52 protein-coding genes and 1 tRNA gene (1 of these 53 running past the window's edge) are annotated in these 57,671 nt (G+C 42.2%); 27 read left to right on the top strand and 26 right to left on the bottom strand.

Features of this window, described 5'->3' with window-relative positions; translation table 11 throughout:
* Positions 1 to 32: 32 nt before the first annotated feature.
* From AC6RV6_RS19285 to AC6RV6_RS19295, 3 genes are all read right to left on the bottom strand, one after another.
* Positions 33 to 105: transfer RNA gene (locus AC6RV6_RS19285), tRNA-His, on the bottom strand.
* A 96-nt stretch (positions 106 to 201) separates the two neighbouring features.
* Positions 202 to 2,157 carry a CHASE2 domain-containing protein gene (locus tag AC6RV6_RS19290; protein ID WP_500242506.1) on the bottom strand — a complete coding sequence of 652 codons (1,956 nt, stop codon included), beginning with the start codon at positions 2,155 to 2,157 and terminating at the stop codon, positions 202 to 204.
* Positions 2,158 to 2,172: 15 nt separating this feature from the next.
* Positions 2,173 to 2,988 (bottom strand): DUF928 domain-containing protein, encoded by an 816-nt coding sequence (locus AC6RV6_RS19295; protein ID WP_500242507.1) that lies wholly within the window; start codon positions 2,986 to 2,988, stop codon positions 2,173 to 2,175.
* A 338-nt stretch (positions 2,989 to 3,326) separates the two neighbouring features.
* Here AC6RV6_RS19295 and AC6RV6_RS19300 point away from each other — a divergent pair, with 338 nt between their 5' ends.
* From AC6RV6_RS19300 to AC6RV6_RS19320, 5 genes are all read left to right on the top strand, one after another.
* Positions 3,327 to 3,782, top strand: a complete 456-nt coding sequence (locus tag AC6RV6_RS19300; protein WP_500242508.1) for a hypothetical protein — start codon at positions 3,327 to 3,329, stop codon at positions 3,780 to 3,782.
* A gap of 206 nt (positions 3,783 to 3,988) precedes the next feature.
* On the top strand, positions 3,989 to 4,699 hold the full coding sequence (locus AC6RV6_RS19305) for a sugar transferase (protein WP_500242509.1): 711 nt from the start codon (positions 3,989 to 3,991) through the stop codon (positions 4,697 to 4,699).
* 87 nt (positions 4,700 to 4,786) lie between these two features.
* Positions 4,787 to 5,263 (top strand): metallophosphoesterase, encoded by a 477-nt coding sequence (locus AC6RV6_RS19310; protein ID WP_500242510.1) that lies wholly within the window; start codon positions 4,787 to 4,789, stop codon positions 5,261 to 5,263.
* Positions 5,264 to 5,411: 148 nt separating this feature from the next.
* The gene (locus AC6RV6_RS19315) at positions 5,412 to 6,086 is read left to right on the top strand and encodes a Crp/Fnr family transcriptional regulator (RefSeq protein ID WP_500242568.1); all 675 of its coding nucleotides are present in this window, start codon (positions 5,412 to 5,414) and stop codon (positions 6,084 to 6,086) included.
* A 34-nt stretch (positions 6,087 to 6,120) separates the two neighbouring features.
* Positions 6,121 to 7,041 carry a ribonuclease D gene (locus AC6RV6_RS19320; RefSeq protein ID WP_500242511.1) on the top strand — a complete coding sequence of 307 codons (921 nt, stop codon included), beginning with the start codon at positions 6,121 to 6,123 and terminating at the stop codon, positions 7,039 to 7,041.
* Between the two features lie 40 nt (positions 7,042 to 7,081).
* On the opposite strand, the gene AC6RV6_RS19325 is transcribed toward AC6RV6_RS19320, so the two are convergent.
* From AC6RV6_RS19325 to AC6RV6_RS19340, 4 genes are all read right to left on the bottom strand, one after another.
* On the bottom strand, positions 7,082 to 8,599 hold the full coding sequence (locus AC6RV6_RS19325; RefSeq protein WP_500242512.1) for a GAF domain-containing sensor histidine kinase: 1,518 nt from the start codon (positions 8,597 to 8,599) through the stop codon (positions 7,082 to 7,084).
* Entirely contained in the window at positions 8,600 to 9,796 is a 1,197-nt protein-coding gene (locus tag AC6RV6_RS19330) for an FIST signal transduction protein (RefSeq protein ID WP_500242513.1), read from the bottom strand.
* 214 nt (positions 9,797 to 10,010) lie between these two features.
* Positions 10,011 to 12,236, bottom strand: coding sequence for a response regulator (locus AC6RV6_RS19335; protein WP_500242514.1), 2,226 nt, complete (start codon positions 12,234 to 12,236; stop codon positions 10,011 to 10,013).
* A gap of 8 nt (positions 12,237 to 12,244) precedes the next feature.
* Complete coding sequence (locus AC6RV6_RS19340) at positions 12,245 to 15,046, bottom strand: histidine kinase dimerization/phospho-acceptor domain-containing protein (protein WP_500242515.1); 2,802 nt, start codon at positions 15,044 to 15,046, stop codon at positions 12,245 to 12,247.
* 432 nt (positions 15,047 to 15,478) lie between these two features.
* Between AC6RV6_RS19340 and AC6RV6_RS19345 the strand changes: the two genes are divergently transcribed.
* Positions 15,479 to 15,631: a hypothetical protein gene (locus AC6RV6_RS19345; RefSeq protein WP_500242516.1), complete on the top strand. Its 153-nt coding sequence runs from the start codon at positions 15,479 to 15,481 to the stop codon at positions 15,629 to 15,631.
* Between the two features lie 6 nt (positions 15,632 to 15,637).
* On the opposite strand, the gene rdgB is transcribed toward AC6RV6_RS19345, so the two are convergent.
* The 5 genes from rdgB to AC6RV6_RS19370 form a co-directional block, all read right to left on the bottom strand.
* On the bottom strand, positions 15,638 to 16,210 hold the full coding sequence (gene rdgB, locus AC6RV6_RS19350) for an RdgB/HAM1 family non-canonical purine NTP pyrophosphatase (RefSeq protein ID WP_500242517.1): 573 nt from the start codon (positions 16,208 to 16,210) through the stop codon (positions 15,638 to 15,640).
* Between the two features lie 38 nt (positions 16,211 to 16,248).
* Entirely contained in the window at positions 16,249 to 17,316 is a 1,068-nt protein-coding gene (locus AC6RV6_RS19355; RefSeq protein WP_500242518.1) for an LOG family protein, read from the bottom strand.
* Between the two features lie 195 nt (positions 17,317 to 17,511).
* Entirely contained in the window at positions 17,512 to 17,832 is a 321-nt protein-coding gene (gene trxA, locus AC6RV6_RS19360; RefSeq protein ID WP_500242519.1) for a thioredoxin, read from the bottom strand.
* A 418-nt stretch (positions 17,833 to 18,250) separates the two neighbouring features.
* Positions 18,251 to 18,940, bottom strand: a complete 690-nt coding sequence (locus AC6RV6_RS19365; protein ID WP_500242520.1) for a hypothetical protein — start codon at positions 18,938 to 18,940, stop codon at positions 18,251 to 18,253.
* Between the two features lie 40 nt (positions 18,941 to 18,980).
* Entirely contained in the window at positions 18,981 to 19,838 is an 858-nt protein-coding gene (locus AC6RV6_RS19370) for a methyltransferase domain-containing protein (RefSeq protein WP_500242521.1), read from the bottom strand.
* Between the two features lie 130 nt (positions 19,839 to 19,968).
* On the opposite strand from AC6RV6_RS19370, the gene AC6RV6_RS19375 reads away from it, so the two are divergent.
* Positions 19,969 to 20,607 carry a ThiF family adenylyltransferase gene (locus tag AC6RV6_RS19375; protein ID WP_500242522.1) on the top strand — a complete coding sequence of 213 codons (639 nt, stop codon included), beginning with the start codon at positions 19,969 to 19,971 and terminating at the stop codon, positions 20,605 to 20,607.
* Between the two features lie 20 nt (positions 20,608 to 20,627).
* Positions 20,628 to 21,263, top strand: coding sequence for a DUF1361 domain-containing protein (locus AC6RV6_RS19380; RefSeq protein ID WP_500242523.1), 636 nt, complete (start codon positions 20,628 to 20,630; stop codon positions 21,261 to 21,263).
* An 11-nt stretch (positions 21,264 to 21,274) separates the two neighbouring features.
* Here the strand turns inward: AC6RV6_RS19380 and AC6RV6_RS19385 are convergent, their stop codons facing one another.
* Together AC6RV6_RS19385 and AC6RV6_RS19390 are read right to left on the bottom strand one after the other, a co-directional pair.
* Positions 21,275 to 22,369, bottom strand: coding sequence for a sensor histidine kinase (locus tag AC6RV6_RS19385; RefSeq protein WP_500242524.1), 1,095 nt, complete (start codon positions 22,367 to 22,369; stop codon positions 21,275 to 21,277).
* A 57-nt stretch (positions 22,370 to 22,426) separates the two neighbouring features.
* Positions 22,427 to 23,563: a WG repeat-containing protein gene (locus AC6RV6_RS19390; protein WP_500242525.1), complete on the bottom strand. Its 1,137-nt coding sequence runs from the start codon at positions 23,561 to 23,563 to the stop codon at positions 22,427 to 22,429.
* 186 nt (positions 23,564 to 23,749) lie between these two features.
* On the opposite strand from AC6RV6_RS19390, the gene AC6RV6_RS19395 reads away from it, so the two are divergent.
* From AC6RV6_RS19395 to AC6RV6_RS19410, 4 genes are all read left to right on the top strand, one after another.
* Positions 23,750 to 24,316, top strand: coding sequence for a hypothetical protein (locus AC6RV6_RS19395; RefSeq protein WP_500242526.1), 567 nt, complete (start codon positions 23,750 to 23,752; stop codon positions 24,314 to 24,316).
* A gap of 17 nt (positions 24,317 to 24,333) precedes the next feature.
* Entirely contained in the window at positions 24,334 to 25,116 is a 783-nt protein-coding gene (locus AC6RV6_RS19400; protein WP_500242527.1) for an ABC transporter permease, read from the top strand.
* A 135-nt stretch (positions 25,117 to 25,251) separates the two neighbouring features.
* On the top strand, positions 25,252 to 26,247 hold the full coding sequence (gene bioU, locus AC6RV6_RS19405) for a (S)-8-amino-7-oxononanoate synthase BioU (RefSeq protein WP_500242528.1): 996 nt from the start codon (positions 25,252 to 25,254) through the stop codon (positions 26,245 to 26,247).
* A gap of 307 nt (positions 26,248 to 26,554) precedes the next feature.
* Positions 26,555 to 27,409 (top strand): shikimate dehydrogenase, encoded by an 855-nt coding sequence (locus tag AC6RV6_RS19410; RefSeq protein WP_500242529.1) that lies wholly within the window; start codon positions 26,555 to 26,557, stop codon positions 27,407 to 27,409.
* A gap of 116 nt (positions 27,410 to 27,525) precedes the next feature.
* On the opposite strand, the gene AC6RV6_RS19415 is transcribed toward AC6RV6_RS19410, so the two are convergent.
* The 5 genes from AC6RV6_RS19415 to AC6RV6_RS19435 form a co-directional block, all read right to left on the bottom strand.
* Complete coding sequence (locus tag AC6RV6_RS19415; RefSeq protein ID WP_500242530.1) at positions 27,526 to 29,298, bottom strand: S8 family peptidase; 1,773 nt, start codon at positions 29,296 to 29,298, stop codon at positions 27,526 to 27,528.
* Between the two features lie 141 nt (positions 29,299 to 29,439).
* On the bottom strand, positions 29,440 to 31,518 hold the full coding sequence (locus AC6RV6_RS19420) for a sensor histidine kinase (RefSeq protein ID WP_500242531.1): 2,079 nt from the start codon (positions 31,516 to 31,518) through the stop codon (positions 29,440 to 29,442).
* Positions 31,519 to 31,520: 2 nt separating this feature from the next.
* Positions 31,521 to 32,717: an ABC transporter substrate-binding protein gene (locus AC6RV6_RS19425; protein WP_500242532.1), complete on the bottom strand. Its 1,197-nt coding sequence runs from the start codon at positions 32,715 to 32,717 to the stop codon at positions 31,521 to 31,523.
* Between the two features lie 236 nt (positions 32,718 to 32,953).
* On the bottom strand, positions 32,954 to 34,006 hold the full coding sequence (locus tag AC6RV6_RS19430) for an aldo/keto reductase (RefSeq protein WP_500242533.1): 1,053 nt from the start codon (positions 34,004 to 34,006) through the stop codon (positions 32,954 to 32,956).
* Positions 34,007 to 34,043: 37 nt separating this feature from the next.
* Positions 34,044 to 34,850, bottom strand: a complete 807-nt coding sequence (locus AC6RV6_RS19435; RefSeq protein ID WP_500242534.1) for a class I SAM-dependent methyltransferase — start codon at positions 34,848 to 34,850, stop codon at positions 34,044 to 34,046.
* 242 nt (positions 34,851 to 35,092) lie between these two features.
* On the opposite strand from AC6RV6_RS19435, the gene AC6RV6_RS19440 reads away from it, so the two are divergent.
* Together AC6RV6_RS19440 and AC6RV6_RS19445 are read left to right on the top strand one after the other, a co-directional pair.
* Positions 35,093 to 35,839: a HalD/BesD family halogenase gene (locus AC6RV6_RS19440; protein WP_500242535.1), complete on the top strand. Its 747-nt coding sequence runs from the start codon at positions 35,093 to 35,095 to the stop codon at positions 35,837 to 35,839.
* A gap of 57 nt (positions 35,840 to 35,896) precedes the next feature.
* A complete protein-coding gene (locus tag AC6RV6_RS19445) occupies positions 35,897 to 36,856 on the top strand; it encodes a homoserine kinase (RefSeq protein ID WP_500242536.1) in 960 nt (319 codons plus the stop codon).
* Here the strand turns inward: AC6RV6_RS19445 and gntT are convergent.
* From gntT to AC6RV6_RS19470, 5 genes are all read right to left on the bottom strand, one after another.
* On the bottom strand, positions 36,831 to 38,177 hold the full coding sequence (gene gntT, locus AC6RV6_RS19450) for a guanitoxin biosynthesis MATE family efflux transporter GntT (protein WP_500242537.1): 1,347 nt from the start codon (positions 38,175 to 38,177) through the stop codon (positions 36,831 to 36,833). The two genes, AC6RV6_RS19445 and gntT, sit on opposite strands and share 26 nt — an antisense overlap.
* A gap of 78 nt (positions 38,178 to 38,255) precedes the next feature.
* The gene (locus tag AC6RV6_RS19455; RefSeq protein ID WP_500242538.1) at positions 38,256 to 38,711 is read right to left on the bottom strand and encodes an SET domain-containing protein; all 456 of its coding nucleotides are present in this window, start codon (positions 38,709 to 38,711) and stop codon (positions 38,256 to 38,258) included.
* A 135-nt stretch (positions 38,712 to 38,846) separates the two neighbouring features.
* Positions 38,847 to 40,340: a UDP-N-acetylmuramoyl-L-alanyl-D-glutamate--2,6-diaminopimelate ligase gene (locus AC6RV6_RS19460; RefSeq protein WP_500242539.1), complete on the bottom strand. Its 1,494-nt coding sequence runs from the start codon at positions 40,338 to 40,340 to the stop codon at positions 38,847 to 38,849.
* A gap of 176 nt (positions 40,341 to 40,516) precedes the next feature.
* Positions 40,517 to 41,101 (bottom strand): D-glycero-alpha-D-manno-heptose-1,7-bisphosphate 7-phosphatase, encoded by a 585-nt coding sequence (locus AC6RV6_RS19465; protein ID WP_500242540.1) that lies wholly within the window; start codon positions 41,099 to 41,101, stop codon positions 40,517 to 40,519.
* Positions 41,094 to 42,056 carry a glycosyltransferase family 9 protein gene (locus AC6RV6_RS19470; RefSeq protein WP_500242541.1) on the bottom strand — a complete coding sequence of 321 codons (963 nt, stop codon included), beginning with the start codon at positions 42,054 to 42,056 and terminating at the stop codon, positions 41,094 to 41,096. The genes AC6RV6_RS19465 and AC6RV6_RS19470 overlap by 8 nt, the downstream gene beginning before the upstream one ends.
* An 88-nt stretch (positions 42,057 to 42,144) precedes the next feature.
* Here AC6RV6_RS19470 and ispD point away from each other — a divergent pair, with 88 nt between their 5' ends.
* From ispD to AC6RV6_RS19505, 7 genes are all read left to right on the top strand, one after another.
* Positions 42,145 to 42,840, top strand: a complete 696-nt coding sequence (gene ispD / locus AC6RV6_RS19475; RefSeq protein ID WP_500242542.1) for a 2-C-methyl-D-erythritol 4-phosphate cytidylyltransferase — start codon at positions 42,145 to 42,147, stop codon at positions 42,838 to 42,840.
* Between the two features lie 33 nt (positions 42,841 to 42,873).
* Positions 42,874 to 43,806, top strand: a complete 933-nt coding sequence (locus tag AC6RV6_RS19480; protein ID WP_500242543.1) for a glycosyltransferase family 2 protein — start codon at positions 42,874 to 42,876, stop codon at positions 43,804 to 43,806.
* Positions 43,807 to 43,890: 84 nt separating this feature from the next.
* Positions 43,891 to 44,517, top strand: coding sequence for a Uma2 family endonuclease (locus AC6RV6_RS19485; protein ID WP_500242544.1), 627 nt, complete (start codon positions 43,891 to 43,893; stop codon positions 44,515 to 44,517).
* Positions 44,518 to 44,631: 114 nt separating this feature from the next.
* Complete coding sequence (locus AC6RV6_RS19490) at positions 44,632 to 45,270, top strand: LysE family translocator (RefSeq protein WP_500242545.1); 639 nt, start codon at positions 44,632 to 44,634, stop codon at positions 45,268 to 45,270.
* A gap of 26 nt (positions 45,271 to 45,296) precedes the next feature.
* The gene (locus AC6RV6_RS19495) at positions 45,297 to 46,226 is read left to right on the top strand and encodes a helix-turn-helix domain-containing protein (RefSeq protein ID WP_500242546.1); all 930 of its coding nucleotides are present in this window, start codon (positions 45,297 to 45,299) and stop codon (positions 46,224 to 46,226) included.
* Between the two features lie 87 nt (positions 46,227 to 46,313).
* Complete coding sequence (locus AC6RV6_RS19500; RefSeq protein ID WP_500242547.1) at positions 46,314 to 46,718, top strand: MAPEG family protein; 405 nt, start codon at positions 46,314 to 46,316, stop codon at positions 46,716 to 46,718.
* A gap of 155 nt (positions 46,719 to 46,873) precedes the next feature.
* Complete coding sequence (locus tag AC6RV6_RS19505) at positions 46,874 to 47,338, top strand: hypothetical protein (RefSeq protein WP_500242548.1); 465 nt, start codon at positions 46,874 to 46,876, stop codon at positions 47,336 to 47,338.
* 84 nt (positions 47,339 to 47,422) lie between these two features.
* On the opposite strand, the gene AC6RV6_RS19510 is transcribed toward AC6RV6_RS19505, so the two are convergent.
* The gene (locus AC6RV6_RS19510) at positions 47,423 to 48,223 is read right to left on the bottom strand and encodes a TetR/AcrR family transcriptional regulator (protein WP_500242549.1); all 801 of its coding nucleotides are present in this window, start codon (positions 48,221 to 48,223) and stop codon (positions 47,423 to 47,425) included.
* An 83-nt stretch (positions 48,224 to 48,306) separates the two neighbouring features.
* Between AC6RV6_RS19510 and AC6RV6_RS19515 the strand changes: the two genes are divergently transcribed.
* Entirely contained in the window at positions 48,307 to 49,272 is a 966-nt protein-coding gene (locus AC6RV6_RS19515; protein ID WP_500242550.1) for a Rieske 2Fe-2S domain-containing protein, read from the top strand.
* A 125-nt stretch (positions 49,273 to 49,397) separates the two neighbouring features.
* Here the strand turns inward: AC6RV6_RS19515 and AC6RV6_RS19520 are convergent, their stop codons facing one another.
* Positions 49,398 to 49,769: a hypothetical protein gene (locus AC6RV6_RS19520; RefSeq protein WP_500242551.1), complete on the bottom strand. Its 372-nt coding sequence runs from the start codon at positions 49,767 to 49,769 to the stop codon at positions 49,398 to 49,400.
* A 231-nt stretch (positions 49,770 to 50,000) separates the two neighbouring features.
* Here AC6RV6_RS19520 and AC6RV6_RS19525 point away from each other — a divergent pair, with 231 nt between their 5' ends.
* The 5 genes from AC6RV6_RS19525 to amt form a co-directional block, all read left to right on the top strand.
* Complete coding sequence (locus AC6RV6_RS19525; protein WP_500242552.1) at positions 50,001 to 52,586, top strand: pentapeptide repeat-containing protein; 2,586 nt, start codon at positions 50,001 to 50,003, stop codon at positions 52,584 to 52,586.
* A gap of 141 nt (positions 52,587 to 52,727) precedes the next feature.
* Complete coding sequence (locus AC6RV6_RS19530; RefSeq protein WP_500242553.1) at positions 52,728 to 53,648, top strand: hypothetical protein; 921 nt, start codon at positions 52,728 to 52,730, stop codon at positions 53,646 to 53,648.
* A gap of 467 nt (positions 53,649 to 54,115) precedes the next feature.
* A complete protein-coding gene (locus AC6RV6_RS19535) occupies positions 54,116 to 54,445 on the top strand; it encodes a helix-turn-helix domain-containing protein (protein ID WP_500242554.1) in 330 nt (109 codons plus the stop codon).
* 118 nt (positions 54,446 to 54,563) lie between these two features.
* Positions 54,564 to 55,778: a hypothetical protein gene (locus AC6RV6_RS19540; protein WP_500242555.1), complete on the top strand. Its 1,215-nt coding sequence runs from the start codon at positions 54,564 to 54,566 to the stop codon at positions 55,776 to 55,778.
* A gap of 196 nt (positions 55,779 to 55,974) precedes the next feature.
* A protein-coding gene (amt, locus tag AC6RV6_RS19545; protein ID WP_500242556.1) for an ammonium transporter crosses the window boundary here: on the top strand, positions 55,975 to 57,671 show its 5' portion. Its footprint extends 925 nt past the window's final position; 1,697 of the gene's 2,622 nt are visible here — the first part of the coding sequence; its start codon is at positions 55,975 to 55,977; the stop codon falls past the right edge of the window.

The raw sequence follows: 57,671 nt of genomic DNA on the forward strand, positions 1-57,671 counted from the left end.
TAAAAGGTTGACGTACAAGGTTCTTTTTTAAGGGCGGATGACGGGAATCGAACCCGCGAATGGTGGAATCACAATCCACTGCCTTAACCACTTGGCTACACCCGCCATTTCGATTAACCAGTATAGCATTATTTTTTTAAGAAGGCAATGTGGACAGTCACCAGTCACCAGTCACCAGTCACCAGTGGAAACATTCGTTTTTTAGTCTTGCCAGAGAACTTGATAAATTTTCATGGGCTGCGATCGCCCTTTGAGTTGCGATTCCCCCAAATATTTGACCGGGAAATCTTCCCCGATGTAGCGATAGGTTTCTTCATTGATGAGAATGCGAAAAATCCCCTCATCTAGAGACTTTTGATAACTCTCCAAACGTGCTGCCACATTGACGCTATCACCAATAATGGTATAGTTCAAGCGCTGCCGACTGCCCAGACTTCCGGCTACCACTTCTCCCGTGGCAATGCCGACCCTGACCGAGACTTCCGGCAAATTGCGATCGCGCCAGTGGCGATTGAGTTCCTCAACTTTTGCCGCCATTTCCACCGCACAACGGACGGCAGCCCTTGCATCTTTGGCAATTTCCTCTTCATTAATTTTGGGTAAGGGAACTCCAAATACCGCCATCACTGCATCGCCGATAAATTTGTCCAAGACACCATCATGAGCCAAAACGACCTCCGACATGGCTTTCATATATTCATTGAGCCACTGTAGTAAAATTTTGGGTTTGACGCTTTCGGTAATGCCCGTAAACCCCTTAATATCGGAAAATAACACCGTTGCCGTCATCTGCTGTCCCACCAATTGCCCTTCTTCAAGGAGTTGATAGCGATCGTTCCAAACCGCTTGGGCAATTTTGGGACTGACGTGCTGGCCGAGTAAATTCATCACGGCTTCTCGATCTTCCCGAGCCACATAGGTTAAATAAGCGCCGATCGCGATCGCTGCTCCCCCTAATGCCAGTAACGGTGTAATCGCAGGCAACCACCATCCCACGAGAAAAACACAATAGGATGTAGCGATCGCTCCCATTCCCCCCAAGATAATTCCCAGCACTTTCCATTCCCAGCGCCAAACTTGCCAACTTAACCCTGCTCCAATTCCCGACAAACACAGCACCCACAACCATTCCACCCCATCGGGCAAGCCGTGCAGGAGTTGGCGGTCATCCAAAGCCGCACTGACGAGCAAACTGGTCGCATGAGCGTGAATTTCCACCCCTGTTGGTGCCGTGGGAAAATTACGACCGTAGGGGGTAAAAAAACGGTCTTGGACGCTGGCGGCCGAGACTCCAATTAAAACAATGCGATCGCGAAACAGATCGGCCTCGATCTCCTCGTTGACAACATCCCGCAAGGAAACGAGGGGAAATGACGAGCAATCTTTGCAAGGGGGAGACCGAAAAGCAAAGAGAATCTGATAGCCGCGATCGTCCGCATCGACATAAGCGCCAGTATTATTCTCTAAGGGAACAAAAATACTCTTTCCCAAGCGCACGCGCCCGGTTTCGTCGAGGGGTTCGAGTTGAATGTTTTCCGCTTGTAAATACAATAACGCCAACTTCACCGGAAAGCTCAAAATCGTCCGCCCGTCTTTATAACGCAAAGAGAGTAAAAGGCGGCGGATCGTACCATCTTCGTCAAATAAAAAATCGGCAGCCCCGACGCGATCGCTTTTTTTGAGCAAGGCTGGAGGTGCCACGGATTTACCAAACTCATCTCCCGTGGTTTTCTCGATACCGATGAGATTGGGCGTTGAGGTAAAAACTTCGGCGAGGGTATCGGTACCGGGAGGAATAGAGAGATCGCGATATAAATCCAACCCGATCGCGCGGGGCTGTTGATCCTTAATTTTCGTCAGCAGTTTGGCTAAAATGGCATCGGAGATCGGCCATTCCCCAATTTCTTGTAAATCATCTTCATCGATGGCAACGATCGCGATGCGATCGTCTGGGGGTTCTGGCGGTTTCCACAAGAAAAAGCGATCGAGCATCGCCCATTCCAGAAGCTGCACGAATCCCAACCCGCGCAAGAGAATTGCCAAGAGTGCAATACTCGGCACTGTCACCAAAAATCCCCGCCATTGTTGGAGAAATTGCCAAAATTTTTTGTGTCGCGACAACACAGAAAAGCTGGAGAAATAAGGAGAATTGGGCATGGCATTGGCAAGCAGTTATTTGCTTTGTTCTCCCTCAGACATTGGCTCGGCAGTTAGGGAACAACAGTTCAGAAAAGGGGCTTGATAAATCGAGTAATCGAGGTTTATATTTTGCCTGACCACAGTTTGCCATGTACTTTGTAATTGAGGTGACTGCGCGATCGCCACCGTCAAAAGTGCCAAAAAATCATACCAGAATCCGGCTTGACCGTGGAGTTGAATTTGAGTTGCCAAAGAAGCGTTTTCTCTCTGTATCGCCAAATCTGTTGCAGGGAAAACTCGTTCGATCGTGCTGTTAACCACGGCATTGCTCGTACTCTCAGTTGCATCGCAGATCAGCGTAAAAGACCATTCATAAGTTGTGCCGACTTCTAAAGCGATCGGCATAAGAAGGTGAATAATCCCAGATTCATCAGGTAAAGAAAAAGTGTCATAATAAATCTCTTTGTTCCTACCATCTTCGAGATGTTTGAATAGGAGAAACTCTCCAGTTTTAGCATGGGTTGTCGGTAGATAAACAAAAAGCGAAGGAAAAGAACGGGTTGTCAGTCCGCCTCGTAAAACCCTTTTTGTTTTTGTTTCTCGATTCCGATTTTGAGAGGATTCTGGTAGCTGAGGAACGAGAACGAGCAAGGGCTGTTGATTTTGAGGATCGCTCTCGCACAGTCCCCCGCGACTCCCGCCCCCACCAACATTGCGAGGTTCGCCAATATGGTCGTCGGGGGGAATAAAACCGATCGAGTCAATTTGAGCCAGAAGGGGTAAGGCACTACCCGATAGGCTGCTCACAACGAGCCACAAAGCGATGAAACTGCGAGAAAATTGACGCATGGTTCGGAGGGGGTACTCTGGAAGACGTTGATTCTATTTAGGAGTGCGATCGCATGGTAAAAATTATCGATTTCTTTTTCCTATCTTAAACGTCGGTTCGCAGTCTCGCTTGCGGATAATCTGATTTGATAAATAAATTTTGCGATCGCGTTGGCGCAGCCTTCGCTTTGCGAATAGCATAGCTCTAACCGTATCGCCGTATATCGAGACGATCGCGGTCAACTCCACGCTTCCAAGCCCATTTCTCCATCTGCAATGAAAATACGATAGATGTATTTCACGGTTTTCTGCATCGGGGTTTGCAAGGCTGGTTCGATCCGGTTCTTCTTCATTTAAGTATGGGGAATTCCGATCTGCGAGCAGATTATCGGGTATCGTATCAAGGTTTGGCAACTCGATGGTTGGGTCTTAGCGATCGCGGCGATCGGGTCACCACGACAACGATTTCGATTCAATATCATTACCCGCATTATCACAGTTCTCTAGAGGGTTTGTCTTCGATTTATTTGTTACGTTTGCCCGTAGGAAAAGCAGAAACTCGCTCCTTTTCCTATTTATTTCTCAAGCTCCCTTTCCCCAATTGGTTGTTACAAGCCATCAAACCTCAGATATCATCACTGATTTGGCGATTTCTGTTTAAAAGATTCCTCGATCAAGATGTCGAAATGGTTGAAAACGAACAGCGAAATTATACAGCTAATCCCCAGAGAAAATATATCGAGGTGAATCCGGCGATTATTGCTCTCCAACGCACGATTATTAAACAATACGATCTATACCGAGAATCTTGCTAATTAAGAGCGCGATCGCGGCGATCGAGTAGCAATCAAAAGAGAAGTCATGACAGAGCGATCGGAAAAATAAGATCGCTCGCTGGCATTCGTGAATTTATTTAAAGATTTCGTAAAGTTCCCTATTAACTCTAGGCATTTCCCCAAAAACCCGCTTAGGATTGAAGTAGAAGATATCTAAGTTTAACTCAATCCTTGTATCTACTGCCATGATTACTTCTCCCAATTTTCCCCCACCCCTGCATTCAGCTAGAATTTATGTGCCGAAGTCGCCCAACTCTTCTTTAAGTAGATCGAAAAAACCAGTCAAAATTCATGCTTCTATTCACAATCCCATCAAACGAGCGATCGATATTATCGGCGCGTTGGTGGGATTGGTTTTGACTGCCGCGATCGCTATTCCACTCGCGATCGCCTTCCACTTTATCAGTCCGGGACCTTTGCTTTACAGCCAGATCCGTTGTGGTTTAAACGGAAAAATCTTTCGTTTGTGGAAGTTTCGTTCCATGATAACCGATGCCGATCGCCTTAAATACTTAGTTAAAAATCAAGCTGACGGTTTTATTTTTAAAAATAAAAATGACCCTCGCATTACGCCCATCGGTAAATTTTTGCGCCGTACCAGTTTAGATGAATTCCCGCAATTTTGGAACGTGCTAAAAGGGGAGATGAGTTTAGTCGGAACTCGTCCACCAACTCCAGATGAAGTAGAAAAATATAATAACTATCATTGGCAGCGTTTGCGAGTTAAACCCGGTTTGACAGGAGAATGGCAGGTTAACGGTCGCTCTTGCGTCAAGAAGTTTGCTGATATTGTTAAGATGGATTTAGACTATCAAAAAAAATGGTCGATTGGCTACGATCTACAATTGATTTTTCAAACTTTTGGTGCGATCTTTAGTAAAAAAGGCGCGTACTAGGGATTCGGTCATTTCAATGAACAATTATCAGTTCCAGCCGCTAAAGTGGGAGATTTGAAAGCTTACTTTTTTGGTCAATGAGGAAAAATGACAGAAAAGGATATTTATTTTGCAGGAGTGGGGGACGTACATGGGGAGATGTACGAGATGTTGGGATTGTTGAAGAAATGGGAGTCTCAACTATCTTTTGTTCTACAGGTTGGCGATTTTGAACCTCATCGCCACGAAGCCGATTTACAAACGATGGATGCACCTGCAAAGTATCGTAAATTAGGCAAGTTTCCTCATTTTTATGAAGGTCGAGTTGCTTTTCCTTATCCAGTTTGGTTTATTGGTGGAAATCACGAGCCTTATGGTTTCCTCGATCGCATTACTAACGGAACAGAAATTGTTCCTAATTGTTATTATTTAGGACGGGTAGGGACGAGCGAATTAGCAGGATTAAAAATTGTTGGATTATCAGGGATTTATCAAGAACATTTGTTTGCAGAGCGCCCGCAAATTGAAGAAATTGACAAGTATTCTAATGCAGATTATATCGGATTTACAGAAAGTGAAGTGTAGTTAGCGATCGCATTACAGTGTCTGCGGGAATACAGGTGGTTTGATTTTGCTTTCCTCAGCAGATTATTTGCGAGCAGTTCGAGGAAGTTTGGGGAAAATTGCGGGTTTTAGCTAAAATAAAGGTAGATACCTCTCACGTGAGGTCAAGATCGTGCCAATTCCTCTCCCTACCCTAGATACAGCTAGTCCATTTTTAAAATGGCAAGAGATTATTGACTGGGCAAAAACTCATTATCGCGATCGATCTTTTAATAAAGACGAATCTATTCCCGTCCGTCCGGGATTATTATATTTGGTACAATGCGGTGCTGTTTCTTTAACCGGAAGTGCAAAGGCGATCGCCTATTCACAAACAGCCGCGACGGAAGACCAAGAAGAAACATTTTTGGGGTTAATTGGTGCGGGACATCCTTTTGAAATTCCCGATCGCCCTCACTTTACTTTCAAAGCTGACCCTCGGGTCGATGCAACTATTGTGATTTGGCTGTATTGGCACGATCTGGATAACTGGCCGCACTTTCGTTTGGATATCTTGGACTATTTTCGCGATCGCCACCAACGTAAATTATTATTACTCACCACTCTCGGTCATCGACGTACTATCGATCGCCTCTGGGGGTTTCTCCTGCTATTGGTTGAAGAATACGGTCAACGGACAGAAAAAGGTGTTTGTTTTCCCTATCCTTTAACTCACGCGCAAATTGGTAGTGCGATCGGTTCTACGCGCGTGACGGTCACGCGTCTGATGGGAAAATTGCGCCAACAAGGTTTAATTTCTATCGGAGAAGATAGTACGATCTGCTTGCTCGATCGCCCTGATTAATTGATAATGAATCATTAATTATTGACTAATTGTTATGCAATATATTGACAGTCCTAAAGCCTTTCGCGGGGCGATCGAGGAATTGCTCGAAGCTAAAGTGCTTTGGATGGATACAGAAGTTGCTGATTATCGAAGTAAGAAACCCAAACTTTCTCTCATTCAAGTTTTAGCCGATCCCCAAGATTTAGCAGGCGATCGCGTTGCGATTTTTGATGTTCTCGATCGCGCGGAATGGGTACAAGATTTTATCGATCTAATTATGCTCGATACGAGAATTGAAAAAGTATTTCATAATGCCAGTTACGATCGCAAGTTTCTCGGCAAGCGCAAGGCTGAAAATATTACTTGTACGTTAGAAATGGCAAAAAAAATACCTTATTATCTCGTTCCTATTCCTAAATATAGTTTACAAGCACTGGCAGAACAATTATGCGATCGCGCTCATATTGATAAAAGCCATCAATGCAGCAATTGGGGGGAACGTCCTCTCTCATCGGAACAACTTCATTATGCCACAATGGATCCGGTTTATGTCGCACAAATTCATCAAAAATTATTAGAATTAGTCAATATCGCTTGTCCCAATCCCGAACAAGAAGATCTGCAAGCCTTGACTTTGCGCTACTGTCAATTAGAGCATCAATGGAAGAAGTTAGACACGGAGGTTGGTCATATTAAAGAACGCCTTAAAGTGGCGATGAAGGCGCAAAATGTGCCGGAAATGGTAGGATTTAAAGTATCTTATTCTCACCGTACCAGTAAAAAAATTGCTTTTTCTCATTTAGCGAAAGCAATGGAAGAGATAAACTTAGAACTAGATTTTTCCGTGACCTTAACCAAACCCATACAAAAACAATTGGGAGATGCGATCGCAGATTTACCTATCCAAGAAGAAACTACGATTGTAACTCAATTAAAAATTGAAGAACAAGACGAAGAAGATATTCCCTTTTGACAATGAGTAATCAACAATGAACAATGAACAATTAAATCAATTATTTAACTGGTAGTTCAATCGTAAATTCTGTTCCTTCGCCAAGAATAGAGGTGCATTGTAGCGTTCCTTTGTGTTTTTCTGTAATAATTTGATGGCTAACTGATAATCCCATTCCTGTTCCCTGTCCGACAGGTTTAGTCGTGAAAAATGGATCGAGTATTTTGCGCCGAATCGCCTCGCTCATGCCGATGCCATTATCGCGAATACGTATAAAAATCAACCCTTTTTCTTGATATTCTGTTATAATAGTAATCCTACTAATATTTTTGCTAGTTTCCTCTTCTCTTATTTCGAGAGATATTCTTTTATTTTTCTCTTCGATAGCATCGATCGCATTCACAATTAAGTTCATAAAAACTTGATTGAGTTGTCCGGCATAACATTCTAATTTCGGGAGATTTCCGTAAATTTTTATCGTTTCAATTTTATGCAAGCGATGATTGAGAATTTTTAACGTGCTATCCAAACCATCATGGATATCGACGATTTTAAATTCGGCTTCGTCAAAACGAGAGAAGAGTTTTAAACTATTGACAATTTCGTGAATTCGTTCCGATCCATACTGCATAGAATTGAGGATTTTGGGAATATCTTCAACAACAAAATCTATATCTTTCTCTTGAATAATTTCTGCAAAGTTAGGTGCAATTGGAGAACAATTCTCCTGATAAATTTTGATGGTTTCTAATAAATCCCCTATATATTCTCTCAGATGAGAAATATTGCCATAAATAAAATTGACGGGATTATTGATTTCGTGAGCAATTCCGGCAACTAAATGCCCTAAACCAGACATTTTTTCGTTTTGGATGAGTTGTGCTTGAGTGCTTTTGAGTTGCTTTAAAGTTTGACGCAATTCTCGGGCGCGATCGCTTGCATCTTTCGCCGATCGTCGACTTTGTTCGTAAAGTTCAATTTGTTGGAAAGCAATAGTAATTTGATTGCTCAACATTTCAAGAACTTCGAGATCTTTTTTGGTCAAACGAGGACGCGCTAAGGTATTTTCTTTTTGATTGCCAACAAATAAAATGCGATCGAATTGATCGAATACCGCAAAAGGTAAAGCGATAAAATATTCGACTTGAAAATCTTCTTTGCAAACTGCGAGGGGATTATTTTTGGTTTTTCCACTGACCAATATTCCTTTTTTCTGGCGAGCTAATTCTCGGAAAAAAGGATGAATTAAGCGGTTTAAATTCCAATTTTCTTCATAACCGTAATCCGCAATCGGTACAAAACGGCTCATTTGGCTTTGATAAATAATTACGCGATCGAAGCCGATATCTTCGGCAAGCGATCGCACAACAATTTGATAAATTTTATCAATATCATTCGCGGCAGAAATCTCTTGATTCAATTTTTGAAAAAGTTTTAAGGTTTCTTCTCGCTTCTTTTGCTTTTTCTTCTCCTCCATCGCTTCCGATTCTAATTGGATGATGGTTTGAGTTAATGAATCAACTTCTTCTTGTAGGGATTGAATTTGTGTTGGCAAAGATTCTTTCTCATATTCTAACATTTATTGTACCTCAATCCCGACAAAAACTCCCGTGTAATTGTGAAACTGTTGCTCTTTTGCAACTGGGGCAATTTCTCCAAAGGTGAAAAATCCAATTGTATCGCGATCGATATCTAATGTTTCTAAAGCAGCATTGACATCGGGTTCGGGGTCTCCAAAAAGATGTTCGCCTCGACCCACACAATTAAAATAAAAATAAGCGGCATTATCTGGTGATTTTAAGCGATCGATGACTGCTTCTACCATATGACAAGTTTCACGAAGAACTTGTCTTTTATCGCGACGAGTCATGCGGAAAACAGTGCCTCTGGGCATTTCTGTCCCCACAATTAAACTCTGTGCTTCTCGATCGATTTTTAAAATTGCTCGCACGAGAATATCTCCCGAGTAATTTTTGCCTGAAAAAGGAACTCCCAAACCAATTAAGTTTAAACCAATCGCGCTCATATCGTTGTTAAAGCGAGCGAATTGTTCTTCCCCAAAGATATCTCGCAGGTGTTCGAGAGCAGGTTTTTTATCAATCTCATCAATAATATTTCCTTGCGATCGCGTCACAGTTTTGAGATTTCCCAACGCTTTAGACCCATGACTGACGCGAATTTCATAATTAAATTTTCCGGTTAAAAGCACTCCAGAAACAGCATCATTCATTACAGAATCATTACAAAACTGATAAGTTATTTCGCTACTATAATCATTACCTGCCGTTCCTCCTACAAAATCAAGAGAATCATTTAATTGTGCTTGAATTCCCTTGTACAACGCATCTGCATACATGGTAAACCCATCAGGAAATAAAAACAAGAGTTTATTGTCTGTTGCAGCAATTTCGCATTCGCGCACGAATTGACCAATTTTTTCTCCAGCTTTTTGAGGATCGTCCCCTAAATGTGGAATCATAAACGGATGAAAGCCGAGGCGATCGCATCCCAAACCCATTACGGCAACTGAGTGTAAAGATTCGTCACAGCCTAAATTGGTAATACTTCCTGCACCGGAACAACCGCAGAGAGAAATATTGGGCAAAATCTCGCGAATTCCTGCCAATAATTGCTTAAAATCATGACCGATGGTTGCAAATAGAAATAAGAAATCAAGGGAGCGATCGCCGAATTTCTCTTGTATAGAAAGGGCGCAATTTTTGCCTGCGTCCAAGGAATTTTCTATTTGAGAATAAGCAACAGCTTTAGTGAGCATGAGCAAGTTTCCTCAAAACATTAGTAGTTACAGATAAAAAGACTCTTTGAATCAATTGTCTCTCAAATAATATTTGATTTTGATTTTACCAGCATTATCCCTTCTTTAACATAAATTTTCTTATTTGTCAATAGTGAGGTGTTGATATTATTGCGAATTGAGAGAATGACGATAATCCTTGGATATTTCTCAGCGAATTATGATTTTTGAGATTTCATGCGATCGTTAATTCTTGAATAATATCAATCCGAAAATCGTGTACTAAATCTTTAAGTGTATGAATGAGATCGGGTTCACTTTTAGGGATTTCTTCAACGAGTTGAAGCATTTCTTTTGTATTTAATTTAAGGGATGCTTGATACAATTTTTCGATCCATTCAGATGACATGATCTGTAAATCTTGTTTCTCAATCTTAGATAAAATTGATTTGGATGGGTATTCGTCTTGATACAGGTATTTTAAATGTAGATGTTCTGCTAATTTGGAGAATAATAAAAGTTCTTGAAAGGGTTTTTCTAAATAATCATTACAACCCACAGCTAAACTAGCTTGCTTATCTTCTGTAAACGCTTTAGCTGTCAGCGCAATGATAATAACGAGAGGCTGCTGACGAGAGAGGAGAGATTGTTCTTTTTTGCGAATGCGTCGCGTGACTTCACAACCATCAATAACGGGCATTCGGAGATCCATTAAAATAACATGAGGCTGCCATTCTTGCCACATTTTCCAAGCCTCTGCACCATTTTCAACTTCTTTGATAGTACATCCTAAAGGTTGAAGATATTGCCGGAGTAATTGACGATTCTTGCGATCGTCTTCGGCGATTAAAATGCGATATTGAGGCTGACCTGATACTAAACCAATAATCTTTCTAGAGAAAAGAGAATTGTCAGACTTATTGTTGTTTTCTCGATGAGAAGGTTGAGAAATTTCAGGAATTGTGAAAGAGAATAGAGAACCTTTTTCTTGGGTACTTTGAACTTTAATTTCGCCACCTAACAATCGCACGAACTGTTGACTAATTGCTAAGCCTAAACCCGTCCCTTGATGAGATTCAGTATTTCTGGTAGTTCGAATAAAAGGATCGAATATTGTTTTAATGTCTGTTTCTGCAATTCCTATTCCCGTATCTTCAATTTCAAAGGAAATATTATGAGTTGTTGTTTGGTGATTGTTGGCCGTTGGATTGATAATGGATAACTGGTGACTGGTGACTGATAACTGGTGACTGATTTTAACTCGTAGCGTGACACGACCTTTTTCAGTAAATGCGATCGCATTGCCTACAAGATTGAGTAAAACTTGTCGGAGTTTACTGCGATCGCTAGTAATATATTCGGGCAGATTCGGATCGCATTCCCAGATTAATTGTAAGCCTTTTTCTTTTGCTTGCTGTTGAAATAAATCGCGAATAAAATTGAGAAGTTGTGATAAATTAAAAGAAGTTGGGTGTATCCTGACCAACCCAGCTTCAATTTTAGAAATAAATAAAATATCGTCAATAAGCTCTTGTAAATGTTCGCCACTTTTTCTAATAATTGTTAAATTCTCCTGTTGGCGATCGCTTAGGTTTTCCTCTGCTAAAATACTCGAAAAACCGAGAATTGCATGGAGTGGGGTGCGGAGTTCGTGACTGACGGAAGACAGAAAAGTACTTTTAGTCTGGCTGGCTGCTTCTGCGGCTTCTTTGGCCTGTTTGAGGGCGATCTCTGCTTGTTTGCGCTGAGTAATATCTTTGAGGGAAAGAAGAATTCCGGGTTCTTTTTTCCAAGTCGTTGTTTCTGACTCGATCGCTAAAATTCTCATAGCTTCCGAAGGGAGACAAATTTCAATTTCTCGGGTTTCCCCGATCGCCGTCTCCCAGTCCAAATAACGATCTAATAATTCCGCTTCGGTTTTATCTAAAAGAAGAGGAGCGGCAGGATTGCAAAAACGAACTTTTCCTTCGCGATCGAGAACGAGCAAACCATCGGTCATGGTACTCAAGACTGTATTTAATTGTGTTTCTCGTTCTTTTAATTGTAAGTTTTGCTGGTAGAGTTGTTTTTGTAAGTGTTGAATTTGGATTTGATGTTCGACGCGAGCTAAAACTTCTTCTGCTTGAAAAGGTTTAGCGATATAATCTGCGCCTCCTACTTGAAATCCTTTAACTTTATCGATCGCTTCGTCTAAAGCGCTGAGAAAAATAACAGGAATCGAAGCAGTATCGTCATTGCTTTTTAACTGTCGGCAGACTTCATACCCATCAATATCGGGCATTAAAATATCTAATAAGATTAGATCTGGTGCTTCTGCACAAACCCCCATTAAGGCAATTTTACCATTAATTGCCTTACGAACTTTATAGCCGCGATCGCTGAGGAGAGAGGCTAATACTCCGAGGTTATTCAGATTATCATCAACAATTAAAATACTGCCTTTGCAGCAATGAGTATTCATGGTACTTTTCAGGAGCTTGGTATTAAATTAAAAATTGCATCAAAGCGCAGTTTTTGAGTTAAATCAGTTAACGTTTGTGCTAATTTTGGGTGTTGAGAGGCAATCTCTGCAATTAATTGTAGGAGCCCCTCATCATCCAATCGATTAGCAGCTTCTTGAAGTTGGCTCGTCCATGTTGCGGGTAATTTTCCGAGAGCAATTCGCGCTTCTTCTTCTGAAAGGGTGGCGACAGTCGGTTTTGTGATTTTGGCTTGTCTTTCCTCGTAGAGATAACGCATTCCTAAGTGTTTGGCCAGTTTATCAAAAATCGTTGTAGCTCGGAAAGGCTTGCGCGTGAAATCATCAAAGGTCGAACCCGCGATCGCAGCGCGTTCTTCTTCTAAAATACTAGCAGTAATGGCAATAATTTTAGGCGATTGCTCTCTCAAGGTGGCTTTAATTTGTCGATTGGCTTCATAGCCGTCCATAACGGGCATTCGCAGATCCATAAAGATAAGATGAGGTTGCCAAGTTTCGCAGATTTCTACCGCTTCTGCACCGTTACGCGCTTCTTTCAGTTCAAACCCTAAAGGTGCGAGGAGTTTGATCAATAACTTGCGATTGGTTTCGCGATCGTCAGTAATAAGAATACGATAGTGAGGTTGGTCGGGTGCGAGGGCAATGACAAAGCGATCGCGATCTCGGGTGTCGATCGCGTTTGCGGCAACCGGCGTGGCACAAATGCTAAATTTAAAGAGCGTTCCTTGAGTAGATAAAGCTGCCACAATGCGATCGCTTCTCTGAGTCGCACCCGGGTTAAAGGCTTTTCCGCCACTGATGACGGTGATTTCTCCCCCCATCATCTCAATAAATTTACGCGCGAGGGGCAGCCCCAACCCCGTCCCTTCTCGAGCGTCTAAACCCGCTTGCGTTTGCACGAAAGCTTCAAACAGTTGGGGAAACTCTTCCGGATCGACTCCAGCCCCTGTATCCTCAATTTCAAATTGAATGGTTATGGATTGTTGGTAATTCGTGATTGGCTGTTCTCTCACTGATGGCTGAACTCTCAGTGCAACTCCTCCTTCGGAAGTGAATTTAATGGCATTACTGAGGAGATTGACGAGAACTTGACGCAGTTTGAGGAGATCGCAACGTAAGTACTGAGGAACATTATCTTCGCGTTCAAATAGTAGTTGCAAGCCTTTTGATTCGGCTCGCATTTGGAACATATCTTCTAATTCATCTAGGAGTAAATAGAAATCAAAATTACTCTTATGCAAGGAAGTACGTCCGGCTTCAATTTTCGATAAATCTAAAACTTGGTTCACCAGTTCTAGTAAATATTCTCCACTGCGATTAATGGTCGTGACATTCTCTTGCAGATCCGGGGCGAGGCGCTGCGATCGCGTCAGAATTTGGGAAAAGCCAAGAATGGCATTCAGTGGCGTTCTCAGTTCGTGATTCATGTTGGCGAGAAAAGCGCTTTTGGCTTCGTTGGCGACTTCGGCGGCTTTTTTCGCCTCGACCAGTTCTGCGGTTCTCTCTTCGACACGCTGTTCTAAGGTTTCAAAGGACTCTCGCAACTGTCCGGCCATAGCATTAAAAGATTTGGCCAATTCTCCCACTTCATCGGCGCGATCGAGCTTGACTGTCTTATCCCATTTGCCTTTCGCGATTTCTTTAGCTGAAGCGTTTAAAGATTGGATCGGCATGACGATCCATCGCGATGTCAGCAGACCCAACCCGATCGCAAGGATAAAAGCCCCACTGCACAATAAAATTGTATTGCGTGTATTGGCTTCGATCTGCTCCATAAAGTCCGATTCCGCCACCACGAGAACCACTAACCAATCTAAACCGATTTCGTCTCGCCACGGCGTAACCCTGACGAAACGGCGATCGCCTTGCCAGTTGAATTCCAGTTTTTGCAGGCTGGCGATCGGGTTTCTCTCGGGAAACTGTTTTTGCAGAAATTGTGCTGTGGCTTGAATGAGAGGATCGGTGCTTTCTGTGGCTTTGAGGCGTTGCGCTTCTTCCTCGACGAGAATATAAGGTGCTTCCGGACTTGAACTCCCGATAATTGCACCATCCTGCTCGATAATAAAAATTTTAGCCGAAGGACTTACCTCTAAATCCTGTAGGAAATCGCTGATCCCATCTAATAAAAGATCGACCCCAATAATAGTGATGAGATTGTTGTCTCGATCGTAGATAGGATAACTGTAGCCGGCTGATAAAAACTCGGGATATTCGTCCCAAGAGTAGACAGGATTCCACATGGGTTTACCTGCTGTCAGAACTTCGCCATACCAATCTTCGCTTTGCGGATCGTATTCACTCACTTCGATTAACTCGCGGCGATATCCTCGTTCATCGGTATTATAGGTATAGTCCTGTCCTTGGGTTTTTGCTGAAATTTCATCAATTGTTACGCCCTGTCCTTCCAGCCATCGTCCTGCTCCGATGAATTCTCCTGTCGGTAGCGTGGCGGAAAAATAAGCCACATCTTCAAAAAATTGTAATTGCTGCCAAAAAAAGTGTCCGGCTGCTTCCAAATCCTGTAAATCTAACAAACCTAATTTAATCGCATCGACATTGAATTGGGTAAGTTCGACTGAGGTTGCGAGGTAGTCGTTGAGTTGTTGTTCGATAATGCGATCGGTTTTACTCATTAACTGTTCGACTAAATCGTTAACGGCTTGCCGACCCGATCGATAGGAAAGATAGCCGACGACTCCCACCGCCGCCGTAATTTGTACGACAAAGGGAACGATTAAGACCCATCGCAGGGGCGATCGCCGAGCGAGTTGAGTTGCAATTGAGTTCAACAAGCGCATCGAGAGAAAATACGAGCAGCATTCTTAAACTAAGTTAACGTATTTTTTCCCCCTGTTGGTCAAAAATCTTTAAGTCTTTTTGCGTTTATGTAAAAGTTAGATAAAGAGAAAGAAAGAAATAATAAGATTGTGTAAAGTCACAGCTTGTCCAGAGAAAATACAGAATTTTCTAGATTCAATGCTGTATTGTTAAACCGATAAGAATTTACGAGATTAGAGCAACATCCTGCTCGATTTGGCTGAAAAGATAGCGATCGCTTCCTGATTTACGCAGTCTTAAAATTCTCTTCATATCATAAAATATTTATTTTGTCAAGAAAAATAGGGCGGGAGAAAAATCAAAAAAATCCGTAAACCCCGATCTTGTCAACTCTAGGGGGATTAGGGCATTCTAAGGATAGGAACAAACCGAGCATCTATCGAGCCATGAAACAGTCTATTTTTATCTTAGTTGCCCTCTGGGGTCTGATCGGAACTTTTGGATCTCATGAAAAAGCAAATTCTCAAAATGCACGGATTCAAATTCAAGACGAACAAGCAACAGAAATGGTTGCAGAAATAGTCGCAGAGATAAAGTAAACTGAGTTATTCCCAGTTGGTGAATTGTGCTAACAAGTTTTGAAACGCCTTGCCTCGATGACTAACTTGGCGCTTGAGTTCTGGGGACATCTCTGCAAAAGTTTTTTGGTGTTGAGGAACATAAAAAATAGGGTCGTAACCAAATCCCCCCGAACCCCGAGGAGTGGGTAAAATTTCTCCCGTACAGATTCCTTCAGACGCGATCGCGATGGTACCATCGGGACGAGCGATCGCTACGACGCAGATAAAACGAGCCAGACGATTTTCCCTGTCTCCTAGCTCCCGTAACAGGCGCTCGATGCGATCGCGATCGCTACTACCATAACGAGCAGAATACAACCCCGGAGCGCCTCCCAGAGCATCCACAGCCAATCCGGAGTCATCCGCGATCGCCCATTTTCCCATTGCTTTCGCAACACTTGTCGCCTTCAAACAAGCATTTTCCTGAAAAGTCGTCCCCGTCTCTTCAATCTCCAACTCTGGGGGTTTCAATTCGAGATTAACATCAACCTCCAACAAATGCGCCTGCATCTCCCGCAATTTCCCCGGATTTCCCGTCGCCACAATTAAAGTTTTCATTGTTCACTAATAACTGATAACTAATAACTGATAACTGATTATTTCCGTTCGGGGCGATCGCTATTGGGTAAAAATGCACCGAGTTGATTGATTTTACCAATCATTTGACAGAGGCGAGCGGCATCTTTTTGATTGAATTCAAAAACCAAACGCGGTAAATGTTCTGTCCCATCTCCTCGCTCTCCGGGTAAAACACCACTTTTTTCAATAGTTCCTCGGCTTAAAATATCGCTAAACTCGCGATTGAGAAATTCTACCGAGCCATCGGATAACTCCGAATTTAAACGCATGACAAATTGTTTACCCACATAGCGACTGGAATGGTAAACTCGAAAAAAATCGCTAATAATTTTGCAAGCCAGATCGATATCATCAGTAATGGTATAAATATTTGGATCGTCCGGACTGATTAATCCTTCTTTTAATAAATGCTCGCGGATGTGTTCGTCTAAAGAATTCCAATAGTCGCTCCCCGGTTCGTTAATAAAAACAATGGGAGCCGGTCCATATTTTCCAGTTTGGCAAAGGGTTAAACTTTCAAATGCTTCATCAAGCGTGCCAAATCCTCCTGGAAAAAGTGCGATCGCATCACTTTCCTTGAGAAAAAATAATTTGCGCGTAAAGAAATACTTAAAACTAAGTAACTTATCGTCGCCGCGAATATATTCATTTGACCCTTGTTCAAAAGGGAGATTAATATTCAAGCCAAAAGAATGTTCTCGTCCGGCTCCTTCATTCCCCGCCGCCATAATGCCATCTCCGGCTCCGGTAATGACCATAAAGCCCTGTTGGGTAATTTTACGGGCAAATTCTACCGCCATGTGATAGGACTTGCGATCGCTCGGGGTGCGTGCAGACCCGAAAATACTCACCTTTCGCACGTGACGATAGGGAGATAAACCCGTAAACCCTCGTTCTAAATCTTCTAAAGTTGCCGATAAAATCTTCCAATCCAAGCGATCGATTTCTTCTCCAGTCAAGCGCATTAACACCGCTAATGCTCGCTTAATGTATTTACCATACTCGAGGTCGGGAAGCCGTTCGATCGTGTTCTCTAAGTCTTTTGCCAAAGACTCGGATTCGAGATCGGAAGGAGGGAATACCATAGGAATTGTCAACGCAGCAACTTTCCATTATAGCACCCTGTCCTAGGGTCCCAAAAACACCGAACAACAAAAATGCCCGAGTCTCGAAAGACTGAGGCACTCGATCGGAAAGAATGAAAAGGAAAAGGTAAAACTTGGCAGGGCAAACGCGATCGCGGCATTGACAATTATGCGAGACAGAGTACCCGATACCAATTAGCCGAGATATTTCTCTAAAGTATTGGCAAGCGTGGTTTTGGGCACTGCACCAACCACCATATCAACTCGTTGCCCGCCTTTAAAGATCATCAGGGTCGGAATGCTACGAATCCCATATTGACTGGCAATGTTAGGATTTTCGTCAGTGTTCAGTTTGACGACCTTCACTTGTCCTTCGTATTGAGTGGCGATTTCTTCGACAACGGGGGCAACCATTCGACACGGACCGCACCAAGGAGCCCAGAAATCAACCAGAACGGGAACGTTGCTGTCTAGGACTTCATCTTTAAAAGTACTGTCTGAAACTTCTGCTGGCATAGGGCGGAATTCCTCTAGCTATCAAGTCTTTATATTATCCTAGGCAATTTTATCATAGTCGCAACTCTCAAGCATGAAGGAGGAAGAAGGAAAACACAAAAGCGATCGCGGTTTGTAAAGAAATTTATCATTTCTTGAACATCGGGAACTCTGTCTTCAAGCCTATAATTAGTTTGGTTGTGGGGAATAAGGCGATGAAACAAGCCAAAACGCGGAAGGCGAAAATGCTTGATAAGAAAGCGCCCGAACATCGTTCGGGCGCATTAGTGGTGTGAGGAGTGAACGGAAACATTTGTCTCCGCCTTTTCCATTGTAAGCTACTGCTCTGGTTTTTCCAGAGCATATTTATGCAAAATGAAGATTTGTTGAAAGGGAGTGACTGGTAATTCCCTCACTGGCAAGGAAACCCAAATAGAATCTAGTTGGCAGGGCGATCGCTAATATTGCTTTCTCCTATGAGTTCAACAATCTTAACGTCCAGCTTGTCGGCTAAGGCGTTGGCGGAAATTTGCGGCGATCGCGACGGGCGATACATGACGGCAGCAAACCCTCCGGTATTGTCCCGCCGGAAGGAGATTAAATCCCCCTGAAAGGACATCCCCATAACTTTCATGCCAGCTTTCACGCCGATGGAGTTATCTCCCATGTTTTCGGTAGGCACGATTTGCAATTCTGTCAGTTCGGCGATCGCAATGTCTTTGAGCTTTTCTTGAATTTTGTCGATAATACTTTGTTGCAATTCGGGACTTTCCTTTAAGAGTTGTAAACTAGCGTCAAAAAAAGCAATATCGGCAATTTCTCCCGTAAAGCCAAAAACAACTTCTAAGCTCATGGGATGATAAAACACGAAAAACGCTTGGGGATCGAGGCCGCCTTGTTGAAATTGACTGCTGAGGGCGAGAAATTGTTGAGAAATTTGAGCGGCCATGCTGGGAGGAAGTTCTCGAAACCCCGAGGGTAAATCTTCTAAAGTTAACAGATCGGAAGTTAATGTTGAGGGTTGATTCTCCGCTTCTGCAATTTGCATCGGAGGAACAGCTTGTGCGGGAAGGGCAATGCTGTTTCCCAGTATGGCGATCGCACCCAAGGCGAGTAATGTCTTGTTCATGGGTTGTATTGATAATTGTTTATTGATAACTGTTTGTTGCTCATTGTCTTTTTGTAGCGCATAACAAGCCAAAGCGAATTAACCCGCGTTGGTAGCCGCGACGCATTAAATTGAGGGAAAGGGCTGCTTGTAGGGTCGTCCAGCCAGAATTGAATAAACCGAGGAGAGAACTCGGTTCAAAGGTGGAGTCGATAACCCGATCCCAAAAAGGGGCAACGGCGATCGACCAGTCGTCGGTACGAATGTTTTGCCAACCGCCTCGAGTGGCGATCGCGGCATATTCGGGTAAAGAAATGACATGGGGCAAACAATAGACGCGGTAAATTTCTTCTAGATGTCGTTTTTCATCCCTCGTAAGTTCCCCAGCCAAAGAATTTAAGGGGCGATGGCACCAAGTGGCTAAAATAAAAGTGCCTCCGGGTTGCAAGACGCGGTAACATTCTTGCAAAAATTGGGTTTTATCGGGCATGTGTTCCCCACTTTCTAACGACCAAACGAGGTCGAAAGAATTGCTCTCAAAAGGCATTTCTAGGGCATTGGCAACCTGAAAATCTAAGTTTTGTTCTAATTTGGCGATTTTTCCTCTTTCTGCGGCTCTAGCCGCTTGTACGGGGCTGAGGGTGATTCCGGTAGCACGGGCATTATATTTTTGTGCCAAATAGAGGGTACTACCCCCAATTCCGCAACCCACATCGAGAATATTTTGGGGTTGTTTAATTTTTGCCCAGCCGAGTAATTCTTCAATTAAGTCGATCTGCGCCAGTCGTCGATTGGTTCTATAGTTTCCCGATCGCCCGTAATACCCGTGGTGCATATGCTCGCCCCACACATCTTCCCAGAGTCCGCTCGAGGCATCATAAAATTGGGCAATGCGATCGTTCAAAGTTGAAGAATTCATAGATCGTTAAAATTTTTATAGTTGTCGTTCGGAATTTACAGGCTACGCTTTGTTGTTGAGTTGGGAAATCTCTTGATTCCGAACTCCTCGATCGCTTATCAACTATCAATTATCAATTGTCAAGTATTAAATGAGTTTATTTTTTCACGAACAATTATATCGATCGCCCGAACTGATGGCAAAAATTGCCGATTTTCCGATCGCGATTTGCGGTGCGGGAGCATTGGGGGCAAATTTAACGGACAATTTGGCGCGATCGGGTTTTTCGCAATTAACGGTTATCGATCGCGATCGTATTGAAGAGCGTAATTTATCAACACAGCCCTATTATAAATCCGATGTGGGGGCATATAAAGCCAAGATTTTGACGAATACACTCTATCGCGCCCTTGGGGTTATAGTGGACGGAAAATCCAAGGAATTAACATCAGATAATTGCGCCCAACTTTTGCGTAAAACTAATTTAGTGATTGATACTTTTGATAACAGTTCTTCTCGGCAAGCGGTTAAAGATTATTGTCGGCAAAATAATCTTGCTTGTCTGCATGTCGGTCTTTCTAGCAACTATGCGGAAGTGATTTGGAATGAAAAATATCGCGTTCCTTCTCCCATTAACGACGATATTTGCGATTATCCTTTAGCGCGAAATTTAGTCTTATTGGCTATTGCAATTGCCAGCGAAACAATTATCAAGTTTATTGCAACAGGAGAACAAGAGAATTATACCATTACCCTCAGGGATTTTGCCGTTAAACCTTTTGTTGGCTAAATGACTCTCCATTCAAAATCATGCTAAATTCTTTATCTTTTTTCCTTGCCACTGTCTTACAAATTCTAACTCGCAGTCGTTTCGTTGTCTGGAATCTCTTTTTAGCTTTTATTCCTTTGGCTTTGAGTATTTGGCTGTTTAAAAACGCTCAATCTCGGTCTTGGTTGTGGTGGCTGGGATTGCTGACTTTTATTGCTTTTCTCCCGAATGCTCCTTATGTTTTAACAGACACCGTTCATTTAATTAACTTTATTCGTGCCGGATATTCAATTTGGATTGTAACGTTAGTTTTAATTCCGCAATACACTCTTTTTCTAGGGGCTGGTTTTGGTGCTTATGTTGTCTCGTTAATAAATTTGGGAGATTATCTAAAACGATATAGGAAATCTAGCTTTATTGTTCCTTGCGAACTCCTGCTACACTTTCTCTCTGCTGTCGGGATTTTTTTAGGGCGCTTTCAGCGTTTTAATAGTTGGGATTTTGTCACCAAACCTCTCAATGTTTTTCACACGGGTATTGCTAATTTTTACAATCCCAAGACGGTTTTGATTATTGGCATTACTTTTATGATTTTAACGGTGTTATACTGGCTGGGAAAACAGGTTGCGATCGGGTTGAGTTTGCGATTTCAACAAATGAAAGGAATGCGATTTTAGAATTTTTACACTCAAGCAATGGGCAGATAAAAACGAAATATACTCCCTTTTCCGAGTTCGCTTTCCACTTCAATTTTACCATTTTGTAGCTCAACCAAACGGCGAGTGATAGCCAAACCGATCCCCGTTCCACCCGAGTAGCGCGATCGCGATCGATCGGCACGCCAAAATCGTTCAAAGACAAAGGGTAAATCTTTCTCCGCAATTCCTACTCCCGTATCCTCGATCGCCAGCCAAATCACCTCGCGATCGCGCCATCCTTTGACGGTAATTGAACCTTTTTCAGTATAATGTAAGGCGTTACCCAGTAAGTTAACCAATACTTGCTCGATGCGATCGAGATCGGCAGTCACCGGAGGAAGATCGGCGGCGTATTCTAACTGTAACCTTGGGCTATCTTCCATTAATTGATCCGCAAAACGCTCCACCAAAGATGTTAATAAAGGATATAAATTTACTGCTTGTAAATGAATGGGTAAATATCCTGCTTCTGCTTTAGAAAGCTCTTGCAGATCGCTCGTTAATCGTTCTAATCGTTTGGTTTCTCGGACTAAACGTAAATATAATTCGGGAGATGGTGCGATCGCATTATCGGCAAGTTCTTCTAAGTATCCTCGCATGACAGTTAAAGGCGATCGCAATTCGTGAGTTAGATCGCTAATTAATTCTCTGCGTCTTTGTTCTACGCCTTCTAAACTGTTCGCCATGCGATTAAAACTCATAGCGAGTTCATTTAATTCAGGAATATCGCTGGCTGGCATTCGTTCTTTTAAATTACCCGAGGCAAATTTTTGTGTAATTTGCTGCATGCTATTTAAAGGCTGAGTAATCCGTTGAGCAAACCAATAACTCAATCCTCCTGCTGCACTAATTCCAACGGCAAAAGACCAAAAAGTACCGCTATCTAATGCACTTTGAAAACCATTAATTAAATAAGTCCTTGCCGAACGAACAGTTAAAAACCCTCGTCTTTCTAACTGTTCCAAACGCAATACAAAAAAACGAGGGGAAGAATATTTGACAATTGCCACAAATGTCCCCAGTCCAAAAATAATAACGAGGATATGAGAACAAAATAGACGATTTCTTAAATTGAATTTACTCATTTATTTGGTTATTAGTTATTAGAAATCATTCTCTATTTCTTATCTGATGACTGGTGATTAATTAGTAAGCGGCCAAACAAAATGTCCTGTTCGATCGATATAGCCAATTTTACCATTAATTTCAACTCGTGCTAATCCATCGAAAAAATCACTTGCACCCTGAAACTGAGGAAGAATAATCAACTCTTCTTTTGAGTTGATAAAGCCGATTTTTTGACCGTGTTTAATTCGAGCGAGTCCTTCGGAAAAATCCCAGACAGCATTGTATTTAGGATAAATAACAATCTCTCCTTTTGTATCGATAAAACCCCATTTTTGCCCTAACGCAATCGTTGCAAATCCTTCAGAAAAATCGCCTCCTTCTTCAAATTGAGGCTCGATAACAACCTCCCCTCTTGTGTTGATATATCCGACCCGATCCCTCGATACAATATAAGCTAATCCTTCGGAAAAGTTCCCTACTCGCTCAAATTGAGGCGCGATTGCAACATCTCCTTTTTCATTAAGAAAACCCCATTTCCCATTGACTTTAATGGCTGCAAATCCTTCTTGGAAGGGCAAAATACGGTCAAAACTAGGCGTAACTACTATTGCTCCAGTTTTATCGATTAATCCCCAGCGATCGCCGAGTTTAATCGGGGCTAATTCTCTGGTATTAAAGTCTAACGCATCGTCAAATCTTGCTTCAATCATAATCTCTCCATTGCGATCGATGAAGCCCCATTTTTCCTCATTTTTAACGGCTGCAAATCCTTGAGAGAAATCGCGCACCGCATCAAATTGCAACGCGATCGCAATCTCTCCTGATAGATTGATAAAACCGCTTTTTCCGGCTTGACTAACTTGTGCTAATCCGGCAAAAAATTCGCCAATATGCTCGAATTGCGGTTCAACAATAATATTTCCTTGGCGATCGATCAGTCCACCTTTGCCTGCGATCGCGATCGTTGCCACCCCTTCTGAAAATCGCCTTGCTGCCAAGGAAAACATAAATTGAGGCTCAATGACAAGATTTCCTTCTTTGTCGATATAACCCAATTTTCCATCTTTGAGAATGGGAAAATATTCTCTCTGTTCGCTGTTCTGTTCTGTAGATGGCAATGATTCTTCAAGTTGGGAAGTTTGTGCTAAAGTAAGTTGGGGAAGAAATCCAAAAATTGTCAAGATAAAAAGTAGTGAAATTGAATGATTCATGATTAAAATTAAGTAAAAGAGAGCGCCAAGCAATTTCTGCTTCTGAAAACATCCAGACTCGAACTCTATTGATGTTACACTAAAGCCAATTGATTTTGCATTAACTTTCCAGACAAATACTATCAGTATAGCAATAATTTTCGATTTTGAAGCTAATGATTTTGAGTTTTCAATTTTGAGGTGTTTATGCGAATTTCTTTCGATAAATTAATGCACTTTGTTGTGGGTGCTGGCGTTGGCTGGAGTTACTGGCAACTTCTCGAACGCTATGCTAAAATAGGCGTTCGCTATTTCAATCCCTTTATCTTTATTCTTGCCACGATCTGGGGAGCAAGTGGATTATTCTTTTTTCGCTTACTCCACATCCCAATCTTAGAAAGTCAGTTTTTTTATATGGCAATTCCCGACTGGGATATTCCTTTATATAAAGTAACCAAATTTTCTTTTCTTTTGCATCGCAGTTGGCTTTTTCATTCAGTTTTGCTTCCTATCGGGTTATTAATCATGAGTTTTGTCGGAATGCAGCAAAAGCAACTGATAACACTATTTAGGTGGTTGCGAGATGCTGCGATCGCACTCTGCGTCGGGATGTCCGCACATTTAATTTGGGATGCACTGCTTTCGGAAACCAAACGCGGTTTTTTCATTCGCGGTTGGAATCATTCCGAGTCTCTGATTTGGTTATTTGCCAATCTTGCGATCGGCTTTGGCGTACCTTTTATTGTCATTCATTTGTTCAAACCCTCGGAATAGCTTATTCTCTTAATATTATGCAGCGTTACTTATTAGTTCTCAAGTTATTTTGGAGTACTGCGATCGCAGCAGAACTCGAATATCGTTTAAATTTTCTCATTGCTACCCTGAGCAGTTTAACCAACCTTTCTGGTAGTTTATTTGGTCTATTCTTATTTTATCGGACTGGCTATGAATTTAAGGGCTGGAACTGGGAAGAAGCCTTAATTATCTTGGGTGTTTTCACCTTTCTGCGAGGATTTTCAGCCACATTTCTCATTCCCAATCTTAACAAAATTGTCGAGCAAGTTCAAGAAGGAACATTGGATTTTGTCTTACTCAAACCGATTAGCAGTCAATTTTGGCTCTCAGCAAGAACAGTCTCTCCTTGGGGTTTACCCGATCTGATTTTTGGTGCAATAATTGTTCTTTATTCTGGCTCGCGTCTTGGCTTAAATCCGAGCAATTATTTATTCAGTTTAATTCCCATTTTCTTTGGTACAGTTATTTTATATAGCCTTTGGTTTATGTTGGGAGCAACCAGTATTTGGTTTGTTAAAATTTATAATGTCACGGAAGTTTTACGCGGCTTATTAGAGGCTGGGCGTTTTCCAATGGTCGCTTATCCAGCCTTATATCGTTTTGTTTTTACCTTTATTATCCCTGTTGCTTTTTTAACAACCATTCCTTCGCAAACTCTCCTCGATCGCGTTGAATTTTCATGGATATTCGGCTCGGGAATTTTAGCCATTGTCCTTCTCTATTGTTCTCATCGATTTTGGCGATTTGCCACCCGTTTTTATACCAGTGCTTCGAGTTAGCTGTTTTCTAGCCTATTAACAGTACCAAGATTACTAATTATGCGGATGACGAAATCTAACATTTTTGTTCACAGTCGCGATCGCATCTTCCCTCTCGAGAGATAATAAAAGACTGTTCAAATCGAGAAAGAAACCATGACAGCAGTGCAAAATAAGATTAAAGTCGGTGTATTGGGATTTGGAGGGTTAGGACAAGCCGCCGCAAAAGTCCTCGCACCCAAACGGGAAATGATATTAGTTGCCGCCGCCGATCGCAAAGGTTATGCTTACAATCCGGCGGGACTGGATGCAGATACTTGCAGTCAAATCTATCGAGAAAAAGATTCCTTGGGCTATCTCGAACCTCACGGAACTCTCAGTAACAATAGTATTCAAGATTTGTTAGAAAAAGCTGACGTTGACGGCTATTTTCTCGCTCTCCCTAATTTACCTAACACGTTTATGGCTTCCGTTGCTCAACAATTCATCGATGCGGGATGGAAAGGGGTGCTGGTAGATGCCCTCAAACGCACCTCTGCAATGGAACAAGTGCTAGAAATGCGAGAATCCCTCAAAGCGGCTGGAATCACCTATATGGCGGGATGTGGGGCAACTCCGGGGTTATTGACGGCGGTGGCAGCGATCGCGGCGCAAAGTTATGCAGAGATACATGATGTTACCATTACTTTCGGTGTCGGAATTGCTAACTGGGAGGCATATCGCGCCACCATTCGCGAGGATATTGCCCATTTACCGGGGTTTGATGTGGAAAAAGCGAGGGCAATGAGTGATGCAGAAGTTGAGGCATTCTTAGACAAAACCAAAGGTATTCTCACTTTAGAAAACATGGAACACGCCGACGATATCATGTTGGAATTGGGGGGGATTTGCAGCCGCGATCGCGTTACGGTTGGCGGGGTTGTCGATACTCGCAATGCCAAGAAACCTCTCAGCACCAATGTTAAAGTCACGGGACGCACCTTTGAAGGGAAAATTTCCACCCATACCTTTACATTAGGTAATGAAACCAGTATGGCGGCGAATGTTTGCGGACCCGCTTTCGGATATTTGAAAGCCGGAGTTTCTTTACATCGTCAAGGGTTGTCTGGCTTGTTTACGGCGGCGGAAATCATGCCTCAATTTGTAAAATAATCTTGAGTGTGCGGGCAATATTTTAGCGATCGGCGATCTAATCATATTGTCCGCACAACAGAAGAAATTACTAAGTGATGATTCGATAGTCATTTCGTTTCTTCATCCCCATACTCGCTTAACCGGATAAGCATCAAAAAATGAATCTCGACTGATTAAAGGAAGCGATCGCTATCAAATTGTCACTTCTCTAGGACAAGGAGGAATGGGAACGACTTACGCTGCTGTCGATGAAGAATTTACACCTCTACCTTTACAATTATCTCGTGAAGAGTTAATCGATCGCTTTCCTCATCAATAATTAATAATGCCCATTACCGGAACAACAAAATTATTAGGGGTCATTGGCGACCCAGTAGAACATTCTCTCTCTCCTGCCATGCACAACGCCGCGATCGCGCATCTGGGGCTAGATTATGTGTATCTACCCTTTCCCATCCAAAAGGAAAATTTAGCCAAAGCCTTAGACGGGTTTGCGGCGATCGCCCTAGTCGGATTTAATATTACTATTCCCCACAAACAGGTGATTATTTCGCTTCTGGCTGAAGTTTCTCCTGTAGCCAAGGCGATCGGCGCGGTGAATACGGTTTGGCGAAGTTCAAAAGGGTGGGAAGGAACGAATACCGATGCGATCGGGTTTATTGCTCCTTTAAAAGAACTGAAACGCGATTGGGGTAATATTACGCCTGTTATTTTAGGAAATGGCGGTGCGGCGCGGGCGGTTGTCGCTGGGTGCTTCGAGTTGGGCTGCTCAGAAATTCGCGTTGTGGGACGCGATCGCGCCAAGTTGGACAATTTCAAACTAAGTTGGCAAGATACGCCCTTTGCTGACTCTGTACGGGTGTATCTGTGGGATGAATTACCGGCATTGGTATCGTCAACTCAGCTTTTAGTCAATTCTACGCCCGTCGGAATGTCTCCTCATAGCGATCGCTCTCCCGTAGATGAAGCTGCATTCAAACAATTACCCGACGGTGCGATCGCTTACGATCTCATTTATACTCCCAGTCCCACGCGCTTTCTACAATTAGCAAAAAATGGCGGGGCTGTGGCGATCGATGGGAGTGAAATGTTAGTCCAGCAAGGTGCGGCGGCGTTACAACTTTGGTTGCAGCAACCCATCCCCGCAAATATTATGCGTCAAGCATTATTAGAGAAATGACAAGGAAAATAAAAACCCAATCGTGGCTTTTTTTCTCATTTTTTATTGATAATGACTCAGGGAAAAGAGGGATGAAATTTCACCCCTCTTGCTGCAAGTATTCAAGATTAAATCGCTTAAATTCCTTGCACTTCCCCTTTAATGACAAATCGTGCTAACCAGAGACAAAGAGCAGCATTCACGAGTAAGAAAATTGAGGCGAAAATGCCCGAGCCAATGCCCCAAATAACCGGAGACAGGAAGGCACTCACGGTCAAACAAGAAGCAACGCCTAAAGTCGTACCGATCGCAAACCATTTCCACCGAGGATGACCGAGGAATAGGACAATTAAACCCGCCGGAATTAAAATACTGGCAAAGAAAGGATTGAAGGTCGAACCGCCTTGAATGGCGGTGCCGAGTTCGGGAATAGAACTGCCTAAAACCCGAAACGGTGCTTGAGGCAAGTCAAAGATATAAAATCCCCGCAGGAAAAAGAGTCCCGAACTTCCTGCGACTAAACCGCTACCCAGCCACCAATTCCAACTGAACGGGAAATAGTTGCGTAACAGCCAAGCCAGTAAATAAGAACCAATCACCATAGCCAGTTTGGGCAGCAATGCGATCGCACCACCATCAAACCAGAAACGCAGATTCAAATAACCATTATCTCGCAACCATCGGAAGAAGTCTTTAAAGGTAATTTTACCTTTGAGGGCGAGTTGGACGGCGGCACCAGCATCCAATTGTCCCGCACCAAAGTGGTTTAAGTCATCTTCTTCAACTTTGCGGGCGGATTGCTTGAGAATCTCGTAAATTTCTGCGGGTTCTTCGATCCCTTCCGCTTTCAATAAAGCCGCCACCCCAGCAACGTGAGGGGAAGCCATACTCGTTCCCTGAAGTTCAACAAATATTGACTCTCCAGTGTTGGGATCGATCGTATTTTGCAGAATTTTTCCCTGTTCGCTCCCTCCCGGTGCGGAAATGTCTACCCCTGCACCATAGTTAGAATAAGGGGCTTTCACACCGGCAGGGTCTAAAGCCGAAACGCTGAGAACTCTCGGATAGCGGGCGGGATAGGAAGAGGCGTTGCGATTTTCATTCCCGGCGGCGGCAATAATGGCCACGCCCTTGTTATAAGCGTAGGCGATCGCATCATCAAGGAGTTTGCTTTCACCACCTCCCCCGAGGCTCATATTAATCACGTCTGCGCCATTATCGGCGGCAAACCGAATGCCCTCGGCAATATCAGAGACCGTACCCCCTCCACTGGCAGCAAGAACCTTAATCGGCATAATTTTGGCTTTGTAGGCAACGCCTGCAACTCCATAGCCATTATTGGTAGACTGAGCGACGGTTCCGGCGACATGAGTCCCATGACCTTGATCGTCGCTTGCATCAACTTTATCGTTAACAAAGTCATAGCCTTTGACAAATTCCGTCTCTTTAAGATCGGGAACTTTACTGACTCCCGTATCGATGACTGCGACGACGGAGCCTTCTCCCTTGGTTTCCGCCCACGCCTGCTCGATGTTAATGTTTTGGAAGTTCCACTGTTTGCTGTAATCGGGATCGTTAGGACGTTCGAGGGTGTGATAGACGTAGTTGGGTTCGATATATTCCGTCGCCGATCGCAATAATTTAGATTTTCTCAGTGCCTTGAGGGTTTGTTTGTCCCCTTCAATGATGTAAACGCGATCGCTTTGGGAAAATTCGCTGTTTAAATGGGGGGTAACGCTGTAATTTGTCGCGATCGCGTCCAATTCTTGGAGAATTTCCGTTTTGTCAACATTATTCTCAAAATCGAGAACAATGGAGCTATATTCTCCTTTATTGGCTAGACCTTTGAAGTTCCATAAGGCAATACTGATACCGATGATAAAAAGGCAAAATAGCAAAAATTTTTTCATAGCGGCAAGCTCATTTCAATGAACAATGAACAATGAACAATGGCAACTCGTGGGAAGGCTGGCACAACTCATTGTTCGGTTTTGGGTCGGGCTATCTTACAGGATAGCTCATACTCATCTTTCGTCGGGGGCGATCGCAGTCTAAGATTTGTTAAATAAGGGAATTTTAATTTGAAATATCGTTCCTTTGTCTGGGGTTGAAAAGCATTCGAGCTTTCCTTGGTGAGTTTCTACAATAATTTGATAGCTAATGGATAAACCTAAACCCGTTCCTTCGCCAATGGGTTTTGTGGTGAAAAAGGGATCGAAAATACGTTGCTTGACTTCATAGGGAATGCCTTCGCCGTTATCGGCAATGCGAATCACAATTTCCGCATTTTTCTCTGATGATGCGGTTGTACATTCCGTGACGATCGCAATTTCTGGCTGGCGATCCGAATCTTCTCGACGAAAGCGATCGAGGGCATGGATCGCATTATTAATCAGATTCATAAATACTTGATTGAGTTGTGCCGGATAGCAAGGCACAAGAGGTAAATTTCCGTATTCTTTAACAATCTTAACTTTCCGGCGATCGGGCTTGGCTTTGATTTGACTTTGCAAGATGACGAGGGTATTTTCAATCCCTTCGTGAAGATCGGCTTTTTTAAAATTAGATTCATCCAAACGAGAAAAATTGCGGAGAGACGTGACAATTTCTCGCACGCGTCGAGACCCAACCTTCATCGATCGCAACAACTTAGGAAAGTCTTCTCGGAGAAAATCAATATCTGTTTCTTCTAACTCTTCTTGAATTTCGCGATCGGGATCGGGATAATATTGCTGATAGAGAGAAATTAATTTGAGTAGACTATTGGCATATTCTTCCGTGTGATCGAGATTGCCATGAATAAAATTAATAGGATTGTTAATTTCATGAGCTATTCCTGCAACTAATTGTCCGAGACCGGACATTTTTTCGGTTTGGATGAGTTGTAGTTGTGTTTGTTGTAATTCTTGTAAGGTATTAGAAAGTTCGTTATTTTTTGCTTCTAATATTTTAAACGAATGGCGAATTTTTGCCGTCATAGAATTAAAAGCGCTGGCCAAAACTCCCCATTCATTGCGCTGTTTCATTTTGACGCGAGTTGAAAATTCTCCATGACTGATTTGATGAGCAACTTGCGTTAAATATTCGAGGGGAGCAATGAGCAATTTGGCAATCTTTAAACTCAAGATAATCGAAATCGCGATTCCTCCCAAAATGATAACGATCATTAACCCAATTAAATGATATACTGCAGCATGAACTTCTTGCAGGGGTAACTCGACAACAACGCGCCAATTGACACCATAAATAAAAGAACTCGTTCCCAATACTTTGATATTTCGTAAACCTTGATAAATATTAACGGAATTGACAAGATTAGTGTTTAATATTTGTATTAAACTGCAATCGCTCGGAGTTTCTAAGGCAATTTCTCGATAGGATTCTTCTGCTGTGCGCTTTTTAGCAATAATTTGGTTTTGTTCGTCTATGATATAAACATAACCTGTTTTACCAATCTGCGATCGCGCAACAATAGAGTTCAAAAAATCGAGATTAATCATCGCCATAAGAACACCTTGCGATCGCCCATCTCGATCTTGTAAAGGAAGCACGAGAGTTGTAACGGGAACGTTCAAGTTTTCATGCAGTTCAACGGGATGAATATAGCGATTTTTTTGCTGAATTGCAGTTGTAACACCTATTCTTTGCATTAAACTTAGAGCAATATCTTCAGCTTTTTCGCTAGAATAAGGCGAGATCGCGGTCAATATTTCTCCTTGTGCGCCAACAATCGCGATCGTTTCATAAGCATCATTTTCTCGCGTCAAACCTTCCAATAATGCACGCTGAGTCTCTTTGGGAAGAGTGACCAAATCGCGTACTTTTTGTAAATAGCTCAACTGTTGTTGAAAATCATCTAAGCGGATTCTAACCTCTCGGGCTAAAGCTAAAGCACGTTCCTCTTGCAACACTTGTATTTGTCTATGATGTGCGACTTGGCTTACTTTAATTGAAATTGTCCCGACGATCGCTAAATTGCTGACCACTAAAGTGATAAAACTCCAACGCAGCCAATTTTCAATGGAAATTGAACGAAAAAGGCGAATCAATTGAATTGCGGCGATCTTTGATTTTTGTCGAGACCGAATTGTTTGACGAAATAAACCAAACATATTTTTTTGCGATCGCATTTTTAAATTACCAACAGTTCCTTGCGCGACAAATCTAGAGATAAACCAAAAGATTGCGGTCCTCCGACTTGTTCTAGTGATTTTTTCACAAAAGAATCGTCAACCAGATCGGCAGTTGCAAAATCGGGAGAAAGTCTCTCCAAAAATTCGATTTTATCTTGAATAAAAGTCTTTTTGAGTTGTTGAACTAGCGATCGGGTATAGGACGGAAACGGATAAGGCTGAAAATCAATGCGACGCGATCGCCATTGGGGATGAACGATCGCGCCTTTTTGAGTATAGTAATCGCGATCGTAGGAGGTTAAAACCCGCTCCAACACGGAGACAGGTTGAGCAATATATTTTCCCCCATCTAGGGAAAGAAGGTGAGCAAGTTCTGGGCGATTGGCACGAGACCAATGTTGAGATTTTACGATCGCATTGACCACTTTTTGCGTCCATTGGGGATGCTGTTCAATATCGTCTTCGTGCATGAAAACAACACAGCAGGCATGATCTTTCCAAATATCTCCCGTCAAGCGCAAAAGTTTGCCGATCCCTCTCGTTTCGGCGGCAGAATTGTAAGGTTCGGCGACGATATAGCCGGCAATATCGCCGCGATCGAGGGCGGAAAGCATATCGGCAGGAGGAAGGACTCCCAAACGCACTTCATCGGGTTTGAGGGCAAGATGAGGGGGTTTGTGAGTTAGGTGCAATCCTCGTTCCCGCAAGAGAATTTGCAGGACGATGTTATGAATGGAATACCAAGATGGAATGGCGAGGGTTTTTCCGCCTAAATCTTCCGGGTGTTGGATTTCCGGGCGAACGGTAATCGCCGATCCGTTCGTATGATTCCACGCGACGACCTTTCCGGGAAACTCGAGACCGTAACGCATCCATATCGTCATCGGCATTAAGAGATGAATTGCATTCACCTCGCGCTTGATAAATGCGTCGGCGATCGCTTGCCAAGAATGATATTTTTTGGGAGGTAATGCGTCCAAACCTTCTGCCAGATAAAAGCCTTTACGATCGGCAGCTAATAATGGGGCAGCATCGGTAATGGGAAGATAGCCAATTTTTAGCAGGCGATCGCGTCTTCCTTTCATTTGGTGTTCATCACAACCACCCATCACAAAAGACGCACTGATAGATGTAGAAAAAATACTAGCTAATTTTAAAAATTGACGGCGATTATATCTTGATTGTCTCTGTAACATTGAAAAAAAACTCACAAAAAAATCAATATTTATAGGTCTATAAATATTGTTTGACTACTGTAGATGCTCCTAATCTACTTCTCTTTATTAACATTTTTTTCTGTAAATGTCCGGTAAATGAAGGAAAAATATCAACAAATAAGTGAACTATTTATCTGAGCTAAAACGATCGGTTTATCTTCTCATTACAAACAGTCAATCCAATATTATTGATAATCGATTATTGATACTTGATATCACGTCCATTGACGAAAAAAGGTTGTATCGTCCCAACCATTAGCGGCTAATTGTTCTATTTTTTGTAATTCCAGCGCTTCGAGTTGTTGAAAGGTTTTCGCGACTTCTATATTTGCTGCTAACTGGACGGCATCTTCTGCTGCAATGACGGCGCAGTGGACTCCGGGTTGCGAGAGAGAATAACCGAAAGCTTGCTCCATTCCTGTTAATCTTCCTGGTTTAAAAATGCGTCCGTAAGCCGGAACTTTCATCGCGATCGTTCCTATATTTTCTGCTTGTGCTACGGGTAAAATATGAGGAATAAAAGGACGAGGATGCTGGCGATCGGCAGCGTTAATGGGAATGAGAATGGCATCGAAAGGATAGCGGCTAATGCCTTCCGCGATCGCATCGGGTTCGTGATGTCCGGTAATGCCGCTAAAGCGAACTATTTTCTGTTCTTTTGCTTCTTGGAGTGCTTTGCCTGCACCATTTTTTTCTGTAATTTTATCGATTTCTTCTAAAAAAGAAATGTGATGCAATTGCCACAGATCGAGATAATCTGTTTGGAGACGATTAAGCGATCGCTCTAGTTCTCGCCAAGCTCCATCTCGGTCTAATTTCGCGGTTTTAGAAGCAATAAAGACTTGCGATCGATGAGCCGGTAAAACTCGACCCATATTATCTTCACTCGGTCCGTAACTCGCAGCAGTATCAAAATAACGAATACCCAACTCTAGAGCTTTTTCTAAGAGAATAAATGCTTCTTTTTCTTGCCCTCTTTGAGATAATGGCGTTCGTCCCGCCCCTCCTAAACCTAAAAGCGGTACAGAAACTCCGGTTTTCCCTAAAATCCGCTCGGGCATGGCTGTTGGGGGTAAATCTTTGTTGTTCTGTCCCTCTATTTTTACTCCAGTTTCTGCTTCTATTTTTGCCTCTTCTGGTGAAACAGCAGCACAATTCGTAACGAGAGAACTTCCTGCGATCGCGGCTGCAGTCACGGCACTCGTCGCAAGAAAATTACGGCGTTTAACCTTGCGATGACGGTGATGTGGCGTATTCGTATCGCTCATACTAAAATGCCTCAAAGCTACATTTACAGTCTAACGACTATCTCCAATTTTTGGCGGCAATAATCTCAAAAGTTGCTTCGGATGCCAGCAGGAAGTCTTCTGACGGATAAGTTTTCCGACACCACGATGTCAATTCATTCATTGCTTGCACAAACTCTTCTTCGGGAACGTGCCAACAAATTCCAAATGCTCGCATTTGATACATTTCTAACAATTCTTCAATTGTTTGGTTAACTTGCCATTTAACTGCTGTGATTTGCTCTACTTCTGCTCCTAATTCTATTAATGTCCATTTGACATTTTCTCCAAAAGGAGCGAGTTTCAGCCCGGCTTCGATGGTTTGAGAAATCATTGGGCGATCGCGAGATAAAATCCCCCTCAATACATTTTCTAATTCTCGTTGATGAGGTGTTAATAAATTTTCGCAAGCTAAATAAATTCCCGTAGGTTTGAGAACGCGCTGAATTTCTTTGAGTGCTTCTATCCAGTCGGAAAGTAAATGTAAAACATGAGTTGTTAACACCACATCAAAGGTATTATCAAGAAAAGGAAGAGAAGTGGCATCCCCTTGAATGAGAGTTAATTGATGAGGGAAACCTTGTACTTTTTGGCGTAACTGCTCCATCATGTTTTCCGAAGCATCTAATCCCGTATAGTGATAGCCTTTTTTAATAATCGGCAATGAGGTGCGTCCCGTGCCGATTCCCAGTTCGAGAAAGGTTGTTTCTGGGGTAGCGCTGACAAATTCGAGAATACGATCGCCGATTTTTGCCGAGATTTCTGCGGGTAAAGGTCGGGTGCGATCGTAGAGATGAGCAATGCGATCGTAACTGTAGTCACTCATAATCATTTAGGGAATGCGATCGCTAATTTTAGCCATATTCTTATACTATTATCTTAGAGCTTCACACTATTACTTTGACAATCTCAAAAGCTATTTGTGAAGCAAGATTAATTCTTTTTAAGAATATTAATGAAACTTGTGACTTTTTAACAATATCATGATTCAAAAGCTATCAGCCTATATGATTTAATATATTAATGTTAAACTGAAGACTAACTAACTGCTTTTCTCTATTGATACTTATGCAATCTCCAACAAAGAAAAATGTATCAGAACAACAGATTTTATCGCCCTCTTACCAAAAAGAAACAATTCACTTAACCGAAAAATTTCAGGAGTTTGGCTATGTCGAATTACCAGAATTATTTCAAGCTAATATATTTGCTCGGATTGAACAAGAAGCGATTAGATTAGAACAACATGCAAAACAACGGGATATATATATGTTTGGTACTCCGCGTCACTTATCAACAATTGGCGGCACAGTTATTAAGAAGAACTCTCCGTTTCTTTGTTCGCTCTATCAAAATTCTTATCTTCGAAGTTTAATACAGAAAATTGTGCAAGAAGATATTCGAGATTGTCAGCATCATCAAGAATGGATAGTTCTAAATTTTTTCAATGCACCCGGTTCAACTCATGGATGGCATCTTGACGATCCACCTTATACACTAACTTTAATTCTTGAAAAAATCGGGGAAGGTGGTCGTGTTGAAATTCTACCATCATGGACTAAATTTTGCCAAGCAAAAAACATTGATAATCCTGTCAACAATATTGACAATTCTGTGAAATTAGCTCGTCAAGAGAACTTAATTCATACCCATGATTTTAAAAAAAATACAGCCTATCTTATTCATGGTTCTCATTGTTTACATCAAGTGTCAGAAATGAAAAATAACAATACTCGTCGAGTCATCTGCGCTCAATCTTGGGAAGGAGTAACTCCTGTTATTTACAAACATGAAACAACTGATGTTTTCTATTAAATTAATCTTGAGAGAATGTCTGACTGTAAACCACAACAAAAATAGTCTTTATATATTATGAAAGATAAAAACAGACAAGAACAAATCAAAATCATATTGCAATCTTATGATTTAGGAGAACTCCGATCTTTTGAAAAACTTACTAATGGATATTCAAATACTAATTATAAAATTGAAATGAATACGGGAAAAAATTATGTTTATAGAATTTGTCAATACCAAAATTTAGATGAAATTCTCTATGAAGTAGATATAATGCACAAATTAAAGAAAATAAAATTTCCTACTGCATTTCCTCTGACTCGAGAAGATGGAAAATATATAAATTCACTAGATAATCAATATATTGTAATTTACGAATTCATTCAAGGAAAACAACCAGAACTCAATCAATATACTGTAGAAAGTATTGCTTTAGCTATTGGAAATCTCAACTCTTTTGAAAGTTGGGGAAAACCTTCTCGAAAAAATCATATTAATCTCGATCTTTGTTATCAATTAATGCAAAAATTTTCTCAGGCAAAATATCAGTACTTAGAAATTTTTGGATATTTTATTGAGCAAACTGACTATTTAACAAAACCTCTTGCTGAAACAGTTCCCAGAGGACTAATACATGGAGATGCTTTTCCAGATAATACTCTATTTGTTAAAAATAAACTGATTGCTCTGATAGATTTTGAATGTGCTTGTGTAGATAATTTACTCTATGATATTGGCATTACGATTAATGGTTTTTGTTTCCCCAATAACCAGCTAGATGAACATTTATTAAAATACTTTCTACAATCTTATAATCGAGCGAGAAAAATGACAGACAAAGAAATAAATTTATTACCTTATTATATTCAATGGGGAGCGCATGGGATGTTATCATGGCACTTAGCATACGATCTCTTGAATCAAAAAAATGAGAGGCAGTTAGCAAGAGTAGAACAATTTATGACGAGAGTTAAAAATTTACGCAAAAATGAAGTTTTAATTAATCGGATTATTCGAGAATCTGAGAGGTTGTAAACTCGGTTTGTTTGTTCTGAAAACTATGAGGAACTTGGATTCCTAATACACAGGTTCGGACAATGACAAAAGAGAATAAAGCCAGCCATAATATCTGATTGTTCTGAAATTGCCAAGCGACTATAGCTCCCGGAATAAAGCCAATAATGGTTGCATTAACCATGCTATTACGAACGATTGTCCCTTCAGTTAAACCGAGAAAATAGCCCGTTAAATTGATCGAGAGACACCAAAACACTAAAAGAGGGAGTAACCACAAAAGATAATTATGAATTTGTGCAATGACTTCTCGATGATTGGTTAATATTCCGAATAAAGGATCTGGAAATAGAATAAATATCAATGCTGCAAAAAATCCTATAATTAGGCTAACGCCTCCAGTCATTTTTAACAAAGGAGCTAGTTGCTCGTTTGCGCTCGATCCACGACAACTTCCCGCTAAACTTTCAGTCGCAAAGGATAATCCATCAACAAAATCAATTGCTAGATACAAAAATTCTATCAGTAAAGTATTGGCTGCAAGGATGAGAGTACCGAGAGAACCACTAATACTTGTAAATAATGAGCAAGTTATCACAAAAGCTAAACGCGCTAAAAATAGATTACCATTGAACTTAAAGATAGCCTTGAGAGCGTTCATCTCAAAAATTTGTCTAACTAATGCTGGAATTTGCTTTAACCAACCTTCTAAGAAGATGAAAATTAATCCCACCAGTAACATGAGATATTGGCTTGCGGCTGTTGCGATTCCGGCTCCTGCACTCTGATAATTCCAGAATACAATAAATAGGTAATCGAGAATAATATTGCCTCCATTGCCCACAATCGATAAGATTAAAACAATAATTCCTTTTTCTCGTCCCATAAACCAACCGATTAGGACAAAATTAATCAGTACCGCAGGAGCGCCCCAAATACGCATATTGTAGTAGTCTATGCCAGACTCGCGAACTAAGGGAGGCGCACTCAGTAAAGTAAATCCTATCTCTCGTAATGGTTGCTGTAAGAGTAAGATAATTAACCCGATTATTAGTGCGATAAAACTATTACGTAATAAGATTAAAAAGACAGAATCGCGATCGCAACAGGCTTCAGTCTGAGCCGTAGGTCCTGTTGTGGCTAAACGTAAAAATTTAAAAATTCGGTAAAGAAAGTTAAATAAAACAGAAGTTAAGGCAACTCCTGCTAGGTAATGAATTTCTGCTAGATGCCCTAAAAATGCAGCATCAACTAAACTCGCTAAGGGAATCATGAGATTGGAGATGCTGTTCGCAAAAGAAAGTTTGATGAAGCGGGTTAATAAATTATTAGATGAAACCATAATTTAATAAAAAATGAATTAATCTCCTCTCGATCGCTAAGATTAAAGGCAATCAGACTTTATCTATATTACAGGACTTTATTTAGCTTTGAGATAATCGGCAATAAACTCACCATATTTCCTTCTGATTTCCAGAGGATGAGTAGAAAAACCACGAATTTGTCGTCGGCAATTGGCAGAATTACACAAACATTGAGAAACAAAAAGAACACTGTACTCTGTTGTCTCGTAGTCCCAAGTGATTTCCTCTCCTTCCGAGATAGCTCTGATGGCGATAAAATTGTATCCTCCGAAGCAATTATTTCTAACTCCAGTATTAGGATTACAAGAGTGATTAATCAATCTTCCTGGAGTATCAATGTCTATATGTAAATTAATATCTATTTGTAAGGAGTAGCGAGTTCTCTCTGCAAAAAGTTTCCTCGGTTTTCCGATCGCAACAATCTCGCCTTTTTTAAAATTCCGAGTCGCAAAAACACCTAATCCTTTATTAGTCTCTTCAATCAGAACACATTCGTGATTTTCTGCCTTCATTAGATATTGGGTAAAAGCGAAATATAACTCCTATTTTAACATTCACAAGGAGAATCAGTATAGCCCTAGGTCAATGTCAGCAAAAATCCCAATATATTCTCCAAAAACAGTGGGATTTTTGCTTGGGCAACTTGATTATTTTTTTCTTCTCAATTGTAATGCTTCTCGGGCTTGTTCGCGATCGTCGAAATGGATTTTTTCGGTGCCTAAAATTTGATAGTCTTCGTGACCTTTTCCGGCAATTAATACCCCATCTCCGGGTTTTGCGTTGAGGATGGCCGTGCGAATGGCTTTGGCGCGATCGCTTTCGACAATGAGTTTAATTTCCGAGGGAATACCCGCTAAAACATCCTCTAAAATTCGTTCTGGATCTTCCGTGCGGGGATTATCGGAAGTCACGACGGCAAGATCGGCTAATTCTGCGGCAATTTTTCCCATTTTCGGTCGCTTGGTGCGATCGCGATCGCCACCGCAACCAAAGACACAGATCGCTTGACCCGGAATGAAGGGACCGGCGGCTTTTAACATATTTTCTAAACTGTCGGGAGTGTGGGCATAATCGACAATGACACTGATATCTTGTTCGGGGTCAATTTGCACCCGTTCCATGCGTCCGGGGACTCCAGAAAATGCCGATAAATGAGGAATAATTTGCTCGAGTTCGCTGCCGAAATGCAGAACGGTTCCAACGGCGGCGAGGAGATTGGCGAGGTTAAATTGACCGACGAGAGGAGACTGAAAAGCAATTTCACCTTTGGGCGTGTGAAGCGTACCGCGAACGCCAGTAGCTGCATAGGTTAGATTGCTCAGCCATAAGTCTGCATTGGCATCATTGAGACTATAACTCCAGACGCGATCGCTCGGGAGTCTGGCAATAAGACGTTTTCCATAAGGATCGTCTAAATTAATAATCCCGCGTCCTTGCAGATATTCTTCGCTAAATAACAGGGCTTTGGCCTCAAAATAGTCTTCCATCGTGGGATGATAATCTAAATGATCTTGAGTGAGGTTTGTAAATACCCCCACTTCAAAAACACATTCTTTTACTCGTCCCTGTGCCAAGGCGTGAGAACTGACTTCCAGTACTGCATATTGACTGCCTCCTTGTCGGGCTGCAGCCAATTTTGCTTGCAAGTCGATCGCAAAAGGAGTCGTGTGAACTGCGGTTTTTTCGTATCCCGGCCAGCGTGCGTAGAGAGTGCCGAGTAATGCTGTGGGGGACTCGGTGCAGTTGAGGAAAAACTCGATTAAATGAGTCGTGGTCGTTTTCCCATTTGTTCCCGTGACCCCGATCGCTTTGAGTTGTTGAGTCGGATTATTGTAGAATTTGGCGGCAAGTTTGGCACAGGTGACGGCGATATTTTCAGCCTGAATGAGACAGGGGTTCTCTTGGGGAGGGCATTGGGCGGCGGCTTGAGGGGTAATTAAGGCAGCGATCGCACCCGAGGCGATCGCGCTTTCCCAGAATTCTCCCCCATCCACACGCGTCCCCGGCATGCCGATAAATAAATCTCCCGCTTGACAAGCATGGGAGTTAGTAGAGAGTCCTGTTACTTCGGCTTCTAAATTAGGATGTACGGGTAATGGTTGGATTTCGGGGATATTGGCTAATAATTCTTTTAATTTCATCACTCGTTAACACTTAATTCGGTTAACAATCGATTATCTGCGATCGATTCTCAATTATCAATGCCAATGAAAGGGGCGATCGGGAGACAATTTCACAAATTTCTGTCGGGGTTGGTCAAAATCATTGTATCTGTCGATTTAATCCCTCGCGATCGCCGCGCCAAAAATCAAACAATTCAACAATCTTGCTGCAAAATCCAGTCGATCGCCTCCACTAAATCCGCCGCTGTAAAATCGGGAAGGGAATGGTGCTGATAGCTGCCGCCAATCACGTCTTGACCGTAGCCCGTCCGCACTAAAATGCCTCGCGCCCCAGCATTTCTCGCCAAATCGACATCCGTGGCTTTATCTCCCACCATAAAACTGCGCCGAATATCGAGATCGTGTTCCCATGCTGCTGCGACTAACATCCCCGTATTGGGTTTGCGCCAAGTACTCCAGCGAGCGTATTCGGGGTTGACTCCCCCGACCGGTGGGGCAAGATAGGGACAGTAGTAGAGGGCATCTAATTTGGCTCCGGCTTCCTCCGCCAGCAAACTCACGAGGCGATCGTGTAATGCCTCAATGTGAGCAAGGGGAAAGTAACCTCGCGCCGGGCCTGCTTGGTTGGAGACCATACAACAAAACCAACCGGCTTCATTAAGGCGGCGCACGGCTTTTGCGACTCCTTCTATGAGTACCAAGTCCTCAACTTTGTGGATGTAACCCACCTCTTTGTTGAGGACTCCATCTCTATCTAAAAATACTGCTGCTCTACTCACGCCAAATTTGCTCGATAACCGTTACAGGGGCAATATCCGCGATCGCTTTAGAGGGCGACTGGATACCGATACATTTTTCATTATCGGGAGGAAGGAGTTTTTTCGCTTCCGTGGGTCCGAATAGGGCAATTGTATAGGTTCCGACAGCGATGGCCAAGTGCATGGGGGCGCTATCGGTACAGAGCATTAAATTCGCGCCAGCAATAAAAGCGGCAAGTTTACCGATATCTGGAGGAGAGACAGTTTTTAAGCTGCGATCGCCTGCCAGCATTTTTTCGATAAATTCTTCATCTTCAGGTCCTTTGAGCAGAACAATGGGTAAATCTGGCTGTTTTTGGCGAATGTTCTCGACAATTTGCAACCAGCTTTTTACGGGATAGATTTTGTCAATTCCTTTGCTGAGTGCCAATTTACTCGAGCCGCCGTGGAGGAGAATATACCCACTTTCCTTCACGTCGAGATTTTCCTGCTCTACTTCTGCCCAGTTAATATCCCCTTTGGGAACATTGACGCTAACCGAGGGAGTTGAAGTCGAGATATGCAAACCATCAAGGAGATCGTGATACATCTCGGCCGCATATTGCTCTTTTTTCAAAGGGACGGTGTTGGTAAAAAAACAGCCCTTTTTCATTTGGTAACCGATGCGATCGGGAATTCCTTCGAGCCAGAGTAATAAGCCAACCGCCCACTGTTGTCCGAGGGCGATCGCGGCTTCGTATTCGCGATCGCGCAGGACTCCCAATAGGTTGAGATAGTCGGCTAGACCGTTGCGATCTTTGTAATCAAAGAGTAAAACTTCATTCACCGAAGGGCAAACGCGGTAGGCCCCCTTCGATCGCGGTTCCACCAAAACATCGATTAATGCTTGGGGATATTGCTGTTTGAGGGTGGTCAGAGTTGGGAAAAAGAGAATCTGATCGCCAATTCCACCGGGGACGAGGGCTAATATTCGCATCTCAATTCACGGAATTTGAGTTAATCAAGGTCAATTTTAAGGGATGATGAGAGCTAGATGGATTTCTTAGGGAAAGATTAAACTTGTGATGCACTTACTCATCCCCGCCGCCGGTTTGGGCAAACGCATGGGGGGCGATCGCAATAAGCTCCTGTTAACCCTGTTGCAAAAACCCCTATTAGAGTGGACGTTACGAGCAGCAGAGGCATCTCAGGCGATCGGCTGGATCGGCATCATGGGACAAGCTTGCGATTTTCCCGCGTTTCAAGAAATTTTAACAGGGGCAAATCTTTCTAAACCCGTGGTTTTGATCCAAGGAGGGACAACCCGTCAAGAGTCGGTTTACAATGGCTTACAAAGGCTTCCAGAGGGGGCTGAGCGGGTTTTGATTCACGATGGGGCAAGATGTTTGGCGACACCAGATTTATTCGATCGCTGTGCGGCGGCATTAGAGTCCTGTCAAGGTTTAATTGCGGCGGTTGCGGTGAAGGATACGATTAAAGTCGTAGGCGAAGGGAATATTATTCAAAGTACCCCCGATCGCGCTAATCTCTGGGCAGCGCAAACCCCTCAAGGATTTGAGGTTAAGTTATTAAAAGAGTGTCACGAAAAGGGTAAGCAATTGGGCTGGGAAGTCACCGACGATGCAGCTTTATTTGAAAAGTGCGATTTGCCCGTGAAAATTGTCCCGGGAGAAGAGACAAATCTGAAAATTACTACTCCAGTAGATCTAGCGATCGCAGAATTTATTTTACAAGGAAGAATCAAAAGTAGTAACGAGTAGAGAGAAATCAAATAACCAATAATCAATAACAAAATGAACATTTCTGTTATTATCCCCATTTATAACGGCGAGGAAGATTTACCAGATTTACTGACTTGCTTGCGATCGCAAACTTATCCCGCATCCCAAGTCGAGTATATTTTGGTGAACAATAATAGTAGCGATCGCACGGGAGAATTCCTTGCCACTGCTGTAGAAGATTTTGCCAAACAGGGATTGCTTTTAAAACCCTTAAATGAAACGAAAGTGCAAGGCTCTTATGCCGCAAGAAATGCAGGAATTCGCACTGCAAAATACGATATTTTCGCCTTTACCGACGCAGATTGTCGCCCTTGTCCGCAATGGTTGGAATTGCTCGTCAAACCGTTTGAAAAAGCTGAAATTGGTCTAGTTGCAGGAGAAATCCAAGCACTTCCGAGTACAAATTGGTTAGAAAAATATAGCGATCGCAAAGACACGCTTTCTCAAAAACACACTTTAGCTCATTCATTTTGTCCCTATGGTCAAACTGCTAATTTAGCTATTCGCAAACAAGCATTCAAGCAAGTGGGTTTATTTCGTCCTTATTTAACCACCGGAGGCGATGCGGATATTTGCTGGCGAATTTTACGAGAAACAGAATGGAAATTAGAGTTTGTCGAAGCGGCTTTTGTTCGTCATCGCCATCGTGCAACATTAGCAGAATTACGCAGTCAATGGAGACGCTACGGGCGATCGAATCGTTATTTACACGAACTCCACGGCGTACAACTCATGCCTGAATCAACCCTCAAAAATACTCTCTATCGTTTGAGCCGTTGGTTATTAAAAGAAATCCCATTAAATCTTGTTAAATCATTAACTCAAAAAGCCGATTTCGTTGATATCATGGGGACACCCTTAGATTTAGTTACCTATCAAGCCAGAAGCGAAGGACAGAACAAAGCAAAACTACCAGAAAAAGCCCAAGAAATTGCTCATTTTTAAGAGGATTAATTCTCAGAAAAACTTCCACATTCCAAGCCTCCCACTTTAGCAGTTTGAACTGATAACTGATAACTGATAACTGAAATGACATTCACTCAAAAACGAAGCGATCGCGTTTTGCTTCATAATTTTAGCTGGCAACAATTTGAAAATCTTTTAATCAATTTGGGAAACAATCGTGCCAGCCGAATTGCTTATGATGCAGGGACTTTAGAAATTATGACTCCCTTACCAGAACATGAATATTTTAAACAATCTCTGAGTATTGCGATCGAAGATATCGCTGAAGTTTTAGAATATGACTATGAAAGCTATGGTTCCACAACTTGGCGGCGAGAAGCGAAACAAGCAGGACTAGAACCCGATAATTGTTTTTACTTTCAAAATGAAGCACTGATACGCGGCAAAATACAGTTCGATCTCAATGAAGATCCCCCACCAGATCTTGCGCTAGAAATCGATCTTACCAGTAAATCTCTTAATCGTTTTCCCATTTATGCACGCTTAGGCATTCCCGAACTCTGGTGTTATGAAGATGGTACATTGAAAATTTATTGTCTCCAAGAAGAAAGCTATCTGGAAGTCGAACAAAGTCGCATTTTTCCTACTCTTAATATTCGCTATCTCCCTCAAATCATCCAATCCTGTCGGCTTCAAGGTCGTCGTACTTTGCGCCGTACCATTCGGACATGGGTGCGAGAACAAGTTTAATACTGTTTTTCCAGTTGAATTGCTTGAAATGATTTGGCGAAAAACAGTTGGTGCTTTTGTTTGTAAGCTGCGATCGCTATAATGAGAGCAATCTCGATCGCAATCTTTAAAACAATGCCCGATCTTTCAGTTATCGTTCTTTTTTTAGCGGCTGCTATAGCATTATTACTTATTCCGGGTCCAGTGGTTATGTACACCGTTACTCGCAGTTTACATCAAGGAAGACAGGCTGGATTAATCTCAACTTTAGCGGTTGGAATTGGCGATTTTTGCCATGTTTTAGCTGCTGCTTTTGGCCTCTCGGCACTTTTGGCCTCTTCTGCATTAGCCTTTACCATCGTCAAGTATGCAGGTGCAATTTATTTAATTTATCTGGGTATTCGTACATGGCGATCGCCAGATAAAGACCGCAGTGCGATCGCCAAGACATCTGTAAAGCTGAGCCGCGTTTTTTATCAAGGTCTGATTGTCAGTATTTTGAATCCCAAAACACCTTTATTTTTTCTCGCTTTTTTGCCTCAATTTGTCAATCCGAATGCAGGTTCGGTTCTTTTCCAAATCTTTTTTCTAGGTTGTCTATTTGTCGGTATGGGGATTTGTACCAATACAATTTATGCTTTTGCTGCAAGCGGACTGGGACAAATGTTCAGAAACAATTTACAATTTTTACGCACCCAACGCTACTTTACTGGGAGTGTTTATATTACTTTGGGTTTAACGACTGCACTAACAGGCTCGAGTACTAACGAGTAATTCGATAATCTGAGAAAGTGAAAAAAATGAGATTGTCAGAACAGTCTGTCCCAGTCATTGATTATCATCAAGACAATGCAGTTAATGCACTATTACCTCAACCATCTATTGCCTCGAGTAAAGGCTGGAATGGCATTCATTTAGAGCTTTTTCAGCAACCCAGATTTGAAATTGCCGAGCATCAACATACGATGCACGTTATTGCCCATGTCCCTCCTCATCCAAGAAAAAATGAAAAGTATTCCAGCTTATCTGGAGAGCGATGGCTAGAAGGAAAATTGAGGCAAGAAACTCGCAATCTTGGTGATATTGCTATTATCCCCGCTCATATTTCTCATCGTTGTAATTGGTATAACTCAGTTCAGTTTGCAATTTTGGCAGTTGAACCGGCACTCCTCAAACAAGTAGGTCAAGATTGGATAAATCCCGATCGCATCGAACTCATGCCTCGATTTATGACCCAGAGAGATCCCTTAATACAAGGCATATTTGCAACTTTACAGGATGAGTTAGAAACAAAAGAGATAGGTAGTCACTTACTTGTTGATAGCCTCAAAACAGCATTGGCAATTCATCTATTGCGGAATTATTGCACCACATCTCCACAACCCGATCGCAATTCTTCCGGTCTATCTCGATCGCAATTAATTTTAGTGACGGATTATATTTACGAGCATTTACATCAGGATTTAAAACTAGTAGATCTGTCTGCGATCGCTCGAGTGAGTCCTTATCATTTTTTGCGCTTATTCAAGCAGAGTTTGGGGATAACACCCCATCAATATATTTTACGAAGCCGACTCGATCGCGCCAAATCTCAATTACAACAAGGACACTCAGATATTGCAAAAATCGCGATCGCCGTTGGTTTTTGCGACCAAAGCCATTTAACCCGTTATTTCAAGCGTGCTTTTGGTGTAACTCCCAAGCAATTTTTGCAAACGCGATCGCAATAATATTCCCAAAATTCCGCAACTTTTTTCTAGCAACTCGACTGACTGAGTTTCTAAGCTATTGACAGCAAATTGAATAAGGAATAAAAAATGCGATCGCTCGAAATGACAATCCCTCTTTGGGGTTTATGTGTTTTTATAATTTGGATGATGTTACTTGTTGTTTTACTGATTATTGTGCGACTTCAGCATCTAAAGTCCGGTGGATCGCCAGCAGATTTTGGCAACCCTACAGGTAATAAGCTCATGTGGCGAGTTTTTCGAGCGCAGGCGAATTGTGTGGAAAATCTCCCTTTGTATGTAGGGGTTGTACTGCTTCTTGAGGTGCGAGGTGTTGCCAATAACACGATCGACTTATTTGTAGTAATTTACATTTGTTCTCGTCTGCTTCATTCACTCATCCATATATTTGGCTTTAACCCCAATTTTCGGGTTGTTTGCCTCGGTATTCAATTCGCATCTTTACTGAGCTTGATTTTTTATGGGATCGCCTAATTTGCAGCCGCGATCGCCAATCTAATTTTCTCTCATCGTTGATAATTGGCAAGACAAAATACGCACATTTTTTGCGTAAATTGAATAGGCATTCTGCAAAATTGAGAATTATCTTAGAAAAAGAAACAGGAAAAACGATTAGGAGATTCTCCATTATGTTCAAAATTGCAACATTCTTCAACCTCGCAACTAAAGGCATACTTGCTGCTTCCATTACAACTTTAACAGTAGTGGGAATCCCTGAAATAGTAAAAGCACAACCTGCACCCCCTTCTTGTTCGGCAATTCTCGATAAATTATCTGGAGTGGTAGGAGAGGCTCAAATTACGTCAATGTTCGAGGGTAAACTTCCTCTAGAGCAACTCAATTTAAGCGACGAGCAAAAATTACAAATTCAAAAAATTACTGGCGATCGAATTTGCGATTTGACTTCGGGTATGTCTCCTCCAGAACTGATTGGAATGTTGCAATCTCTACAAGGTGGCGGCGATCCTTCTGACGCTTTGAATGGTATTGAACTCGATCCTTCTGCCATGATGAATTATGTTAGCGAAATTCAAAATGTTCTCACCGAGGAACAAAAGGAAACTTTGAGCAGTTTGATTCCTACTAGTTTTTAAAACACTTTCAGAATGCAATCATCTATAGTCTCGCTGGTGTTAGATGTCAGTTGCCTCATTCGTTGGAATGGGGTATTTTTTTGATTAATTTCCGTAAAATTCGGGAAATTGACGACCGCAATCTTTGCAGAGATAGCGTTGTTTGCCGTGGCGATGCCCATTTTTAGAGCAGTTTTGGGAATGACAGCGCGGACATTTCATTACTTTCATTACCTTAAGGAATGATTCTTCCTTGGTTTGCGATCGCATATCTCCAAAATAAGGGCGCAAATAAGAGACTAACAAGGTGCAAATTTCCCCATAGATTTGCTGGCGATATCCTTCATCATTATTTCGCAAAGCGACGAAAATTAAGGCATTAGCGGCATGAGTGCAGACTTCAGCCAAGCGCATTCGCTTCTCGCGATCGATGTTGGGGTTGCGCGGTTCGAGATGTCCGGCGATGAAAGCGATCGCTTCTTGCGTCAAATTATCGTCAACAATAGTTTGAAACATCTCATTGGAGGTGTAATACTGCACGAAAACAACCCGAGAAATGGGGTGTTCAAAGAGTTGAGCAACAGAATCAATCATGATTTTGAAGAGTTCTTCTAAGGAAAGTTCTGCGAATTTTGCGACATCTTGGGATGCCCACATTTGATACACCCGTTCTAAATGACGCAGTTCTAGAGCGTGAAAAATGGCTAATTTATCAGGGAAAAACTGGTAGAGAGAACCGATCGCCGTGTTGGCACGTTCTGCGATCGCGTGGGTGGTTGCAGCTTCGTACCCTACCTCTGCAAAGACTTCTGCTGCAGCTTGCAGAATTTTCTCAACGCGGTGTCGTCCTCGTTTTTGTTTGGGACGGCGACGCATTTGTGGGGGAGTGATTTTGGGTTCTGACATTGGGAATTTAGAGGACAAGTTGACAAACACGAAGGATATGTCATATTTTTGAGAAAACACGAATAAAAAGTCATATTTATCCCATGAATCCTATTTTACCCGGTGCGCCTTGGTTGGTCGCCCATCGGTCGATGCTGCCTGTCAATCAGCCGCGCAAAATTTCCCTCAATGGTAAGGATTACGCGGTTTGGCGAGATGCGGAAGATCGAATCGCTGCGATCGCCAATATTTGCCCTCACCTGCAAGCACCCCTCTCAGATGGGTGGATCGATGAGCAACACGGTACCATTACCTGTCCTTTTCATACCTTGGAATTCGATCGCGAGGGCTGTCTCTGGCAACAGAATACGCCCAAAGGCAAGCCGTTATTAGACACCTTAGAGTTAACCATTGTCGATGATTTCATCTGGACTTATGGCGGATTTGAGCCGCGTTTGCCCATTCCCGAACTCCATCAGAGAATTGCAGAAGAATATGAGTTTGTTGGAGTTGCCGGGAATAAAAGCATTGCGGGGGATTTTCTCACGAGTTTACTCATCAATTACGATTACAATCATCAAAATGGTACTCATCGCGAACTGTTTCGAGTGAAAGAAAACCCTATCTCGAACTATGAAGAAAATGGCTACTATACCAAGTTGGTACAAACAGTGGTTTGCGAGAAAAATACTTGGCTGGAAATCCTGCAAAATCCAGCCATTTTAACAACTCCAAAAACTTATGCTGCCAACATGGAATATACGTTTCCTTCGACCACAGTTTTTGCGACGAAAATGGGAGCATTTGAAATTGCTCAAGTTCATATTCTCTATCCAGAAACGAGCGATCGTACTCGCACTTTTGTCTTATGTTTTGCCAAGTTTAAAAACCCAATTTTAAAACCCTTACTGAAGGGATTTTTTCTCAAAGCAGTAGATACGGTAGTGGAGCAAGATACCACTGCAATTGAGCATTCTTATCCGCGATCGCGTTCAAAAATTCGCCTTCCTAAGGATGAGGTGATGGATTATGCGACCAGTCTTTATCAAAATTGGTCGCCCCAGTCTTAAACTTTCAGCAAAGTAGCGATCGTATTGCCGGAAATATTTTTGGTAATGCGATCGTTAATCACATCGATCCGGCGATTGAATGCGAACTCTTGCGCGAATTTCTTCAGAAATTGCCATTACATTTTTTATGCTTCCAAGGGAGGTATTAAGCCTCGTTTTACAGCTTCATTGAGGGCTTGAGCTTGTTGAACGAGTTTCTCTTCATAAATTTTCATTAATGCTTGTAATTCGAGATGTTCTTCCTCTGTCATTATATCGGCTTGCGAGCGATCGCAGAGTTCGCGCAAACGATTTTCTTGAGAAAAAGAAAGACGCAATTGGGTTAAGGTAATGATTTCTGAATCAGAAAGAGAGGAAATCGGTTGTTTGAGGGGAACTAAGAGCAAAGCTAAGGTTTCAATCAAAACTTCTTTGATATCTCGCTGATATTCTCGAGACAGTGTTTCGGCTTGATGATATAAATCGTCAGGAAGATTTAGAGTAATAGGGTTGCTCATATCCTGCAAGTGGTTCTAACGGAGAGGCGACTATTTTATTATAACTATAGATTGCGATCGCTTCTGAAGTTACAGGTGATAAGTCATCTAATCATCTAAATTTTGGATTGTCAGAGTTTTATCGGAAATCGGAGAAAGACAGTTATAATCATAATGCGATCGCCTTGCTAGGGCTTTGAGTTTAAGCGATCGGGCAAAAATAATAAGCAATTCCAGAGTTTTAGCTAGACGATGACAAATCGAGACTATTTGGAGATATTGGTAAAAGGAGTAAGAATTTGGAATGAGTGGAGGAGTAAGAACCCAAATATTATCCCTAACCTAAAAGAAGCCAATCTCAGAGGAGTTAATCTTGTTGAAGCTAATCTCTGTGGAGTTAATCTCAGAAAAGCCAATCTCATTGAAGCCAACGTTAGAAGAGCCGATCTCAGAAGAGCTAATCTTATTGAAGCTAATCTCTGTAAAGCTAATCTTATTGGAGCTAATCTCAGAAGAGCCGATCTCAACGCAGTTGATATTAGAAGAGCAAATTTGATTCAAGCCAACCTAAGCGAAGCAAACTTAAGTCAAGCTAATCTCAGTGAAGCTAATTTCAATAAGGCTAATCTCAGATATGCTGTTCTAAGATTAGCAGACCTTAGTGGAGCCGATCTCAGAGGAGCCGATCTTAGTGGAACATATCTTAATGGAGTAAACTTTGAGCGAGTCACAATTAATGAGCAAACTCAGTTAGATGAAAAATGGTATATAGTTTGGAAAATTGTCAATTATCCTTGTGCTAAACGAAACCTTGAAAGAGTTAACTTGAGCGGAGCTAATCTCTATGGAGTTAATCTCAGTGAAGCTGTTCTCGAGGTAGCAGATCTCAGTGAAGTCAATTTTAGAAAAGCTAATTTAAGCAATTCAGATATTAGTGGAGCAGATCTTACAAATACAGATCTCCGTGAAACTAATCTCAGCGGAGTTAATCTCAGTGAAGCCGATTTAACAGGAGTTAATCTTAGTGAAAATAATCTCAGTAAATTTGATTTAAAAAGAATTAATTGCAATAGAGCAAATTTTTGTGAAGCCAATATGAAACAAGTCGATCTGTATGAAGGTGAACTTGTACAAGTGAACATGACAAGAACCAATCTATTTGAATCAAACCTCAGTAAAACTAATTTTAATAGAGCTAATCTTAGTAAAGCTAATCTTAATAGAGTCAACCTTAGTGAAGCTAATCTTAGTGGGGCTAATCTTAATGGAGTCAACCTTAGTGAAGCTAATCTTAGTGGGGCTAATCTTAATGGAGTCAATCTCAGTGAAGCTAATCTCAGTAAGGCAAATCTCAGTAACACTCATCTTATTGAAGCTAATCTCAGTGAAGCTAATCTCAGTAAAGCTAATCTTATTGGAGCTAATCTTATTAGGGCTAATCTTAGCAAAGTTCAGATTGATAGCCAAACTCAGTTAGATAAAAAATGGCATATAGTTTGGAAAATTATCAATCAGCCTGTTATTAATCATAATCTCAAAGAAGTTAACTTGAGTGGAGCAAACCTCAGTAAGGCAAACCTTAGTAACAGCAATCTTAGTGGAGCAAACCTCAGTAATAGCAATCTTAGTGGAGCAAACCTCAGTAATAGCAATCTTAATGGAGCCAATCTTATTGGAGCTAATCTCCGCAAAGCCAATCTTAGTAATACTAATCTTTATAGAACAAAAATTGAGACAAAGGCGTATAACAAGAAAATTGAGAGCAAAAAAGCTCAGCTAGATGAGAAATGGGAAAAAGTTTGGGAAATTATCAATCAACCTATTTCTAGTCGAAATCTCACAGGATTTGATCTTAGTGAAGCTAATCTTACTGGAGTTAACTTCAAAAATGCTAATCTTAGTAAAGTGCAAGCTCTCAACACAAATTTCAAGAATGCTAATTTAACAGGAACTTGCATTAAGGAATGGAATATTAATAGCCAGACAAACTTTGATAATGTTATTTGTGAATACATTCACTTAAAATCTGAAATCCAAAAAGGTGAAGGTATTATTTACACCGATCGCAGACCCTCCGATCCCTCCAAGATATTCGCACCGGGAGATTTTGCTCGACTCATCCAACAAGCCAATGAAACCGTCGATCTCATTTTCAGAGAGGGAATTGACTGGAATGCCTTTTTAAGTTCATTTCAAAACCTGCAAACCGAAGGTGAATACGGCGAACTGTCTATCCAAGCTATTGAGAAAAAGCGCGATGGTTTTGTGGTTAGAGTTGAAACTCCTGAAGATGCAGATAAAGGCGAAATTGAAACAAATTTTAAACTCAAATACGAAACAGAATTAAAACTCCTCGAAACCCAATATCGATCGCAATTGCAGGTAAAAGACAAAGAAATCGAAATCTACAAACAGCAAAGCACCGACATGATGGAAATTGTTAAACTGCAAGCAAGTAGACCTATTACCGTAGAGACAACAGCAATGGTAGACCAATCCCAAAGCGATCGCGTTATCAAAATCGAAACCCAAGAAATACACGGCTCTGCTTATACCGAAGGTAACACCATCTACAATGAAGCACCCAAAAATCCCAGCCTTGTCGAAACAGCTAAAGAAATTCAATATCTCCTCAAACAGCTAGAAGCAACCAATCCTACTACAACCTCTCTCGAACAAATGGCGATCGCTACAGAAGCCGTCAAACAGATTGAAAGCGATCCCAGCTTCAGACAACAAGCGATTCATGCAGTCAAAGGAGGTGCGATCGAAGTCCTCAAACAAACCCCCATCGGTGCGATCGTCGTAGCAGCAATTGAAGGATGGACGAAGAACTAGAAAATGAGAAAGCGATCGCTTCATCGGAAAGCATCCCTCAACCTAACCGTAACAGTATGTTAAAAATCGCATAATTCAGATGAAGTTCTTCCAAAGAGTAGAGAAGGAATATCTACCCTCATAACTCTTAAAAGGACTGTCATGGTTATCAAATTCCTCAAACACCTGTTCGGACTCTCTGCACCAGCCCCCTATATTCGAGATTTTTTGACTTCTGATGGTACAAGAGAATTATCATCGGGAATTTTTACCTCGGGAGAAACTGGAGAAATTGCGATCGAATTCCTTTGGCACGGTCGAGAAATTTCCCGAGGGCAACTTGTCCTTCTATCTCTAGAGGGAATGGAAGATTTGCAATTAGACTCCCCTCAATTACTTGAGGAAATTCTCCGTCGCATCTCCTCAAGACGAACCATTTTTCAGACCGCATCCTTGGGATACTTAGCGATCGCAGATTTAACAGAGGGCGCTAGATTCGGCAGCTGGGGCATTCGCTTTCCAGACGATCGCGTCCAAGGCATCACAACTTTTAAATTACCTCCAAAAGCACGATTTTGTTTTCTTCTCGTCAGTAATACCCATCTCAACGAGATAGAGCGAAATCGCTCTCGATATGAGAGCGATCGCTTCTGCTTTTCCTTCCTTCCTGATCGTTTTGTCGATGTAACCGGAGAAAGAACTATTTTTGCTTTTGGTCAAAAAGGCGGCCTTTACAATAGTCCGGTGTTCCGAATTTGGGGAGCACAAGGCACTGCACCCTCTCTCGATGGCGCGATCGCTCCCGATTTGGATTGGCGCAAGACCCTCTTGGGAGCAGAATTGCTACGCCATATCAAAGAGGTTTCACCATTTGTTCCTTATTCTCCCATTGTCCCTAAAACTACTGAGAGAATTAGAAATAAGAAAAAACAAACAGAAGAAATAGTTTTCGGACAAAACTTTATCTCTCAAGAACCCTCCCTGCAATCAGATCTCATTCCCAGTATTCTTGCGGAATATTTAAAGCAACTCGGTATTTATGACCTGATTGAAAATGAAGGAACATCGATCGCACGATTTTAGAGCAGGCTTTGTTAAAAATGTAACGAGATGCAAAAGCGATCGTGACTATCTCACGCTAAATTGCCAGTGTTAACATATTTTCGTGAAAAAGTTGTGAATTTTTGACCACGATTAATGTTATCCTCGTAAATTGCGATCGCTTGACTACAAATTCGCAGGATTTTTGTTTTTGTCTTTTTTTATCAATATTATCGATTTATAGATTGATGCAATTTGCTTCATTTATGTATAAGAATAATTTCCGCTAAACTCTTGATGCAATTTGCATCAATTAATGATATACTGGCATTACCTTCACAGAAATGAAAGACTTTTCATTTTTTTTTGAGAAAACAATAAGTGATTTTTCGACTATCCTTTTGCTATCAAAATGTTATATAAAGAATAGAGACCAATCAACAGATGTCTTACCAAAAAGAACCTGGGTAGCACTCTCCTACCCAACATACAAAGAACCTAGAAAAAAAATGCCCATTATCGTCGTATTACCCCTCGTCAGAAAGAAATGCGGATTAACGCAAGAAGAATTAGCAGAGTTAAGCAAACGCTCTCAGCAACTTATTGGCAAACTCGAACAGAACAAGGCCAAAGGAATTGGCTTTGAGACCCTCAGCCAATTATGCAAAGCCACAGGAGGGCAAATCTGGGATGTATTGGTTTATGTTCCCGATGACCCCAAGCAGCTTGACGAAACCCTGGCAACGCTTTCGAGAAAACTAAACTGTTCGATTGACGAAATACTTCCTTACATTCCCGAAGATTTAAAAACAGCTTACCGGAGGGCGATGTTTGTTTGAAGATGATTGATGGGAAAAGAGAGCGCAGTGACTCGAGAAACAATCCCCCGAGTCCCTACGTCTTTTGCTGGGAGAAAGCTACCATAATAAATCTATTCTGTTTCGCGATCGCTCGGCCATGGCTTCTCCCTCTTGGAAAAATTTTCGTCTCTTGCGAGTTTTCTGGCATCCCTTGCTTTTAATTTCCTTGGGGCTGCACGGTATGCTCTTATTACTTCCCCTAACCCTAACAACCGAAGTAACAGAAGCGGAAAAGCGCGAGGAAACAAAGAAAGAAACCATTAAAATTACGCAACTCGCTCCCCCTCAACCCCAACCTATCCCAAAAATTTCGCCTTCAACCCCACAAGCTTCACCTCCACAGCGATCGCAGCCCTCTCTCAAACAACTTCCTCAACAACCTGTCACAGTTACCCCTCAACCCCAAACAAGTCCTCAACCGACACCTCAAAAAACAACTTCTCAACCCCAAGTGTCTCCCTCTCCCATTCCTTCTCCCTCTCCTGTTTCTTCTCCCTCTCCTGTTTCTTCTCCCTCTCCCGTTCCCTCTGCGATCGACCTATCCGACAGCAAATCCGGAAAAAACATTTCAACGTTTACACCCACCCAAGGAAATCCGTTTGAGGAAAATTTTCCCAATTACCCAAATGCTCGAACTGGCTCTGGTCTTGATTTCTTACCCCAAAAGATCGATCTCGCCGTTTTGCATACCTCCGATTCTCTCGAAGAAGTCGCTGCATTTTTTGAACGAGAAATCCCGAGTCAAGGATTCAACGATCCAGAAATTACCGAAATCAATACAACTGCAAAAATCTACAAAGTTTCTGTCAGTAATAGACAACCCCAGTATCTCCATCTTTTTTATCTCGAAAATCGCACGCTCCTCATGTTGCTCGATCGCCAAATTGCACTGGCAAAACTAGAAGAATTAAAAAATGCGATCGATATCCTTTCCCCAGAAGATAAACTGATAGAACAAGTCTTTGCTCGAGTTTATCAAGAATTTGAACTTAAAGACTTTACAGTGTCTGACTTACAAAATCAAAATACATCTTTTGCTGATGAAGCAAAGTATCACTTTCGTGGAAGAATTCCTATTGAAAATTCTGACAATCCAGATAGAGAACAACAGTTAAAAGAGCGCTTATTTTTTCTTTTAGATGAGCAAGGCTTTCAAAAAGTGGGAGAAGCAGAGCAAGATGGTGCAAACACTTTTGTCTTTAGCAATGGTTCTGCATTTCCTACTATTGGCTTTACTCCCGTACAAATTAACGGACAAACAACTATCGGTATGGTTACAACCCGCAGCTTTTTTCCACCCTCTTTTGAGTAGTAGAGTTGAGAGGTTAATAAGATTCTAGCTCGGCGTATATTCTGGCTTAATAATTTCCTTGGCTGCAAAAAATAAAATATTCCAGATTCCTTTAGATTGCCATATTGCAAATCGTATAAAATGACACAATAGTTATAATAAAAGAATGAAATAATATAGCGATCGCAAACACTCTCAAAAATTTATTCATTTTTCAGTGACAGACATTCTTTGGCTTATCGTCTGTTCTGGCTTGGTTTTCCTCATGCAGCCCGGATTCATGTGCTTAGAATCGGGGCTGACGAGATCGAAGAACAGCATCAACGTCGCTGTCAAAAATCTAGCTGATTTTGGCGTTTCAGTTGCCTTATTTTGGGCTTTTGGTTATGCCTTGATGTTTGGAGCCTCTCGTGCAGGGTGGATTGGCTCAACTGGGTTCTTCATCAACTTAGAAACCGCGCCAGAACTTGCCGCCTTTTTTTTGTTTCAAACCATGTTTTGCAGTACGGCCACGACAATTGTATCGGGAGCCGTTGCCGAACGCCTGAAATTTCAGGGCTATTTAATTGTGGCCGCGATCGCCTCGGGATTCATTTATCCTCTCTTCGGTCATTGGACTTGGAATGGTGCCGAAACGGGTATCTTTGCGGGTTGGTTGGGTAAAATCGGTTTTGTCGATTTTGCCGGCTCCACCGTCGTCCACGCGATCGGCGGCTGGATTGCCTTGGCCGTCTTAATAGTTATCGGTCCGCGCTTGGGACGCTTCCCCAAAGATCGCCCACCGCAGGAAATTCGCGGCTCTAACTTGCCCTTTTCCGTGTTAGGGGCAATGTTACTGTGGTTCGGCTGGCTGGGTTTTAATGGTGGCAGCACTCTCGCTTTAAACGCACAAGTTCCTCACATTATTATCAATACCATTGTTGCTGGAGTGGGAGGAATGTTGAGTGCGGCGGCGATCGATTGGCAACAACATCGCTTGCCGAGAGTTGAGCGTCTCGTGAATGGCTCGATCGCGGGATTAGTTGCAATTACTGCCTGCTGCCATGCCGTTTCTACCCCCATCGCCATCGTTATCGGCTGCATTGGGGCAGGAGTGATGAGTCTTTGCGTCTATGGGTTGAATCGCTGGCGCATTGACGATGCCGTCGATGCGATCGCCGTTCATGCCGGAGCCGGAGCTTGGGGAACCCTTGCCGTTGCTCTATTCGGCAATCCCGAAATCTTGGCAACAGGATTATCGCGAGGGCAGCAAATTCTCGTACAACTTCTCGGCATCGGTACGGGATTTATGTGGGCTTTTGGCTTGACTTTTATCCTGACTTATATTCTCAATCGCTTCATCCGGTTGCGCGTTTCCCCCAAAGAAGAAGAAATCGGCTTAAACGTTTCCGAACACGATGCCAAAACCGAAGTTTACGACCTCTTTCGAGTTATGGACTATCAGGCACAAACGCGAGATTTGAGCGCCCGCGTCCCTGCCAATCGCTTTACCGAAGCCGGTCGCATCGCCCATCGCTACAATCAGGTTATGGATGCAATGGAAGAAGCCGTAAGTCGCACCGATGCGATCGTGCAGACATCTACCGATGCCATTATCACGTTTAGTCCGGCAACCCTCGAAATTATCACCGCCAATCCCAGTACGGAAACAATCTTTGGCTATTCTCCTCAAGCCTTGGAGAAAATGTCCATCGGCGATCTCATTAGTTGGTCGGCAGAGAAATTGAGCGATCGCGCCGCTTTACTGGCTAAATTGCTGCATCATCAACAACAGGAAGTCGTCGGACATCGCGCCGACGGTTCGATTTTTCCCGTAGAAGCAACTCTAACTAAAGCTGACTTGGGAGAGCGATCGTTCTATACAGGAACCTTTCGCGATATTACCGAACGCAAACAAGCAGAAGAAGCTTTACG

The organism is Spirulina sp. LEGE 11439, assembly GCF_059821285.1.

Excerpts from the sequence above, each read along its gene's own strand:
- AC6RV6_RS19500 (WP_500242547.1), top strand. The coding sequence starts at position 46,314 with ATGCGATCGCTCGAAATGACAATCCCTCTTTGGGGTTTATGTGTTTTT.
- AC6RV6_RS19430 (WP_500242533.1), bottom strand. The coding sequence starts at position 34,006 with ATGAGCGATACGAATACGCCACATCACCGTCATCGCAAGGTTAAACGC.
- AC6RV6_RS19380 (WP_500242523.1), top strand. The coding sequence starts at position 20,628 with ATGCTAAATTCTTTATCTTTTTTCCTTGCCACTGTCTTACAAATTCTA.
- AC6RV6_RS19445 (WP_500242536.1), top strand. The coding sequence starts at position 35,897 with ATGAAAGATAAAAACAGACAAGAACAAATCAAAATCATATTGCAATCT.
- AC6RV6_RS19415 (WP_500242530.1), bottom strand. The coding sequence starts at position 29,298 with ATGAAAAAATTTTTGCTATTTTGCCTTTTTATCATCGGTATCAGTATT.
- ispD (WP_500242542.1), top strand. The coding sequence starts at position 42,145 with ATGCACTTACTCATCCCCGCCGCCGGTTTGGGCAAACGCATGGGGGGC.
- AC6RV6_RS19395 (WP_500242526.1), top strand. The coding sequence starts at position 23,750 with ATGCGAATTTCTTTCGATAAATTAATGCACTTTGTTGTGGGTGCTGGC.
- AC6RV6_RS19345 (WP_500242516.1), top strand. The coding sequence starts at position 15,479 with ATGAAACAGTCTATTTTTATCTTAGTTGCCCTCTGGGGTCTGATCGGA.
- AC6RV6_RS19355 (WP_500242518.1), bottom strand. The coding sequence starts at position 17,316 with ATGGTATTCCCTCCTTCCGATCTCGAATCCGAGTCTTTGGCAAAAGAC.
- AC6RV6_RS19385 (WP_500242524.1), bottom strand. The coding sequence starts at position 22,369 with ATGAGTAAATTCAATTTAAGAAATCGTCTATTTTGTTCTCATATCCTC.
- AC6RV6_RS19425 (WP_500242532.1), bottom strand. The coding sequence starts at position 32,717 with ATGTTACAGAGACAATCAAGATATAATCGCCGTCAATTTTTAAAATTA.
- AC6RV6_RS19305 (WP_500242509.1), top strand. The coding sequence starts at position 3,989 with ATGATTACTTCTCCCAATTTTCCCCCACCCCTGCATTCAGCTAGAATT.
- AC6RV6_RS19390 (WP_500242525.1), bottom strand. The coding sequence starts at position 23,563 with ATGAATCATTCAATTTCACTACTTTTTATCTTGACAATTTTTGGATTT.
- AC6RV6_RS19365 (WP_500242520.1), bottom strand. The coding sequence starts at position 18,940 with ATGAACAAGACATTACTCGCCTTGGGTGCGATCGCCATACTGGGAAAC.
- AC6RV6_RS19325 (WP_500242512.1), bottom strand. The coding sequence starts at position 8,599 with ATGTTAGAATATGAGAAAGAATCTTTGCCAACACAAATTCAATCCCTA.
- AC6RV6_RS19320 (WP_500242511.1), top strand. The coding sequence starts at position 6,121 with ATGCAATATATTGACAGTCCTAAAGCCTTTCGCGGGGCGATCGAGGAA.
- AC6RV6_RS19370 (WP_500242521.1), bottom strand. The coding sequence starts at position 19,838 with ATGAATTCTTCAACTTTGAACGATCGCATTGCCCAATTTTATGATGCC.
- trxA (WP_500242519.1), bottom strand. The coding sequence starts at position 17,832 with ATGCCAGCAGAAGTTTCAGACAGTACTTTTAAAGATGAAGTCCTAGAC.
- AC6RV6_RS19440 (WP_500242535.1), top strand. The coding sequence starts at position 35,093 with ATGCAATCTCCAACAAAGAAAAATGTATCAGAACAACAGATTTTATCG.
- gntT (WP_500242537.1), bottom strand. The coding sequence starts at position 38,177 with ATGGTTTCATCTAATAATTTATTAACCCGCTTCATCAAACTTTCTTTT.
- AC6RV6_RS19530 (WP_500242553.1), top strand. The coding sequence starts at position 52,728 with ATGGTTATCAAATTCCTCAAACACCTGTTCGGACTCTCTGCACCAGCC.
- AC6RV6_RS19410 (WP_500242529.1), top strand. The coding sequence starts at position 26,555 with ATGCCCATTACCGGAACAACAAAATTATTAGGGGTCATTGGCGACCCA.
- rdgB (WP_500242517.1), bottom strand. The coding sequence starts at position 16,210 with ATGAAAACTTTAATTGTGGCGACGGGAAATCCGGGGAAATTGCGGGAG.
- AC6RV6_RS19515 (WP_500242550.1), top strand. The coding sequence starts at position 48,307 with ATGAATCCTATTTTACCCGGTGCGCCTTGGTTGGTCGCCCATCGGTCG.
- AC6RV6_RS19335 (WP_500242514.1), bottom strand. The coding sequence starts at position 12,236 with ATGAATACTCATTGCTGCAAAGGCAGTATTTTAATTGTTGATGATAAT.
- AC6RV6_RS19520 (WP_500242551.1), bottom strand. The coding sequence starts at position 49,769 with ATGAGCAACCCTATTACTCTAAATCTTCCTGACGATTTATATCATCAA.
- AC6RV6_RS19290 (WP_500242506.1), bottom strand. The coding sequence starts at position 2,157 with ATGCCCAATTCTCCTTATTTCTCCAGCTTTTCTGTGTTGTCGCGACAC.
- AC6RV6_RS19525 (WP_500242552.1), top strand. The coding sequence starts at position 50,001 with ATGACAAATCGAGACTATTTGGAGATATTGGTAAAAGGAGTAAGAATT.
- AC6RV6_RS19505 (WP_500242548.1), top strand. The coding sequence starts at position 46,874 with ATGTTCAAAATTGCAACATTCTTCAACCTCGCAACTAAAGGCATACTT.
- AC6RV6_RS19510 (WP_500242549.1), bottom strand. The coding sequence starts at position 48,223 with ATGTCAGAACCCAAAATCACTCCCCCACAAATGCGTCGCCGTCCCAAA.
- AC6RV6_RS19420 (WP_500242531.1), bottom strand. The coding sequence starts at position 31,518 with ATGCGATCGCAAAAAAATATGTTTGGTTTATTTCGTCAAACAATTCGG.
- AC6RV6_RS19470 (WP_500242541.1), bottom strand. The coding sequence starts at position 42,056 with ATGCGAATATTAGCCCTCGTCCCCGGTGGAATTGGCGATCAGATTCTC.
- AC6RV6_RS19495 (WP_500242546.1), top strand. The coding sequence starts at position 45,297 with ATGAGATTGTCAGAACAGTCTGTCCCAGTCATTGATTATCATCAAGAC.
- AC6RV6_RS19535 (WP_500242554.1), top strand. The coding sequence starts at position 54,116 with ATGCCCATTATCGTCGTATTACCCCTCGTCAGAAAGAAATGCGGATTA.
- AC6RV6_RS19330 (WP_500242513.1), bottom strand. The coding sequence starts at position 9,796 with ATGCTCACTAAAGCTGTTGCTTATTCTCAAATAGAAAATTCCTTGGAC.
- AC6RV6_RS19435 (WP_500242534.1), bottom strand. The coding sequence starts at position 34,850 with ATGAGTGACTACAGTTACGATCGCATTGCTCATCTCTACGATCGCACC.
- AC6RV6_RS19460 (WP_500242539.1), bottom strand. The coding sequence starts at position 40,340 with ATGAAATTAAAAGAATTATTAGCCAATATCCCCGAAATCCAACCATTA.
- AC6RV6_RS19490 (WP_500242545.1), top strand. The coding sequence starts at position 44,632 with ATGCCCGATCTTTCAGTTATCGTTCTTTTTTTAGCGGCTGCTATAGCA.
- AC6RV6_RS19480 (WP_500242543.1), top strand. The coding sequence starts at position 42,874 with ATGAACATTTCTGTTATTATCCCCATTTATAACGGCGAGGAAGATTTA.
- AC6RV6_RS19455 (WP_500242538.1), bottom strand. The coding sequence starts at position 38,711 with ATGAAGGCAGAAAATCACGAATGTGTTCTGATTGAAGAGACTAATAAA.
- AC6RV6_RS19375 (WP_500242522.1), top strand. The coding sequence starts at position 19,969 with ATGAGTTTATTTTTTCACGAACAATTATATCGATCGCCCGAACTGATG.
- bioU (WP_500242528.1), top strand. The coding sequence starts at position 25,252 with ATGACAGCAGTGCAAAATAAGATTAAAGTCGGTGTATTGGGATTTGGA.
- AC6RV6_RS19400 (WP_500242527.1), top strand. The coding sequence starts at position 24,334 with ATGCAGCGTTACTTATTAGTTCTCAAGTTATTTTGGAGTACTGCGATC.
- AC6RV6_RS19485 (WP_500242544.1), top strand. The coding sequence starts at position 43,891 with ATGACATTCACTCAAAAACGAAGCGATCGCGTTTTGCTTCATAATTTT.
- AC6RV6_RS19310 (WP_500242510.1), top strand. The coding sequence starts at position 4,787 with ATGACAGAAAAGGATATTTATTTTGCAGGAGTGGGGGACGTACATGGG.
- AC6RV6_RS19540 (WP_500242555.1), top strand. The coding sequence starts at position 54,564 with ATGGCTTCTCCCTCTTGGAAAAATTTTCGTCTCTTGCGAGTTTTCTGG.
- AC6RV6_RS19300 (WP_500242508.1), top strand. The coding sequence starts at position 3,327 with ATGGGGAATTCCGATCTGCGAGCAGATTATCGGGTATCGTATCAAGGT.
- AC6RV6_RS19295 (WP_500242507.1), bottom strand. The coding sequence starts at position 2,988 with ATGCGTCAATTTTCTCGCAGTTTCATCGCTTTGTGGCTCGTTGTGAGC.